Genomic DNA, 57,671 nt, shown 5'->3' with positions numbered 1-57,671 from the left:
TTACCCTGTTCATAATTTGAGCTATGCGTTTAATCCTCATTCTGTCGAATAAGAATTTAATTTAGTTAACGTTTTTACAAAAGTAAAAAAGGGTTTAAAAGCGCTTTTTAATCAAGTTCGAGATGGAAGGTTCAACTAGTTTACTTAAAAGGCTTTAATAAAGGATTCTGATTTTTACAAATCACTATCTTAATCCATTTAGAAGGTAAGATGATTGACCAAAATCTTGACCAAAATGTGACCAAAATAATTTCAAAAGATATGATTCCTTTTAATATTAATAAACATAAAAGTCTGATTTTACAGCACTTTTTGATACGTTTTGAGGGGATATGATTGTGGGAGATATGTTCCGTACACAAGTACACCCTTGGGAACGCGAACAATATATCCAATTATACTAAACTGATAAACCCTTGGCACTATTGGTGTTGAGGGTTTTTATCTTTGAATAACTTTATAAGCCGGTGAGAAGTTCATTTTGGTTGAAACATAAGTAGGCAATTGGTCTAAAACCAACTCGTCAGTGGGATTGATGTCGGACTAAAAGACATTGCCATATTGTCAGACGGAACGGTGTATGGGAACCCTGCGTTTTTTCGAACCTTAGAAAAAACTGGAGAAAGCACAACAAGTTCTATCCAGACGTCAAAAAGGCTCTTCGAATTGGCATAAGCAACGGATTGAAATTGCTCGAATGCACGAAAAAATTGCAAATACGGGAAACGATTATCTTCATAAAATCTCTACCCATATTGTCAAATACCACGACCTTATTGGTATGGAAGATTTGCAGGTATCCCATATATTTAAGAACCACAACCTCGCCAAAGCCATCAGTGAAGTGAGTTGGTCAACATTCCGTTCCATGCTTGAATACAAAGTAAAGTGGTACGGCAAACAGATCGTGGCGGTATCCAAAAGTTCCCTTAGTTCAACCAAATCTATGTATTTCTGTCCAAAAAACGAAGTGAAGAAAATTACTATGAATTTTTAATTAATATAGAAATATTATTTATTTCTGTATAAAGTGGAGATAATTCATCTAAAACTTTCAATCTGCACAGTACGAGAGAGGAGTTTGAATAATGGCAGACAAAGATCTGAGAATACGCAGTAAAGACATCAGTGAAGGGGACAACCGCTCGCCGAACCGGGCGATGCTCAGAGCAGTAGGATTTGAAGACGAGGACTTTCAAAAGCCGATGATCGGTGTTGCCAGTACGTGGAGCGAGGTTACACCCTGCAACGTACATATAGACAAACTCGCCATTGAAGCAAAACGCGGAGCCCGCGATGGTGGAGGAGCACCGATGATTTTTAACACCATCACCGTTGCTGACGGCATTTCCATGGGACACGAAGGCATGCGCTATTCCCTTCCGAGCCGGGAAGTAATCGCGGACTCCATTGAAACCGTAGTAGGAGCCGAGCGCCTTGACGGAGTTGTGGCTATCGGTGGCTGTGATAAAAATATGCCAGGCTGTATGATTGCCATCGGTCGCTTAAATTTACCCGCTGTATTTGTATACGGTGGTACAATTTCACCAGGTAAATCAAGAGAGGATAAAGACATCGACATCGTTTCTGTATTTGAAGCGGTCGGTAAACATAACGCAGGATCCATGGATAAGGACGGACTTCACGACATCGAATGTCATGCCTGTCCGGGCGCTGGTTCATGCGGAGGCATGTACACAGCAAACACGATGGCGTCCGCTATTGAAGCCCTCGGAATGAGCCTTCCCGGCAGCGCGTCAAACCCGGCAGAGAGCGGCAACAAGCAGGAAGACTGCTACAAAGCAGGCGACGCTGTTGTGGAACTTCTTCGTAAAAGAAATCTATCCGCGGGACATTATGACAAAAGAGGCATTTGAAAATGCCATTACGGTTGTTATGGCACTGGGTGGATCTACAAACGCCTTCCTTCATCTGCTGGCGATGGCTCACTCGGTTGATGTGGACCTCTCGTATGACGACTTTGAGCGTATCCGCGAGCGTGTACCGCACATTGCGGACCTGAAGCCGAGCGGAAAATACGTCATGGAAAATCTTCACCAGGTAGGCGGTGTTTCCGCTGTAATGAAGCTACTTCTTGAGGAAGGGCTTTTGAGCGGTGACTGTCTCACGGTTACGGGTAAAACACTGGCAGAGAACCTGGCGGAAGTTCCTCCGCTGCACGAAGGCCAGGAAATAATCCGTCCTGTAAGCGAGCCGTTTAAGGAATGTGGTCCACTATATGTATTAAAAGGGAACCTTGCACCTGCTGGAGCTGTTGCCAAGATGAGCGGACTGAAAGTAAGCAAACTCACCGGTCCCGCCCGGGTATTTGATTCGGAAAAAGAGGCGACAGAAGCGGTATTGGCGAATCAGATCAATCCGGGGGACGTGCTGGTGATCCGCTATGCCGGTCCTAAAGGCGGTCCGGGAATGAGCGAGATGCTCTCCATCTCAGCAATCATCATCGGTAAAGGACTTGGAGAGAAAATCGGTTTGTTAACTGACGGTCGTTTCTCAGGAGGAACCCATGGTCTTGTTGTTGGCCACGTAGCACCTGAAGCACAGGTGGGCGGTCCGATTGCTTTATTGAAAGAAGGCGACTTGGTGACCATCGACAGTGAAACACAGGAGCTGAACGTTGATGTGGGCCCAGAAGAAATGACAGTCCGCCTCGCAGACTGGCAGGCACCGCCGCTACGCTACTCCCGCGGCGTGCTGAACAAATATGCAAGACTTGTATCCTGCGCCTCAAAAGGTGCGGTAACGGATCTGGGAGAAGAGTAGGTTTAAATGAGCGGACGTCCCGTTGTTACGGGGCGTCCGGTTTTTTCCCAGAACCAAAAATATTCAGCCGTGCCTTTACGCATGCAGAGAGCAAATCACCAGTTTACACTGGTGGTTTTGATTTTTCTGCACTCAAGTCCACCCTTGGGAACGCGAACAAAATATCCAACTATACTAATTCCTCTAAACCCTTGGCACTACTTATTTGTGGGTAAATTATCCGAATACTTTAGAAAAACGGAACGAGACACCTTTACACTGCTTAGTTCCTCTAATTAAACAGGTTGTTTTTACACAGCCGTAAAAGGCTAAGATACGCGAAGGTTTTGGGCTTTTTCTATTTGAATTTGATGATTAATTTCGTTTTGAATGGAGGCCGATGGAAATAAGGGTTTTGGGACACTTTCCATGTATTACGTAATCCGTATATTACAAAATCATGGAATAATTTCAGGGTGTTGGAAAATCATATAAATGTCTGTACTCACAGCATGAAGGGAGTGGTTTTTTATGGACAATAATCATGATACACAATTAACATCTGCTGAGATGGCAGGGCTCTGGGGACAGTATGTAAATGATACTGCTGCAAGAAGTGTCTTAGCGTATTTTTTAATGACCGTTGAGGACAACCAGATTCGCACTGTACTTGAACTGGCCTTTTCTTCTAGTAAAAATCATATTGAATTTCTTCAGAAGCTCTTTGAACATGAAAATTTCCCCACTCCTGTCGGGTTTTCAAAAAAAGATGTCAATTTAGAAGCCCCTCGTTTGTTTTCTGATCTTTTCTTTCTATCCTACCTGAAGAATATGTCGATCCTAGGTATGGCAGCAAGTAGTCTTGCAATCGGATTGGGGGCTCGTTCTGATATCGTTTCTTTTCATAAAAGAGTTCTTGCTGATGCGGTAAAATTACATAAAGCGACGAAGGAAGTGATGATGGAAAAAGGAGTTTACGTCCGTCCACCTTATATCTCAACACCAGATGAAGTTGACTTTGTTTCTAAACAAAACTTTTTAGGGAAAGTTTGGGGAGAGCAACGACCATTGACAACCATTGAAATGTCCCATTTGTTTTTGAATATTGAAACGAATATCGTTGGAAAACAAATGATGATCGCATTTGCGCAGGTTGCCAAACGGAAGAAAGTGAAGGAATTTTTGATACGTGGAAAACAGATTGCAGAAAAACATGTCAACATTTTCAGTGAAATCTTACTTGACGATCATTCTCCAGCTACCATGAGTTGGGACTTAGCTGTAACCGACTCAACCATTCCGACATTTTCAGATAAACTGATCATGTATCACGTAACAGCTATGATAGCTGCCGGAGTTGGGAATTATGGGACAGCCATCTCGGTCAGCCCGAGAAAAGACATTGGATTGAAATATTCCAGACTATTGATGGAAATCTCACTTTTTGCGGAAGACGGAGCTAACATCATGATTGACCACGGTTGGTTGGAAAAACCGCCTCATGCTCCTGATCGGAATCAATTAGTAAGGTAAGGGGGCAATTACGATGGTTATGAATCATGAAACCCGTTTAAGTTCTGCAGAGATGGCTAGTTTATGGAGCCAATATGTCAAGGATACCTCAAGATTGTGTGTTTTGAAATATTTTTCCGCAATCGTAGAAAATCGTGATTTCTCTAAGATTATTGATTCCGGAATTCGATCTACAGAAGAATATCTTGCCTATATGGCTGATTTGTTCGAAAAAGAAAATTTTCCGGTTCCAACTGGATTTTCAAAGGAAGATGTAAACTTAGATGCCCCTCGTTTATTTTCTGACCTTTACTGTATTCAAAACCTCAAAGATTTGACCATTGCTCAAATGACTGCAGATACGTTGGCCATTGGACTTAGCAGCCGTTATGATCTCATAGCTTTTCATGAAAAGCTCCTGAATGACGCTGTTCAATTGCAAGTAGAGATAAAAGAAGTCCTATTGGAGAAAGGACTATATATCCGTCCCCCTTATATTCCAGTACCTGATCAAGCGGAGTTCGTTACAAATCAAAGCTTTTTAGGAAATCTGGCAGGTAAACAGCGACCATTGACGGTGCTTGAAATGTCCCATTTGTTCTTGACAAACGAAACAAACTTACTTGCTAGAGAGACTTTGCTGGCATTTGCCCAAGTTGCCAGGAGTGAAAAAGTAAAACGATATTTCTTAAGAGGAGAAGAAATTTCCAGTAAGCAGATTAAAGTTTTAAAACAGATTTTAACCCAGGAAGACCTGCCAGCCCCTATGCTATGGGATTCCGGCGTATCCAATTCAAAGGTTGCTCCATTCTCCGATAAGTTAATGATGTTCCTTGTGACATCTATGGCCGCAGGAGGTATAGCAAAATATGGAGCAGCAATGGGAGCTAGTCCAAGAAAGGATGTTGGGTTGAAATATGCTCGGCTTTTGGCGGAAATTTCGTTATATGCCGAAGACGGGGCAAACATTATGATTGAGAATGGATGGCTTGAAGAGCCGCCGCATACTCCTGATCATGATCAGTTGATCAGAGAATAAGGGAGCAAAGGGTTGACAGTGAATCTAACTTTAAAAATGTTTGACTACACGAACATATGAATGGCCTTCTTATAATCTTAGGGTAATATCGCTTAATTCCTTAAGTGATTCTAGTACGAGGGGGATAAAGCAGTGAATGGAAAAACGATCAGCAATGACAACTTGGACGGATCATATGAGCAGGAATAATAAGTATGAAAACCTTTTTTGGAGTATTGCGTTACCGGGTTTTGGCCAAATTCTAAACGGTAAGTTTCTCAAAGGGTTACTATTCATTTCATTGGAATTTTTGATCAACGTCCAATCCAACTTTAATGAAATCATTGTTTTAAGTTTCCACGGTGAAATCGAACAAGCAATCCAGCAAGCTGATTATGGGTGGCTGATGTTTTATCCATGTTTATATTTCTTTGCGATGTGGGATGCGTTTAAGGATGCTGGAGGTGGTAAAATGCCCTATTCCTTTTTCCCTTTTGTTTTTGCAGCCTACTGGGTGACTGTCGGTTTGATCTATTCCTCTAGGATAACTATTTTTGATACGTTATGGGGACCAGTTTGGTTACCGATGTTATTTGTAATCCCTGGATTGATTACAGGTTTCCTCATACGATTCATCTTCATGAAATATATACCAAAAAATTAAAAATAGACTGTATTTATTACAACTCAGCTTGAAACTGTTATTGAATAGGATTTCACAAGGGTTGTCCAACACACTCCCAGTAGATTGGGGGTGGTGCTGAAAAATAATCCACCATTGAGTTAGTCGGCTCATGTGGATTATTCGCTTTTTATCGCTGATCCTCTTAGCGGGAAGCATCTATCCTTCCAGCTATTTCGAAATTACGCTCGTACCCGTTAGATATCCCGACATCTTTTGGTATGCCTCACAGTGGTTTGTTTATTGCCGTGTTCCACTCTTTCCTCTGCATATTCAATATCCCACTTGCTTCGAGTGGGTGGACCGCATGAGTTTATATGTTGTCCTTTCTGGTCTTCGCTGAAACAAAAGGAAATGACCGGTCCCCTTAAAATCAACCATAAGGAAGAAAAGTATAGTAATAAAAGTTTCGTAACAATAACGTTTAAGATCCAGAACACAACACATTTTGCTCTCAATTTATACAATATGGACCTTCTAAATGATGAACAAGGCAGATTTTCTGATTTTTAAACGAAGTTGTATTAAAGGATGCATATGTGATGTGAAAATGGGCCAAAACCAAAAGTTTCTTAAGTAGAATTGAATGCTATGGTTAAGGTTATTTTTAAATAGGGAATTAGATAGGAAGACAGGAGGGAACCCCTTGAGACATAAAATAGAAATCCTTTGTATTGCCTTTATTTTCATCATGATTGCAGGATGTTCGGAAAGCCCAAATCCAGACCCCAGAATAACTGAGTATATGAAAAACTGGGAATCTATGAAATTTGATAATATGTACTCCATGCTTTCCGATAAGAGCAAAAAGGAAACGACAAAAGATGAATTCGTGAACAAATATACTGCGATTTATGACGGAATCAATGCACGAAATATATCCATAAAACCGGTTATTCCAAAAAAAGAACCGGAAACAGACAGAAATGGAAATGTGACATACACATACATAGTAAAAATGGATACATTGGCTGGTCCTATTCAATACAAACATAAAATAAAAATGGAAAGTCAAGAAAAAGATAACAAGGAAAACTGGTTTGTAAATTGGGATCATTCGCAGATTTTCCCCGGTATGGAAAAGGGGGATAAGGTTAGAGTTCAAACCAATAAAGCAAAACGAGGCGAAATTTTCGATAGGAATGGAAAAGGACTCGCCGTAAATGGCATGGCACAACGGATCGGCATTGTACCGCAGGATCTTCCCGGGAATGGCGATGACAGCAAACAACAGCTAGCAAAAGAACTTGATATAGAGAAAAAGCGCATCGATAAAGCATTAAATGCTTCATGGGTAAAGCCAGAGTCTTTCGTTCCGATAAAAACGATTGCGAAAGATGATCCCCGGCTTGAAAAAATCTTGAAAATTAAAGGTATAAGCAGTCAGTCGCTTGAAACCCGCGTATATCCGTACAAAGAAGCTGCATCACATTTAACAGGTTTCGTGCAGCCGATTATGGCGGAAGAACTGGAGAAACTCGAATCCGAAGGCTATCAATCTACCGATGTCATCGGGAAAAGAGGTCTAGAGAAATTTTATGAAAAACAGCTTAGAGGGAAAAGTGGAGGAACCATCCGGATTGTAGATAAGGCAGAGAATGAAAAAAGAGTACTCGCGAAAAAAGAAGCTGTTGACGGTAAACCCGTCACACTAAATGTTGACATGAACCTGCAAAGGAATCTTTATAAGCAGATGAAAAAAGATACTGGTACAGCTTCAGCAATCAATCCCCTAACTGGTGAGGTTTTGGCGCTGGTAAATAGCCCGGGATTCGATCCGAATGATTTTGTTCTAGGAATACACAGTTCACGGTATCAACAATTAGAAAAGAACTCGAAACAGCCGCTGTTAAACCGTTTTGCCTATACTTTCGCTCCGGGTTCCACATTTAAACCGATTACCGCTGCGATTGGATTAGAAACGCATAAGCTTAACCCAAATAAGGAAGTAAAGATTTCGGGAAAGAAATGGCAGAAAGATGAATCCTGGGATAAGAAGTTTGTTACGAGGGTTACTGAAATCCCTTCTGTAAATGTGGATTTGGAAAAAGCAATGATCTATTCTGATAATATTTATTTTGCTCAGGCGGCTCTTGCAATTGGAAAACAAGAGATGGTGAAGGGTGCTGAAAAATTCGGTTTTAATGAGGATATGCCGTTTGATTTAGATTTCGAGAACTCTTCATTGACAAAAGAGGCTATTGACTCAGAAGGAATGCTTGCCGATACAGGTTATGGACAAGGAAGAGTCGAAATGAACATTCTTCACCTTGGGATATCCTATACTCCATTTATCAATGACGGGGATTTGATTGCCCCTAAATTGATTAAAGAAGAAAATCCTAAACCAAAGGTGTGGAAGGAAAATGTCATTTCACCAGAGACCGCTACGCGGATTCGCAGCTCGCTCGTAAAAGTGGTAGAAGATGAAAGGGGAACGGGATATGATCCCCCTCTAGAAGGAAACATGCTTGCGGGTAAAACAGGAACAGCTGAGTTAAAATCAAAAGTAGGTGAGAAAGGGAAAGAAAACGGCTGGTTTGTAGCATTTGATCAAAAACAGCCGAAACTGCTTATTTCTATGATGATCGAGGATGTACAGGATAAAGACGGCAGCCATTACGTTGTTCCGAAAGTTAAAAAGACATTCAAAACATATATGAAAGAAAAGCCTCTTCGCTAAAGAAGTGGCTTTTCTTTATAAAAAGTACTTATTCCTATATGAAAGTATTAGAAATGATAGAGTTACTTAAGAATCATCTCATTGAACTGTTTTTTTGTATGAAAATGTGCTTATAACATACTCAAAGGTACAAACGGGAAAGGACGAGCCTGAATAAATTAATAATAAGGAAAGGAGTGAAAATATTGAGCTATTACGAAAAAAAAGATAAGAGTGATTGTTCCAGCTGTCGTGTGAAATTCAAAAGTAATAAGAAACAGCACAAATCCTTTGCAAAGTTCTGTTTTGACTCAGAGACTAGTACACATAGGAAGGTAATGAAACATCGCAAAGACAAATCTAATGACTGTTGGTGATCTCACAACAGGCTATTCTATTATGTCTATCGTTTGCGGTGTTTGCTAGTACCAAAAAACGTCTCTAGTAGATATGGAAGCGACACCGAGAATTTTAAAAGCGGGCAAGATGATCTGTTGGATCCATCTCATGGTCATTGCAGCTGCATATTCACAAGATTAAAGAAAAATGATATGTGTAAGGCTTAGGAAGGAGTATTGCTCCTTCTTTTTTCTATGTGAAATCATTATTTTTCAACTTCTAAAGGATTGATTAAGGAACTTATGCGCGATTTTTTGTCTATCTTTTTCGATAAGCTCTCCTTTCTGCGTATGGGACACATAGGTAACATATATCAACGTGCTTTCCTTGATCATCAATATATTTGACAGATTTTCTTTCTTTTTTCTTGCAAATGGCACACTTTTTACCGAAAATCCAATCCAACATGACAATGCCTCCTCAACTTAAGCATTTACTACAACATACTCTGAGTTTAACAACTTTAACCTAATAATTTTATAAAAAGGCTTTGTTAATTAATATGTGGCTTTTGGTGAAATTGATTGAATCGAAATTCACCACACCCCTGAAATCAACAGTAAAATATAACAAATCCTCCTAAAAAGATTAATTAATTAATTTGGGGCATTTACAACATGTACGTTCAGGCATACACTTATGACTAACTGAAGATTCTGCAAAAAGGAGTATTTAACTACAAAAGGAGTGTTTTTCATGAATGTAACCGTTTGGAATGAAAATCGCCATGAACAAAAGAATCAGAAAGTCCGGGAAATCTATCCTGAGGGGATACACGGTCAAATTGCGCAAGTTTTGGAAAAGGAAGGGTTTTATGTACGGACGGCGACACTTGAAGAAGAGGAGCATGGAATGACAGATGAAGTTTTGAATTCGACAGATGTCTTGCTTTGGTGGGGTCACCTTGCTCATGACGAAGTGAGTGACGATGTGGTAGAAAAGGTGAAACAACGAGTTCTTGACGGAATGGGACTAATCGTTTTGCATTCCGGTCATTTTTCTAAGATTTTCAAGTCATTGATGGGGACGACCTGTGATTTGAAATGGCGGGAAGCGGATGAAAAGGAGCGGATGTGGGTTGTGGACCCAAGTCATCCAATCGTTGAAGGAATTGGCGAATATATCGAATTAGAAAAAGAAGAAATGTATGGCGAACATTTCGATATACCGAAACCAGACGAACTGGTACTCATCAGCTGGTTTGAAGGCGGAGAAGTTTTCAGAAGCGGATGTACATATCGACGGGGCCAAGGGAAGATTTTCTATTTCAGGCCAGGCCATGAGACATATCCAACGTATCATCATAAAGAAATTCAGCGGGTTCTGGTTAATGGAGTCAAGTGGGCAAAACCAATCAATCATCCAAAACCTGAATATGGGAACGCAAAACCAATCGAAACGATTTCTGCAAAAAATCTATAAGAAAAAAGTAGGGATCGATTCTGATACGTGTTATCTGAATATGGCATCGAGGTACAACTAATCATACAGATCGGCGTTATTGGTGAATATTTTATAGAGAAGCACCAGACCTTCATCCTACTTTCAGGTCTGATGCTTTTTTTATGGCTTTGTTAGTGTTGAATGTAAGAAATTCACTCCGCTAATCTGTCACGCAGAAGTGTCGCAAATTTTTTTCAAAACCAAAAAGTACATTAATAAAGCCATAAAGTGCGTTATTGCTCACCAATCCCGCTTTTTATAGAAGAGCCGATCACTCCATCTTGGTATACTTAACATCCATGAACTCCAAATGGGGAGTCCTGCCGTATATTTGTCCCAGTACGCAATTAAAATGATTCCTATTAACGCAATCTGCGGAGAGAAAAGCACATAATCAAAAATACCAGTCAATAGGATCACGGGGAGTGAAAGTAAGAGCGTATCAAGTTGCCTGACGTTTTGTTTCGTAAAATAAAGATAGATTCCCTTGTACACATTGATGAAGAGTACGATCAGGAAAGCAGTTCCTCCAAGAGTTCCGTATTCCGTGAATATACCTAAAATCAAGTTGTGGGCATGGGGGATATGTTCGTTGAAATGAAGAATATATTCTTTACCAAATCCCAGTGGTGTCAACCCGAACAAAGCATTTTCCTGCCACAGCTGGATTGAATTTTTCCAAATTTCCTTTCTTCTTATCGCAGATTGTAAAAGATTTTCATTCCGGGGCATCCAGTCCAATATCAAGTTTATATTCAACCCGATAATGATCATCAGGCTGAAAGTCAATATCCTATTCAAGCGAAATAAAAATAAAAGGAAAATGACGACCATTGCAGAAAAACCCGCTCTGGATCCAGTTAAAAAGACAGCATGGATAAAGATCAAAGTTATAACTCCTTGAAAAGCAGCCCTGGAATAACATTCTTTTCTTATGTTTTTTAGACACTCTGCAAGTAGGAATGATAATCCTAAAAGGAGCAATGTCACTGAAAAGTTAGGATTATATGCAGCCCCGATCAACCTCTGGTAATCATGGAACCCCGCCTGACCAACTAATGCTGTCCCTGTGATATAGTTCTTGTATGTAGGACTGATCAAAATTTCTTGGAAAGGGTACAAACAGTAGAAATATACGCCTGCGAATATGGTGATCCATTTATATGCTGCAAAAGTTCTCTCGACACCATCTTTCTGGATTTTTTTATAAATTCCAGCGTAAGCGATGATCAGTGCTGGGACTAAAAAATACGAAAGATTTCCCAAAACAATTGAGGCACAAAATGATGAAAAGAACATACATGCAAGAAGGAAAAGGCCAGGGGTCAACATCATTCCCTCGCTATTTTTCCAAGTCTGGTGCAAATGGTAACTTCCAATGATCAATAGTAACAGAACACCTATTGGAGGAAGTATGAGACAAAGGAAGATACATATTTCCAATAGATGTTTCTTAATGGATATCAGCGTTGTTTTCGTCATAGATAACCTCGTCAGTTTAAATGATGACTACCTTCATTATATAGGTTTTGTAACCTTACGTATTTTATGTCTGGATATGACGGTGTTTCATTAATAAAAAATGGGGATGTCCAAAAAGAAAAGTGATCAGACACCTTCCGGACATCCCCGTAACCCTGATATTCATCACCCTATGCGCCACTCTTTTCGATCATGTATAATCCTTTTTTTCTCTTTAAAAAAGTTCATGCAAGAAATGAAAAGGCTGGTTGCGATCAACGAGAAGACTACACCGATCAATCCGTGTTGGTGTAAGGGAGGGAAAGATACAATTGAAAGAGTAATCAGGCCGATCGCGAAAACAAATGTGTAAAATCCAAGACTATTGAAAGAGACACTCCATTCCCATCTCCCAGCGTTTTCAATCAAACTGATCGTAACAATGGTGATGATATTGAAGGTCATTCCTATCCACACTGGATGGACATTCAAATAGAAATCATTGATTGCCCAACCGCTGAGGTGATACCAGAGCAGTCCGGAAAATGCTCCTGTAAATAACGAGACCAAAGCTGCACGTCTCGTAACCAAGGGCCAGAAAAGAGCAGCAACCACAGGTGCGAATGTCGCGGAATTGCGGGTTACCCAGGCAACAACATTCCACCATGCGGATTGTTCAGAGCGTAGAAGGGCGAAACCGACCATCAAACCTGTCAATAACAATAACGACCATTTCGTATAAAGGACAAGCTGAAGTTCGTTAGCTTTAGGGTTCAGCGCTTTTCCGACATCTCGACCAAGACTTGTAGCACCTGAAAACTGGCAAGGTGCACCCCAGCTTAATGCAGCTGCCCAAAAGCCTAAGAAAAATAGACCTACCAACGGTGCAGGTAACGTTTCCATCAAATAGAGCGGGACTGCAATCAAGCCGCGTTCTTCACCAGGAACAACCTGTGCAGCTGATAATCCGAAAATGACTGCTCCTGCAATCAACGGAATACCAAGAAGGGAAGCATAGAGTAGACCACGACGTCCTTGTTCAGGCGTTTTACAAGATAATGCCATCTGAAATGCAGCCTGAGCAAGAATCACATTGAATAAGAATGTCCCGAACCAAGCCAAAATCGTTTGGAGGCCAGCTGTATCCCACGCTGCATACTCTGGTTTTTCAGTAAATAATCGATTGATGCCATCTATACCAGGGTTAAGGAAGAATGCATACGTACCAATCGCCAGCATGATGAAAAAAACGATGACATTGCTCATTTGTGTGAAACCGACAGACCACATACCTCCAAATTGTAAATAAATGAAGAGCAATAATGCAGTCAATGCAACAGATAAAACTAGTGAAACCCCTGTAAATACTGAAAGTGCAGAAGCGAATGCCAGAGCAGTTGCAACTGACCACATTGGAAACGTGAATGCAGTAATCGCTCCAGCCACCCCGCGGACCTTTTCACCGTAACGATCACCAAGCAATCCTGAGATGGTTACCAATGCTCTTTTTCTGAATGGGGCGATCAATAATAGAGCGATGATCAAGACATGTACTGTTTCCGCCACTCCATACCAAATTGCTGAAATTCCAGTATGATAACTGAGTTCTAGAATGGCGATATAGGAAGAGCCGGAGAAGAGACCGGTGATACAGACCATGACGAAAAATGTATTGAAACTTCTTCCACCGACGAAGAAACCATTTCCATCCCTCGCACGTTTCCTCGCTACCTGGCTGACTAAGATCAATAAAAACGTATAAGCGAGTGCAAATCCTATGAACCAATAACCTACTGTTGTCATCCTGTTGCCTCCTTTGTTGTAGTTGAAAATCCACAGATCCAATCCTTTAAAACAGAAAAAACCCCTTCCAAGAGGAAGAGGCTGTTTTTCTCTTCCTCATCTGTCAGACATTAAGCCTGTTGGACGTAGCACCTTATTATTTTCAAAAGAAAATAACAGGTTGCTGCAGGTTCATAGGACCAATTTCCTCCCCTGCTCTCGATAAGGATGTTTCTCCGTATAAAGTTAACTAATACCATACAAGGATTTCGAACGTTTGTCAATCCATTTTTTTAGAAGATTTCTATTATTTCGGCAACTATTAATCGAAAGGAAAATTTACCCAATCTAGACTAAATATGTTGATAATCCCAGGATTCTTAAGAAGTGATAAAAAGTGATCAATTAAATAAACAATTTGAAGCATTTACAGCATTTACTCTTAGAAATACACTAGGGACTATCATAGGGTCTTGGATTCTTCTGTTTTGACCCAGTTAAAGGAGCGGATGGTCTTGAAAAAGAAAATAGGTATTATCGGCAGTGGAACAGCAGGTTTGCATCTTGCTTATGCACTCAGGAATGATTTCGATTTGACGGTTTTTCACTCGAGTCTTCCTGAAGAAATCCGTAAAGGACGAATCATGTCTACACAAGTACACTTTGGACCAACTCGCTTACGTGAAAGACGGTTCGATATGCCTGAATGGGTAACGCCCCCTCTTCTTGAAAGCATACATATCACAGTCGGAGAACAAAAACTATTTGTCGGCAAGTTGAATGAATCGGCTTCATCAATAGATCAGCGTCTTTATTTCTCACATTGTTTAGAGGATCTTAAAGAAAAAGGTGTAGCGTTTCGCAATGATAAAGTTGATGAAGAACAACTTAGAGCACTTACTAGCGAATTTGACTTGATCATTGATTGTTCTGGTAAATCTGGTCCTCTATTTTCCTTTCCTCTTGATACAACATTGTCACCATTTCACCAGCCACAACGAAAATGTGCAGTAGGATATTTCAACGGGGTTACGCCCGAAAAACCCCTAGGTGTAAACGTCACAATCCTTCCAGAGATAGGTGAAATGTTCGAAATCCCCGCAATGACTGAAGCAGGACAGGTTACCATTCTTTTCCTTATGCCTATTCCGAACCAAAAACTCGATGTCTTTAAAGGGATTAAAAGTGGTGAAGGATTCACTGCCAGAATGAAAGTAGTCCTTGAAGCTTTTTTCCCTAATATATATAAACGTGTTGATAAAGATAATTTTTCATTATCAGATGAAGGCGCTTTTCTTCAAGTAGCTATCAAACCGGAAATCAGAAAACCTTACTTAACTTTTAATGAGTGTTTGGTTGTCGGTTGCGGGGATAGTGTGTTTTTGAATGATCCAATCACTGGTCAAGGATGTAACCTTAGCTCATATTGTGCAGAGCAATTGTATGAGACTCTGATTGAAAATAAGGATACAGTCTGGGATAGCCGGGTCGGGGAATCTTATTGGGAGCGTGTACAACTTTATGTAAAAGAAGTGACAGAGTGGACCAATGCAATGACCCAGCCGATTCCCCAACATATCATTGAATTATTAGTTCAAGGAGCGGAGGATCGGTCGATTGCTGATAATGTGGCAGAATGGTTCGCGCAACCAACTACAGCACACGAAGCCTTTTTTCATAAGTCCAATATTTAATAAGGCTGAAGGCTCTTTTCCAAAAGATTGTTGCTTTTGAGTTATTTTATAATAAATCACCTTGTGCAAGTTGATTGGAGAGCAAGGTGCGAGACTCTGCGGGAGCAGCGTGCCTACTACCTGAATAATCTCCTCGCAAGGCATGCGACGAGGAAGCTCGCTTCGACAGTACTTTCTTGTAGACGCAGGAGCACAAATGCTTCCTTGAAAAGGGTCGCAAGGCGACGAGTGGGCTCACCGCACGCCCCGCGGAAAGCGAGCATACTGGAACGGAGATCAACGACTTTTAAAGAAAACTTGGCGAGACCAAGCCTTTTGTAGGTGGAGGCTTAGTTACCCTTATACTGAAGAAAGTATTTTATACTTTCTTCAAGTGCAGGAGCAACAAAGTTTGCGAAATTAGATTATTAGGACATAAAAAAGAAGCGGTGATTTTGCTCGCTTCTTTTTTCTATGTCTATTATCAATGTAACGTTCTATACACACCGATCACTTTCCCAAGAATAGTGACGCTGTTAAGTATGATCGGCTCCAAAGAAGAATTTTCTGGTTGTAGACGAATGAAATCTTTTTCTTTGAAAAACCGTTTGACTGTCGCTTCATCATCTTCTGTCATCGCAACGACGATGTCCCCGTTATTAGCTGATGGCTGTTGCTTGACGATTACCATATCCCCGTCATAGATTCCTGCCTCTATCATACTATCACCCTGGACAACTAATGCGAATACATTGTCATCTCCGACCATATGATCTGGTAGAGGGAAGTACTCTTCTATATTCTCGATCGCGGTGATAGGTTGACCTGCCGTTACTTTACCGATTACAGGGATATTGATAGATTCACTTTTTGGAATGGTAGTATCCATATCCTCAGTGATGACTTCGATCGCTCTCGGTTTTGTCGGATCTCGTCTGATTAGTCCTTTTTTCTCCAGACGGGACAGGTGTCCATGAACTGTCGAACTTGAAGCAAGTCCGACTGCTTCACCTATTTCACGGACAGAAGGGGGATAACCCTTATGTTTGACCTCGAACTTTATGTAATTAAGTATATCTTGTTGACGGCGTGATAGTTTCATTCTGTCCACCTCTTTTCTCCTCAATTATTGCATTAAGTATATCACTTGTTCGACAAAAATACAAACATAAGTTCGAGAAAAAACTGTTGACAGGAACAAATGTTCTTAATACAATGAAATCAATAAATGAGAACAAGCATTCGTATCGGAGGGTATTAAGATGAAAAAAACAAACAGGCAGAACGGTTGGTCTTTTGTTATTGTATTGATAGCTGTAGGGATGATCATGGGTACGTATTCTTTCGTTAACGCAAAATCTGATACAACAGAGAATTACATAGATGTTAAGATTGAGGAAGGTGATACTCTCTGGGGATTATCAACGAAGTTCAAAGAGAACCACACCTTTACGACGGATGCCTTCGTCAAATGGGTAGAAAGCACGAATGGAGTGGAAGCGGAAAAGCTGCAGCCAGGAGACACAGTGGTCATTCCGGTTGAAGCGGACAAGAATCAACTTGCCTCCAAGTAATATACCGTGAAGGGAACATATTATGAGAGCACTTATTTATTGCAGAGTAAGTACTGAAAAGGAAACACAGGCATCCTCACTTGAACGTCAGGAAGCTGAACTGAATCGATTAGCCAATCATTTCGACTTCACGGTCGTTGAATCAATCCATGAAATGAAGAGTGGATATGATGTTGACCGTGAAGGCATGCTACAGGTATTGGATTTTGCAAGGGATGAAAAGATAGACGTCCTCCTTGTCCAGGATGAAACAAGAATCGGAAGAGGAAGTGCGAAAATCGCGATTCTTCATACATTAGGTAAGTATGGAGTGAAATGTTTTACAATCAGTGAACAGGGCGAACTCCAATTGACAGAGGCCGACTCGATGGTTCTTGAAATCATAAGCTTAGTTGAAGATTACCAACGTAAGCTTCATAACGCTAAGATAAAGAGAGGTATGAAGCGCGCTGTTGATGGTGGATATCGACCTGAAAAGAATCTATCTAACTTGAATCAAGGTGGACGTGAGAAGAAAGAGATCCCAACCGAAGAAATTGTTCGCCTAAGAAACCTTGATTTGACGTTCCAGGAAATTGCTACAACTTTACAAGGATTTGGGTATGATGTCTCGAAAGCCACTGTACATAGACGCTACCAGGATCATCAGAACAATAGTGGCCGGACAGATGATTAGAAATAAGATTGGAAATGCGTTAGAATAAAACAATCAAGTCTTGTAAAAGGAGTATGGCGATGCTATCGAAACAAAAAATAGATCGGATCAATGAACTGGCACAAAAAGCGAAAAACGAAGGATTAAATAAGAAAGAACAAGAAGAACAACAAAAATTGCGTAAAGAATATTTGGAAGCTTTCCGCGGTGGTTTCAAGAATCAATTACGGTCGATAAAGGTTGTTGATCCTGAAGGAAATGACGTCACCCCTGAAAAATTAAAAAATGAAAAGAAGCGTTATCACTAATGAACAAGCCTGATTTGAAAAAGAATTCAAATCAGGCTTGTTTTTGTATTGCATCAGAACTAATCTTTGATATACTGTTATATAACAATAGGTGAGGGAGTGGATGAACTGATGTTCTCAATTACGAGTCCAGTAGTGGAAATGTACAGACAAGAAATGGGATTGGAAAACGGGGATGCACTTCAACTATTCTGCCGATATGCAGGAAGTGAATCAGGACTATGCATTGGTGTAGAACGTGGGCTGCCGATGGACGATGATTACGTACAGGAAGTCGATGGAATCCGCTTTTTTGTTCGGCCACATGAAGTTTGGTTTGTAGAGGAAATGAAAATGGACTATGATGATTCAACTGAGCATTTCCAAATTGAATTACCGAGTATAGCTTAATTGTAGATACTTAAAGGAATGCCTGTACCATAACAGATGGTATAGGCATTTTTGTTTTGTATATTATACTATGACTCGATCATGAAACACTGTATTTGTTTGAAATCTGCATGATTTTGAATTTTTATGACGAATGGACGCGAGTCTTGTGAATTTTGTTTAGAGAGTATATCATGGAAAAGGAATGAAAGAATAAAGGTGTAACAAGAAAGGATGAATCGTCGTGTCAACTTCAATTGATCAATTATCAATCAATACTATTCGTACATTGTCCATCGATAGCGTAGAAAAAGCGAATTCTGGACATCCAGGTATGCCGATGGGCGCTGCGCCGATGGCTTATGCATTATGGAGTAAGCATATGAACCATAACCCATTAAACCCTGATTGGTTTAATAGAGATCGTTTTGTATTATCAGCTGGTCACGGTTCCATGCTTTTATATAGTCTGCTACATCTCTTTGGATACGACGTATCATTAGATGATTTGAAGAACTTCCGACAATGGGGGAGTAAGACACCAGGACATCCTGAATACGGAGATACACCAGGTGTTGAAGCAACTACCGGACCACTAGGTCAAGGAATTGCAATGGCCGTTGGTATGGCGATGGCAGAACGTCATTTAGCTGCTACATACAATCGTGATGATTTCAACGTTGTTTATCACTATACCTACAGCATCTGTGGCGATGGTGATTTGATGGAAGGTGTATCAGCAGAAGCTGCATCTCTTGCAGGGCATCTGCGTCTTGGTCGTTTGATCGTCATGTATGATTCCAACGACATTTCTCTCGATGGTGACCTTCACATGTCCTTCTCTGAAAGCGTTAAAGATCGTTTCGAAGCTTACGGCTGGCAAGTAATCTACGTAGAAGAAGGAACTGATCTTGATACATTGGACAAAGCACTTGCTGAAGCGAGAGCCAACACGGACCGTCCTACTTTGATCGAAGTGAAGACAGTCATCGGTCACGGTTCACCGAATAAATCCGGAAAATCCGCTTCCCACGGTGCACCGCTTGGAACAGATGAAATCAAATTGACGAAAGAATACTACAAGTGGACATTTGAAGAAGATTTTCATGTTCCGGATGAAGTGAGAGACCACTTCAGTCAACTTAAAGAAAAAGGTGCTCAAAAGGAACAACAATGGAATGAATTGTTTGAAGCATATCAACAGAAATACCCTGAGTTAGCAGATCAATTATCGAAAGCGATTAAAGGAGAGCTGCCCGAAGGATGGGATGCCGAGCTTCCTCAATATGTTGCTGGAGAAGACAAGCTTGCAACACGTGCATCTTCTGGTGAAGCATTGAATGCAATTGCAAATCGCGTACCTAATTTCTTTGGTGGTTCTGCAGACCTCGCCGGATCGAACAAAACGATGATGAAAGACAAAGGAACATACTCACGGAACGACTACAGCGGTCGTAATATCTGGTTCGGTGTACGTGAATTTGCTATGGCGGCTGCACTTAACGGTATGCAGTTGCATGGAGGCTTGAAGGTATATGGTGGTACATTCTTCGTATTCTCAGATTATCTTCGCCCAGCTATGAGACTATCTGCCTTGATGGGACTACCTGTGACATATGTACTGACTCACGATTCCATCGCGGTTGGTGAAGACGGACCTACCCACGAACCAGTTGAACAGCTTTCTTCTTTACGTGCGATGCCGAATCTTAGCATCATCCGACCAGCTGACGGTAACGAAGCCGTGGCAGCGTGGAAAATTGCACTTGAAAGTCAGTCGAATCCTACAGCACTCGTGTTGACAAGACAAGGCGTTCCTACTTTGAAAGGTTCTAACGAAGATGGAGTTCGTAAAGGTGCATATGTGGTAGCACCTGTTACGGAAGGACCAGCAGATGTACTGTTACTTGCTACAGGTTCAGAGGTATCTCTTGCAGTTGAAGCGAAAGAAGCACTTGAACAAGAAGGAATCAATGTTTCTGTCGTAAGTATGCCGTCATGGGATCGATTTGAAGAACAACCACAAGATTATAAAGAAAGCGTCATTCCAAAAGCGATCAAGAAGCGACTTGCAATCGAAATGGGGGCTTCTCATGGCTGGCACAAATACACTGGCGATGAGGGGGATATCCTTGCAATCGACCGATTCGGAGCTTCTGCCCCTGGTGACAGGGTCATCAAGGAATATGGTTTCACAGTTGAAACGGTTGTTGCAAAAGTGAAAGCATTATTGAACGACTAAATATAATCAAATGAGGAACACCAGATCACTAAGGTCTGGTGTTCTTTATACTTCATTTCAAGGTATTCGACAAAACTAGTCATTGACAACCTACACCGATTGACACCACTTTTTCCAGTGCTTCGATATACTAGATGGACAAGTCTGGAAATAGGAGTGAATATCGGTGCGGAACTATGATATTTACTTGATTGAAAAAGAAGTCGCCTTTCATTATTTTGGGCGTGAACAGGTTCTTTATCATTTTTTTGTTGAGGCTTCCCGTCCTGTTCCTTCATTAGTTGAAATCATTGATCGGCAATATAAATATATTACACGTACGATCCCTTTTCACGTGTTTGATTATCATATGAACAAGATTGATTCAAAGCAGAAAGGTTTCAAAATGAAGAAGGAAAAGCAGCAGTTGACCATCTATTCAACAGGAAGCAGGGCTGTCGTCACGAATAAGGGTAGAAGACTGTCGCTTATATCAACCGGGAGTTTTGAAGCGGAAATATTGGTGTTCGAGCATTTGAGAAAAATCGAGAGCTCTTTTCTAGCTGTCGATTTGGAAGGGAACAGTATCGGATGGCTGAGTCCGATCAAGCAAGCCCATTACATCTAAGGTGAGCGTTGATTGTATATTATTTTCCATTTGTGCGCATTTTCCAGTTTTTATCGAAAATTTCATTTTACCGACATTTGACGATTTCGACACGCCCCATCTCCTTTGATGTTATCGACTTTAAGTGAATGCAAAATACCATAACGAAGAAAAACAAATCCAATTCTTTTAAAAAATTGCAGTCCAAATATTGAGTTTGAAATGGAATTTATAGTACACTAGTTCTAGACAACCAGAAGGGAGAAGTTTTAGCATGGATTGGATGTATTTTGTTGTGGGCTTTGTTGCGTTGCTCGCTGGTGCTGCGCTTGGCTTTTTTATTGCCCGCAAATATATGATGAGTTATCTTAAGAAGAATCCACCGATTAACGAAAACATGTTACGAGTGATGATGATGCAGATGGGACAAAAACCATCCCAGAAGAAGATAAATCAGATGATGCAAGCAATGCAAAAACAAATGAAATAGATGGTGGACAAGCACTCAAATTGATGAGTGCTTTTTTACATTTAAAGAAAGTATATATACTTTCTTCAATATAAAGGTAACTAAGGCTTGGCTTTTTCGTAGTTTCTTTAAATGACAATTTATCGGTTATACTGTGAAGAGTAATGTCTAATTCATGAATTAAGTTGTATATACCTTGACGAATATAAATCGATGAAGGTACGATTTGATTAGTCAGAAAAGGGATTGATAGTATGTCAGATACCAGATCAGTACCAGTTGTTCCTATAGAATCGATCAATCTATCAGATTTTCATATAATCGATGTCCGATCTCCGAAGGAGTTTCATGAGTTCCATATCGAAGGAGCGACCAATGTGCCGATTTTCAGTAATGAAGAGCGGGAGGAAGTTGGGACCACTTACAAGCAGATCGGAGAAGAAGAGGCGAAAATGTTGGGTCTATCCATTGTTTCACCGAAGCTCCCTCAAATGGTTGAACGATTGAAAGGCTTAGGTGATTCAGATAGAAAGCCATACTTGATCTATTGTGCTCGCGGCGGTATGAGAAGCAACAGCTTTGCTACTGTCATGAAACTGATGGGTCTTGATTGCTGTCAGCTCAACGGTGGGATCCGTTCCTACCGCCAATATATCACGGCTAAGTTAGAACAATATTCTAAAACTCCGAAGCAGTTCATCGTGCTGGAAGGATTGACGGGGACAAGAAAAACTGACATATTGGAAGTCCTCCAGGAGGAAGGTTATCCTGTGATCAACCTTGAAAACCTGGCGGGTCATCGCGGATCGATTTTCGGAGAAATCGGGAACGAAGGCCGTTCACAGAAGATGTTCGATCGCGACTTATTCCGGCGTCTCCAACAAATAGATCAACATCCGTATTACATTATCGAGTCTGAAAGTAAACGGATCGGTCGGGTGATTGTACCGGATTGGATTTTAAAAGGAAAAGAAAAAGGGAAGCGGCTCCATATTCATTACCCATTAGAAAGCCGAGTCCAGTCGATTTGTGAAACCTATCAGCCAGAGCTGTTTCATGATCAGATCGGAGAGGCTTTGCACCTTTTGAAGAAACGATTAGCTTCTGAGGTCTATGAGAGTATCCTGCTATCCTTTCATGAAAAAGACTATGAAAATGTCGTTCGAGTTCTGTTAGTGACCTATTATGATCCTAAATACAATTTTACTGCGCATCAATATCATTCACCTGTCATTGATTTGGCTATCGAAAATCTTGAAGATGGCTTAAAGTCGGTGAAGAATATGATTCAAAAGCTGCAACTTCATTCGTATTGTTGAGTTATGAATTGTAATGAAACATGTTTTGTATAAGATGCGTCTAATAAAATGAATCTAAGGAGAGAGGGTAATGGGAGATACAATCATCAGTCTGTTTCGAGATTACCCTCATCTTGCTGTTCTGATCAGTATTACGTTGAATATACTGATTGCGATTTCTGGCTTTCTTCCAAGTTATTTTCTGACGGCTGCTAATCTTTATTTTTTCGGATTCTTTTGGGGAACAGCCATCTCCTTCGCAGGAGAGGCGGCCGGTGCTCTCATAGCCTTCCTTTTGTATCGTAAAGGATTCAGGAAATTCACCCGGACGAAGCTGGAACGCTATTCAAGAGCTGAGAGTTTGATTGAGCTGGAAGGGAAGAAAGCGTTCATTTTCATTTTTGCCCTCCGTCTCATGCCCTTCATGCCATCAGGTGTGGTGACGTTTTTCTCTGCGATCGGCACTGTCTCCATATGGATATTTTTTGTTGCCAGTACCTTGGGGAAATTCCCGGCACTACTATTAGAAGCTTTAGCAGTCACTCAGGTGTTAGAATGGAATATGCTGGGCAAGTTGATCTTGATGGGCGTGAGTATAGCATTTCTACTAAGCCTGCGAACAATGATGAAAAAACAGAATTGAAGACATAAAGGTGTGAAACCATGAAATCACGTACGATATTAATAAGTATTACAAGTCTCTCTTTATTATTATCAGGTTGTTCTTCCATTCCGAACCCTTTTGAAAAGAAGGACCAGACCGAAGGACAGCCATCTGAACAACCTTCCGGACAAAAAGAGGAAGATGAACTAGAGCCGGAACAAGATCAAAATGATCAAAATACTGATGAGGAGAAAGAAGCTGACAAAGGTCCGGTGCTTCCTTCGCCTGAAGAAACGGTGACCGTAAATGCAGATGGTGAAAAGATCGTTACGAATGTGATGGATCCATTGGTCTTAGTCAACAAAGAGCGGAACCTGCCTGCGGACTTTATACCTGAAACATTGACAGTGCCGGAAATTCCATTCACTTTTGAAGAGGACCATCCAAAGAAGCAGATGCAGGAGGTTGCTGCAGAAGCGATTGAAGAAATGTTTGCTCAAGCGGAAACTGACGGAATCCCGTTATTAGCTCAATCTGGTTATCGTTCATATTCAACTCAGAAATCAATCTTCGCTTCAAACGCGGAGAAGAATGGTCATGAGGAAGCGAACAAATATAGTGCGCAAGCTGGTCAGAGTGAACATCAGACGGGTTTGACCATGGATGTGACGTCTCCAGAAGTTGATTTTGGTTTAATAGAAGAGTTTGGTGAAACGACAGCAGGTAAATGGGTGAAGGACAATGCTCATAAATATGGCTTTATCGTCCGTTATCCGAAGGGGAAAGAAGAAATCACCGGTTATCAATATGAACCTTGGCATTTACGCTATGTTGGCAAGGAACATGCTAAAGCGATTTATGAACAAAATCTGACACTTGAAGAATACCTTGGTGCTCCTGTTGAACCCGTCAACTCAACAGAGTAGACTGAATGTAGATTCTTCAATAGCGGACGAGGGGTTGAGATCATGGCCGCTGATATTAATGTATTTTTGGCATTGGGTGCTGGGTTCTTGTCCTTCATTTCACCATGCTGCCTTCCGCTATACCCAGCATTTTTGTCTTATATCACTGGGGTTTCGGTGCATGAGCTGAAAGAAGAAAAGGGGATGCTCAGAAAACGGGCAATACTCCATACCGCACTTTTTCTCGTAGGTTTTTCAAGTATTTTCATTTTCCTGGGTTTAAGTACATCGTGGTTCGGAACATTCTTTTTCCAATATAAAGATATGATCCGGCAGATCGGCGCGATTTTAATTGTCCTTTTCGGTTTGGTCGTTCTAGGTGTATTCAAACCAGACTTTTTGATGAAAGAACGAAGGTTCAAATTTCAAAAACGACCTGCCGGATACCTTGGTTCAGTTGGAATTGGTATGGGGTTTGCAGCAGGATGGACGCCATGTACAGGACCGATCCTATCCGGAGTCATTTATTTAGCGGCTACCAACCCTGGGCAAGCGATGTTTTATATGTTGGCTTATGTGCTCGGTTTTTCAATTCCATTCTTCGTCATGTCCTTCTTCATGGGACAGATGACTTGGATCAAGCGGCACAGCAGAAGAGTGATGCAAGCGGGCGGTGCGATCATGATATTCATGGGTGTGTTCCTCTATTTCGATTGGATGACAAAACTGACATCCTTTCTTGCGAATCGCTTTTTTAATGGATTCTATGGTTTTTAAATGGAAGTTAGAGGTCGCCCAGCGATGTTTACGGCCCCCTTTTAATTTGAACTTGTTATGTTGTTTGTTACACTTGAAGAAAAGTTAACAACTTTTCTTCAGTAAAGGGCAACTGATGCATAGCCTGCGCTAAGGCTTGGCTTAGCTAAGTTTTCTTTACATTTAAAGAAAGTATAAATACTTTCTTCAATATAAGGGCAACTAATGCTCAGCCTGCGCTAAAGCTTGGCTTAGCTAAGTTTTCTTTATACCATTAAGGGCATACTAAGGTTTCAAATGTTCAAACAGCAAAATAGATAGTATCCAACCATACATATATAGAAGGGACAGAAGTGGAAAGATGCGATCAAATGATATTATTCTTAAGACAACGTCGGCGATCATCGTCTTCGTCATATTAGCTTTTTCAGTCAATTTGTTCTTTGCGGGGCATAACGCTCCTGGCGGAGGGTTCATCGGTGGTTTGATGGCGGCCGGTGCTTTTATCTTGTTATACATCACATTCGGTTTGAAGACGATGCAAAAGGTTCTTAGGGTCAATTTCCGTTATTTCATTGCTGCTGGCTTACTGATTGCGTTTGCAACAGGAGTAGGCTCTTTTATATTCGGTCAGCCGTTTTTAAGCCATACGTTTGGGCATTTCCACCTCCCGTTATTGGGTGATACGGAACTTGCAACTGCTGTAATGTTCGATTTAGGTGTATATCTGACGGTCATAGGTGTGACGATGACAATCATCCTGACGATTGCGGAGGATCGTGGTTAGGTTTTTGGGGAAGGGAAGTAAGTAGTGTGTGGGTAATAATAAGTAGTATTCTCGCTTTATTCATGGCCTGTGTCGCTTTATACATAAGAATGAAAGCAGCACGGAAGCCGGCAACTATCAGAAAAATAATATTACCACCATTGTTCATGTCGACAGGATTTTTGATGTTCTTTTATCCCCCCGTACGTGTCCCATGGAGTGAAGCACTGGAAGCATTTGTTGTCGGAATCATATTTTCTTTTCTGTTGATCCGGACTTCCTCATTTGAGCGCCGTTCAGATGCAATTTATTTGAAAAGATCGAAAGCTTTTGTGTTCATCCTGCTCGGTTTATTGTTATTTCGAATCGTACTGAAGCTATATCTTGGCCAGTATATTTCAATTGAAGAGACTAGCGGATTATTTTTCATACTTGCATTCGGAATGATAGCGCCCTGGCGAATCGCTATGTATCTCAAATTCAAAAAACTACAAGCAGTTCATTGAAAAAGGCTGATCCCAACGGATCAGCCTTTTAGTCAGCCTAATAATTGTTTATATGGTGCCGTATCGATGTTTTTCTGGTTCAATTTCTTAACCAGGAATTTGTGATCCCGCTTAGGTGTTGCAATGATGTAACCACGAATGATCAAATCTTGATCGATCGTTTTTACCTTTTCCCGAAGAGCTAACTCACCGATTTTCCCTGCGATCTTATCTCTTGCAACGTCTCGGAAAAGCTCAGGAACAGGCTCGACGAGCTCTTCGAGTAACTGTTTCTGTTCTGGTGACCACATGTACTTTGTTTCTTTTATATAATGATCCTGCCAATCTAATATGGACATCCCGTCTTCTTTAGGAAGCCTTTTAAGAAATTTGCGGAACATGAAATATCCACCGATTGCAAACATTCCGATCAAAAAAAGGGTCCAGAAGACGATGAACCACGCAAACCAACCTTCTAACATTTTGCCACCCCTGTGTATCGAGCTATTCTCTCATCATTATACAGGCTCTTAAAATATGAAATCAAGCTTCGTCAAATAAATGATTCACGATTAAGTAAGTCATAAAAACATTATGTAAACAAGAAGCTATTTTTTATACGAATAGTAGCTCATCGTAAGGAAACCCTACGAATAGAATGTAATTTTAGTGATCGGGGGTTTGAAGATGGGTCGAGTCTTCAAGAATAAATCAAAAGATAGAAGGGAGTCTTATCAAATATCAAATGATACCCAACCCATCCTATCTACCCTCGAGGACAACTGTAAAGAAATAATGGAAGTATTATCATATAATGATGATTTTTCAACGAGATCGTTACAATTCAACGATGGTCTTTGTAGACTCCTTTATTTCGAAACCTTAATTGATACTCAGATTGTTCAAAGTAAAATCATAGAACCGATTCTTGAAATGAAGTCGGGTGAGGTTACAGGTACGATTCCAATCAGAACCATCAAGCAAGTGAAAACGTTCAGTGAAGTTTACAGGCTTCTTATGAATGGATATTGTGCTTTCTTGATGGATAATGGTGAAATCTACATGATTCTTGCAAAGTCTACAACTGTCAGGAATCCTGATGAACCGAAAAATGAACAAGTCATACGTGGAAATCGTTTAGGATTCATCGAGAACCTGGATGTAAACCTGAATTTGATCCGAAACGATATCAAGAATAACCACCTGACAATCAACTATTTTCAAATTGGTAAAGCTGTAGATAAGAGAGTTTCGATTGTTTATTTGAAGAACTTGACAGATAAAAGTTTGATAAACAAAGTAAAAATGCGTCTGGAATCAATTGATGTTGATACAATCCATTCCTCAAATGATATTGAGCAATTCATTGAAGATAGTAGCTGGTCTCCATTTCCGCAAATCCTCAGTACTGAACGTCTTGACAGGGTCGCTGGCCATCTTTTGGAAGGAAGGATAGCCATCATGGTTGATGGAAGCTCTACGGCATTAATCGTACCGGTAACGTTTGTAGCGTTCTTCCAAAACACAGATGATTACAATTTAAGATGGAACGTCAGTACGTTTGTACGGATATTAAGTTTAATTGGCTTCGTCGTTACGTTATGGTTACCTGCTTTTTATATTGCTGTTGTTTCATTCCACTATGAAGTGATCCCGCAGCAGCTGGTCTTTAATGTAAAGAGTTCATTGGAAAACATACCTTTCCCTCCATTCTTGGAAGCGCTGCTGATGGTCTTGATATTGGAAGTGCTAAGAGAGGCAGCGATCAGACTACCGAGTCCGATCGCTCAAACGATTGGTATCGTAGGTGGGTTGGTAATCGGTACAGCTGTCGTTGAAGCGAATTTGATTTCGAATACCATGATTATTGTGATTGCAATAACGGCCATATTTTCGTTTGTCATACCAACGAATGACATGGGAAACACGTTGAGGATCATAGGAGTCGGATTCATGATCATGGCAACATTCTTCGGTTTTCTGGGGATGGTATTTTTCACCTCAATTGTGCTCATGCATTTATGTAAGATGGAATCATTCGGTACTCCTTACCTTTTGCCAATCGAACAACAGCATGGCAAAGGTGTGAAAGATTCTTTGTTGAGGATGCCGTTGTATTTATTGAATAGAAGACCTTCATTGGCAAAGCCACAAGCATTAGAACAGGAATGGGTTTCGAAAGATTGGGAGGACGATGGTCGTAAATGACGCATAAAATAACGACAGTTCAATTATTCTTTTTGATTATGCATACACAAGTTGGAATCGGACTGCTCACTCTTCCGCATGATGTATATCAAACGACTGGTACTGGCAGCTGGATTTCCATATTGCTTGGTGGACTGCTCATCCAGATCATGATTGTGATCATATGGTTGTTGGCCAAACGGTTTCCGGATAAGACGATTTTCGATATACATAGCAAGTTGTTTGGAAGAGTTTTAGGGAATTTCCTGACTTTTTTATTCTGCCTTTATTTCCTGTTCACAACAGTACTAATAGGTCTGCTTACCATTACAGCACTCAAGCAGTGGCACTATCCAAACACACCACATTGGATCATCGCTTTCTTAAGTCTGCTGACGTTTTCATATTTTGTACGAGTGAATATTCAAGTTCTGGCCAGATATAACGTCATCATCAGCTTTGTCATCATTTTTCTGTGTTTGTTCATACTCACGCCTTTTTCAAGTAATATCAATGCTGATTATCTATTTCCGATCAATCTCGAACCTACAGATTTAATGAAAGGTGTAAATAAAGTCATCCTTTCTTTACTTGGTTTTGAGTTTTTGATGTTTGCTTTTCCCTTTGTAAAAGGGGAGCCAAAGAAGATTTTGAAATCCGCTTCTCTTGTCAATGCCTTTGTGACACTGATATATGTAGCATTGATGATCATTACGATGATGTTTTTCACTTCAAAAGAAATAATCATCGTAAAAGAACCAATCCTCTATATATTGAAATCACTCGATTGGAATGTAATCGAAAGACTGGATATATTCTTTCTCACTGCATGGCTGCTTACAGTCAATGCGACTTCATTGAATTATATGTATCTTTTAGTGAATGGCGTCTCGCATATTTTTCATCAAAAAGATCATCGAAAAGCATCTAATTTTATGCCATTTGTCAACGCTGTATTAATCTATCTATTATTCGATCCCGAAAAGCTTGAATTCCTTCTTAAAATGATGCCATTCGTAAGTTATTTGTTTATTGGTGTATTACCGCTGACGCTCCTAGGTATTGCCGTCATCAAAAGCACGTCCGAACGGAGGAAGCAACTATGAAATCGCTGAGTAAGTCGGTCTTATTCATTTTATCCGTATTGATACTAACAGGCTGTTGGGATCAAAAATTATTGAAAGATGGAATGATGATGGTTGGTTTCGGTTTGGACAGCGGCGAAGATAAAGAATATAGAACGACCATCGTCATACGCTCTTTAGAGCAAGCGGCTGCTGGGAATATAGAGTATAACCTTACTTTGGATGCAACATCGAACTCTCTGACAGAAGCAAGGAAAATAATTGATGCGAAACTTGCTGGCAAACTAAGGACTGGAAAGGTGCGAGTCGCTTTGTTTGGAGAAGAACTTGCCAAAAAGGAGTTATATGATATCCTCGATTTTGTCTACCGGGACCCGGAAAACTCGTTGAATACACGTGTAGCCATCGTAGAAGGAAAAGCATCAGAAGTAATCAATGTCAAAAGGGTTCAGGGAACTTTGATAAGTGAACATTTGGATAAAATCATAGAGAGTGCCGAGAAGGAAACCGTAGTACCGATTATAAGTGTCCAGTTATTATGTACGTATCTGTTCGATGATACACTCGATTTTGGGGTGCCACTGATCATCCAAAAAGAAGAGTCACCACCAATTGAAATCGCAGGTACAGCTCTTATCCACAATAGAAAGTACACTGGAGAGTATTTAAACCTTGAAGAGTCGACATTAGCATTATTAATGAATGATCAACCCTCTAAACGAGCAATCTTTTCTCTACACCCTGAAGAAGAGGAAGGAAAACCAATTGGATTGAATGTGATAACAAATGAGAGAAAAATGAAAGTGAACGTAGAAGGGGACACGGTAGAAGTACGCATCCAATCAAGAATGAAAGGGGCGATTCATGAATATCCTGCAGGAGCCGTAAAACCTAAAAGAGAGCAATTGAATGAAGAAATCTCCAACATGATGACCAAAAAAGCAGAACAAGTCATAGAAAAAATCCAGAAGTCAAATTGTGATTACTTCGGCATCGGGAGAAAGCTTGCCTCTTATCATCCGGAAACATGGAAGAAGATGAATTGGGAGGAAGATTATAAGGAAGTCAAAATTATCCCGGAAATAGAAGTTGAAATAGTGGATAGCGGATTATTGGATTGAATAATAAAACATAATATTATTATGTAAATAAGTTGTTTGAAAATCATTAAAAATGTACATCTAGAATAGAAGGGAGGAGACCCATGGAGGATAATATGAAGGATCAAACATTAAGAAGAAAAGACGAACATATCGATATAGCCTTGCATAAACCTGTTCAGAATGAAAATACAACAGGGTTTGAAAAGTATCGTTTTCGGCATAATCCTCTCCCTGAGATCGATTTTGAGGCTATTGACTTGTCAACATCGTTTTTAGATAAGAAATTGAATGCTCCTTTTTTAGTAAGCTCTATGACGGGTGGTACCGATAAAGCTAAGAGGATCAACGAAAAATTAGCGGAGATAGCAGAGGAAAAAGGATGGTCAATCGGTGTCGGGTCCATGAGGGCTGCAATAGAAGAAAAGAATTCAATCGAATCCTTTCAGATCCGTAAATATGCACCGACGGTAGCGCTGCTAGCCAACCTGGGCGCAGTCCAACTGAATTATGGATTCGGTGTTGACGAATGCAGGCGAGCAGTCGATTTAATTGAAGCGGATGGTCTGGTCTTGCATCTGAACTCGTTACAGGAGGTCTTCCAACCAGAAGGAAATACGAATTTCACAGGCCTGCTTAAAAAAATCGAATCTGTGATTGAAGCAATTGAAGTTCCAGTAGGCGTAAAGGAAGTCGGGATGGGAATTGATGGACTTACGGCTAAACGACTTGTGGAAGCAGGTGTCGATTTCATTGACGTGGCTGGTGCTGGCGGAACGTCCTGGATCCAAGTCGAAAAATACCGTAACCAGGACCTTAAACGTTATCAAGCTGCTGACGCCTTTCGTGATTGGGGAAATCCGACTTCTTCTTGTCTTGAAGATATTAAAAAATGTGGACTGAATGCAAAGGTTATTTCAAGCGGTGGGATGCAAAATGGAGTGGAAGCCGCGAAGGCGATTGCACTAGGAGCTGATCTAGTTGGTTTCGGAGGAGCATTATTGCCATTATCTGTAGGAGATGATCGCAAGAGGATGTTCGAACAATTCGAACGGATAGAATTCGAATTGAAAGCAGCTATGTTTGGAATTGGGCAGGCGACAATCGAACAGTTGAAATTCACCCAATGGTTAGAGAAAAAATAAGTCATTGTACCTCCCAAAAATGCATACAAAAAAGGGATGGCCTTCTTCAAGGTCATCCCTTTTAAGCATCCTATCATGATGTTGAATACGGCTTTTCTCTTTCCTCAGGCATCTTCAACGGCATCGGCTCACACAGTTTTCTCGTTAACTTTGAAACTACGAAAATCGTGATAAGGCCAGATACCATCGCTAATGTTCTGAACGGGAAGAGGACAACGCCGTCTTCTACCATCGGATACGGAATCCATGTAGGCAGGTGCAAGACAGGTTCGCCTCCACCTATCCGAAGGATTAGTGAAACGATAAATCCAGCGATGGCGCCATATTTGTTCGCTCCTTTGAAGAAAAGAGCCATCGTAAGCTGCGGGAACAATATGACATAGACTAAATCTGCGCATAAATACCATAATGCATAGACACTCTTGACATTCAATGCAATGATCGTTGCGGCGATACCGACCATGATGATCGAGCGCTTGATGATTTTCTTCAGATCTTCACCAGTCGCTTTCGGCTTGATCAAAGGTCGATATACATTCCAAGCAGCCATACTTGAGGCTGAGAGGATTGATGAGTCCATTGAGGACATGACAGCTGCAGCAATCGCCCCAAGACCGATCGCACCGATCACTTCAGGTGTCAAGAAGTTCAAGACATATGGTAAAACCATCGCGGCATTTTCCGGTTCACTAGCACCGAAGCTTGCCCAATCAGCGTTAAGTCCGATCATGCCAATGAATACTGCGGGGATTGCAGCTATGATACAAATGAACCCTGCTGAGATTGAAAGCCACATGGCCGTTTTCTCTGTTTTAGCTGACAATACACGTTGAAAGTATACTTGCCATGGAATCCCTCCGAACACAAGCAACAACGCATAGTCCCACCAGTTCCAGTACCAATTGCCCCAGGCAGGATCTGTCCAACCGTTCAATGGAGGGAAAAGACTGAAATAACCGGCCATCTCCTCTTTATAATTGGCAACTGTATCAGTGAAACCGCCAACATTCCCAAAAGCAAATGGAACGACGACGAAAAGTCCAATCATGATGAATAACATTTGGATAACGTCCGTTAAAGCGACAGACCACATACCGCCGACTACAGTGTAAGCAATTGCGATGGCAGCTGAAAGGATAATGGACGTTTTGAAATCAAGGCCCAAAATCGTACCGAAAGTCGTGCCAAGAGCAGTTAGAATTGCTCCACTCCAAAAAATTTCTCCAAGTAAAGCCGGAATATATAAGAGCCCTGCTGTTTTCTTTCCAAATCTCATTTCAATCGGATCGAGCATTGTCATAAATTGATAACGTCTCATCTTGCGTGCATAAAAAATACCGCCGATGATCAGACTCAACGCATACCCCCATGGTGCTTGAACCCAGACGAGTCCATCGGAATAGGTGAATTCAGCGGTACCAGCTATATAACCACCACCGACCCATGTCGCGGCCATTGTGAACATTGCGATCCAAAGCGGCATCGAACGTTTTGCGATCATCATGTCTGAAATGGTATCTGATTTCTTTTTTGCAAGGACAGCACCTATATAATAGACGATTCCATAAAAGATCAGCATGGATATGAAACCGCCCCAATTGATGCCATCGTTCGTTGCGATGATATAGATGAAAGCTGCTACGACGAATCCGAGAAAAATCCACATGTTACGTTTCGAGTTTGTTTGTCCTGTTGTTTGCTGTGGCAAAACGTGCATCTCCTCCTGTTGTATAATCTTGTAAGTTTTATTTTAAAAGTATGTTTGAATCCCAAGTATCAGGGATAATTCAAACAAACCGATCAACTTCACCTCCCTTGATAGGATAAATTGATTCTATTCCTCATCCAACTCAGGGACAGGGACGAGATCGAATATTTCCCCTGAGCGGAAGTTTTTTACGAGATCAGATAACCAGAAGTAATATTTTTTTGACTCTTTTAAAAGTGAGAGGCTATATTCCGCTTCCTCCCGTACTTCTTCGTCTAAATCAGGTTGAGATAAAAGCGTATTGAGTTCTTTCCGGGTTTCTTCAATCGCGTCAAGGTTTATTTTCACCTCACGCTCCCACATCTTGCAAAAATATTGGATGAACAGCTTGAAGAAATCTTTTTCAGATACGTATTGATCTCTCCGGGAACCTTTCACCCACGTTTTTTTGATCATATCGATTTCCTGTAACGATTTGACCGCAGTGCTCATACTAGGCTTACTCATTCCTAATTCGTCTTTCATTTCATCCAATGACATTGATTTATTGCGGAAATACATCGTTCCATAGAGTTTCCCTACAGAGGGAGTCACCCCATAGAGGTCCATTGTTTCTGCAATGGAACGGACAACGTTGTTCCGAGCGTTTTCCAATATGTCCAATTGTTTTTCCTTGTCCACTAGATCACCCTTTTAATGAAAAGATTGATAAAGTCTGTAAAAAACGTTCAATATAAATTTTACATACATTATGATACAGGTCTCAGAGATAAAGTCAAATGACAGAACATCATTTTCCTGAGGACATTGCCATGCAAAATTTTTTATGAAAGGATTTTGCGAAAACCTACTTATATATAGAAAATCCACTTCATAAAAAATCGGGATTTTCTTAAGCTTTTGCATTTGCAAGGAAAAATAATCTCTGTTAGCATTAAAAATGTTCAAAACGTTAAATAAAAATTTAACAAAGTAAACGAGGAGGGATTCCATGAAACACCTACAGATGTTCATAGACGGAAAGTGGATTGATTCCGAATCTGGAGAAACAAGAGAAATCATTAATCCTTTCAATCAGGAAGTCGTTGCGTTGGTCACTGAAGGTGATCGTCGTGACGCAGTCAAAGCAATTGAAGCAGCCCGTACAGCATTTGATGAAGGGGAGTGGGCAACTACTCCGGCAAATGAACGGGGATATAAACTGTTTCAGATTGCTGAGAAAATCCAAGAGCAAAAAGATGAACTTGCTCGATTAGAAAGTCTTGATACAGGTAAGACGTTGACGGAAAGTATTGCAGATATGGACGACATTACAGAGGTCTTCCGATATTTCGCTGGCTTAGCAGATAAAGAGGGTGGAGAGATCATTGAATCGCCAATCCCGGATTCTTCTAGTAAAGTGGTTCGAGAACCAGTGGGTGTATGTTCGCAAATTTCACCTTGGAACTATCCTTTGTTACAAGCTTCATGGAAAATCGCGCCTGCATTAGCAGCAGGAAACACGATCGTTATGAAGCCGAGTGAAATCACACCACTCACTACGATCAAGATCACTGAAATCATGGAAGAAGTCGGTTTTCCAAACGGTGTCGTCAATCTTGTACTCGGTGCTGGAGCGGCAGTCGGACAAGAAATGGCTGAAAACCATGATGTCGATCTCGTCTCGTTCACTGGTGGAATTGAAACAGGGCGCAAGATCATGAATGCTGCGTCGGGCAATATGAAAAAACTAGCTTTTGAACTTGGCGGGAAGAATCCGAACATTGTCTTTGCAGATGCAGATTTCGATACTGCTGTGGACCAGGCGCTTAACGCAGTCTATTTCCACGCTGGACAAGTATGTTCCGCAGGTTCTAGATTGCTGGTCGAAGATTCGGTCCATGACAAATTTGTCGATGCACTCGTGGAACGCGCAGCAAAAATCAAACTGGGCAATGGGTTTGATGAATCGACTGAATCCGGACCACTGATTTCTTCAGAACACCGTGCAAAAGTTGAAAAGTATGTTGAAATCGGAAAAGAAGAGGGTGCCAAGCTGGTTGTTGGAGGACAACGCCCGGAGGATCCTGAATTGCAAGATGGATTCTTCTATTTGCCGACCATCTTTACTGAATGTGAAAACGATATGCGGATCGTCCAGGAAGAGATTTTCGGTCCAGTACTGACTGTTGAGCGTTTCAAAACAGAAGAAGAAGTGGTCAAGCGCGCTAACAGTACGACTTATGGTCTTGCAGGGGCAGTCTTTACGACTGATTCGAAAAAGGCTCAACGTGTTGCAAGCAAGCTTCGTCTCGGTACAGTTTGGATCAATGATTTCCACCCATACTTCGCACAGGCACCATGGGGCGGTTACAAACAATCCGGTATCGGCCGAGAACTCGGAAAACAAGGATTAGAAGAATATACAGAAGTGAAACACATCTTCGAAAACCATAAACCAGAACCAATCAACTGGTTCAAAGGATAAAAAATAGAAGTGAACAGATTAAATGGAAAAGTGAACAGATTAACCTGAGAAGTGAACAGATTCTTTCAAGGATAACTGCACTAAGAGAAAAAATAGAGGAGGAATTTAATCATGGCATTAAATATGAACATTGAACACATGAACAACTTCCACACATTCGAAATTCCAACAGTCATCAAGCACGGAATCGGTGCAATCAAGCATGCAGGGGAAGAAGTTAAGAACCTTGGCGTTTCAAAGGTACTGCTTGTTACAGACCCTGGGATCTATTCTGCAGGCGTGACAAAGCCGGTTACAGATTCTCTAGAAGCAGCTGGTATTGAGATCGTCGTATTCAATAAAGTAGAACCAAACCCTCCAGTGCGGATCGTGAACGAAGGATCAAAGGTATTCACTGCAGAAGGCTGTGACGGATTGGTGGCAGTCGGTGGAGGAAGCTCGATGGATACAGCTAAGGCAATCGGTGTAGAAGCCGTTCAGGGTGAATCTGTACTTGAATATGAAGCAGCAGAAGGGAAGAAACCTCTATCAAAACGAATCCCGCCACTGACTACGGTTCCGACAACAGCTGGAACTGGTTCAGAGGTAACGCAATGGGCAGTCATCACAGATGAAGACCGCGAATTCAAGTTCAATACTGGTGGACCATTGATTGCAGCACATATGACGATCATCGATCCAGAATTACATGTATCCATGCCTCCGCATGTAACAGCAATGACTGGGGTTGATGCACTATCTCACGCAATCGAGTGCTACACAATGCATTATGCACAACCGATTACGGATGCAGTCGCACTTCTCGCAATCGAGTATGTAGCAACGTACATCCGTCGTGCCTATGCAAACCCTGAAGATGTTGAAGCAAGATACGGTATGGCACAAGCGGCAATGCTTGCTGGACTTTCTTACGGAAGCGAATCTGCAGGTGCAGCGCACGCAATGGCGCAAACGCTTGGCGGAATCGTACCGGTAGCACACGGCCAATGTGTAGCGACAATGCTTGGACCAGTCATGGAATACAACTGGAAAGGGAATCCTTCGAAATTCGCTCGTATTGCAAAAGCAATGGGCGTGAACACACACGGTATGACGGAAAACGAAGCAGCGAAAGCAGCCGTCAACGAAGTTTACAATCTAGTAGAAGAAATGGACATTCCGACATTGAAAGAGCAAGGTGTACCAGAGGATATGATACCTCGCCTCGCGAAGGAAGCAATGAAAGATCCACAAACAGTCGGTAACCCTCGTAAGCTGAACGAAGAAAGCTACAAGTGGATCTACAACCGCTGCTATGACCTGACTCCAAAAACAGTTTAATAGAATGGAAATGAAAAAAGGCTTGCGTCCATTTCGGCGCAAGTCTTTTTTGAGAGAGAAAAATCTATAAAATTCAGCTTAAATATAAAGCGTCTTTTCCTGTTAGATAATGAATAAACTTTTTTAATAAAGATAAAACGGGAGGTATACGGGCATGTCTAATGGGATTGATATTACGCTATATGAACATGAAGACTTGACAGGAAATACGAAACATATTCAGAAACCTCAAGGTCATCGCACCTGGCAGAAAGATTTGCATCAACAAGGCTGGGGAGATAAAGTATCCAGCATTGTAGTTAGAAGTGGTTGGATTGCACTATTTGAACACCAAAATTTCAATGGATCAATTATTAAATTGAAGCCAGGTTCTGAAATTTATAGATTAGGAGCCAATGGTTGGGATAATGTTGTATCTTCTTATATCGCATGTGATACCAATTTTGATCCTGTCGAAATGGCAGGCTGGGTACGCCGACAAAGAGTATAGGAATTTTCAAAATGAAAAGACCCCACATTTATGTGACGGGTCTTTTCATAATTTATGTACTATATGAAATGTTTTTATTGGCGGGACTGTGTGGGAATCGAACCCACCGGAGACGGCACGCGCCTCCCTCAGGGTTTTGAAGACCCAGGCACTCACCAGATGTACAACCAGCCCCATCTTTCTCACAGGAATTAATTATATAGAGACTTCGACAAAATATCAAATTCTAAGGTTTTTCTTATAATCCGTAACAAAAAACTGTGCGGACTATAGTCACCATTTGTCGAAATGATGAGTTTTTAAGTTGCAATTGTTCGATAGAAGCTATTTTCCCCTAAGCAGCAGCTGGTAGTGGAGGGAAGGTACGTTTCAACCTTAATTTGCCCACATGTGATTCCTTACTTTTATCCTTTAAATATGGTACCTACTGGGGCTGTGGTTACTCGGCGTATTAGTCTGTGGTCTTGTGGTGGACGTCGAAGCAAACACATCCTGTGGAAGTGAGTGAGGAGGCTCGCGGAATTGGATTAATGCAGGGAAGTGATATTTAGCTCAATCCTCAACCACGTGGATCACTTCAACCTTCCTGCGGCGGCCACACATTAATTGGTCCACTCAGAACCAAGTCTTTGTTAATTTCGCAGAAATAATAAATAAATATTTAATTCATCAATGAAAAATTCACTCAACTTTGTTAATCTGGAGACCGATATAAATTATGCCGCTTTATGTCGAAAAGCGAACAGAATTCGTGTAACAATTCTGAAATATAGTTATCCCCAATCTGGTGAGTTATCCACGAAAGAACAAATCGTCTCAAAAACACCAATATATGTAATGATTTCCCGTGTAACGAAACTGTTACAAAATTATCCCCAGTTGTCCAGAGTTTTCCACTGTTTATCCTCTGTATCAAAATGTAACTATTTTGATACAACAATTCCATTTGTCACAATTGAAATATAGTTATCCCCACTTATCCCCAGTTATCCACTTTTTCCATTTGTGTATCATTAACTATCTTTTATGGAACATTATTAGGCATAAAGAACTATCATCTATAAATTGTTTCAAAAGTATATCTCACATCCACATTGCAATGAAACATGATTTTGATACACCACTGTTTTGTTATATCATAGAGGTAACATAATCGATTAATTGAAAGGAGCAGGGATATGGCGAAGCTTGGGTATGCAAGAGTAGCGGCACGGAATGATGCGCTTGACGAACAGGTAGAGGTGCTAGAGGAATATGGATGTGACAAGTTATTCAGCGATGATCGTACAACTAATAACATCGAACGTTCTGGTTTGAAGGCGATGCTCGATTACGCAAGGGAAGGCGATATCGTGGTTGTCATGAAATTGGATCGACTCGCCAGGAGTATACAGGATCTCCAATCCATAACGGATGAATTGAAAGAACGTGGAATCGATTTGATTTCACTTACACAAAACATTGATACTGCTTCGGAAAATGGAGAGTCTGTTTTCAACTGGATTGATATATTTGCTGATTTCGAACGTGAGGTCCATAGTGAGCGGATCAGGTCAGGGATTGATAACGCACGTGAAAAAGGCGTGAAGCTTGGGAGATCTGAAATGAATATCGATCTTAAAGAAAAGGCGTATGAGATGTATTGTACAGGTGATTATACGATGCGCGACATCGTAATCGAAACGGGACTGAGCCGCGCGACCGTCTACAGATATATTGAAAAAAAGAAAGCATCTGAAAAGATGGTGTAGTCTTTTTCTTTACATGATTACTTATCTATTTCCAAGTAACACAATCAGAACAAGAGGAAATTCTTGCTTCTCTACCATTGAGTCGATAAAGTAGAATAAGAATCTATAGCAGTAGGTGAGTTGCATGGCCGATACATATTTAACGATTGGTATGGCGGGTCATATTGATCATGGTAAAACGTCGTTGACGAAAGCATTGACGGATATCGATACCGATCGTTTAAAGGAAGAAAAAGAACGTAATATTTCCATTGAACTGGGCTATGCGCCTTTTGATTTAGGGAAAGGCCTTCAGGTGTCCATCATCGATGTTCCTGGACACGAACGGTTCATCCGTCAGATGATTGCTGGTGTTGCCGGTATTGATTTTGTCATTCTTGTCGTGGCAGCAGATGAAGGTGTCATGCCGCAGACAAAAGAGCATGCGGAAATTTTAAGTTACCTGGGTATTGAGCATGCTGCCATTGCAGTCACGAAATCAAGTAAAGTTGACACTGAAATGCTGAGCCTTGTTGAAGAGGACATACGCAGTGAATTTACAGCAGGACCTTTCGCAAAGGCTCCGATGTTTTTTGTAGACAGTTTGGCAAAAAAAGGACTTGAAGAACTCAAGAAAGGGATCATTGAGGAATTGCCCAAGATAAAGCAACGTGATTCTTCTTCAAAGTTCCGGATGCCGATCGACCAGGCTTTCACTTTAAAAGGAAAAGGAGCCATCGTACGTGGAACGGTTTTTGAAGGGACTGTCCATGAAGGAGAAGAGGTCATCCTTTTACCTGGGAATGAAAAGGTCAGGGTCCGCCAGCTCCAGGTCCACAAACAAACGGTCGAATATGCAGTGGCGGGCCAGCGTGCTGCGATCAACGTCGGAGGGGTTTCTTCCAAGGAGATTGCACGTGGCGATCAGTTGACGACAAACCGTTCCTTAAGTCCATCGAAATCGATCGATCTTGTTCTCGATGTGAATCGTCAACTTGATTATGACCTGAAGCAACGGTCCAGAGTGAAGCTTCATACCGGCACATCCGAAGTGATGGGGACAATCGTCTTTTTTGACCGGAATGAATTACGTGAGCGGGATCCCTTGAACATTCTTTGTCAGGTTCGATTGGATGAAGAAATATCGGTATTGAGAGGAGATCGTTTCATTATCCGTAGACCATCTCCTATAGAAACGATAGGAGGGGGATGGGTGCTCGATCCTTTCGGTGAAAAGTATAAATTCGGGTCTGAGACGATCGATATGCTTCAAAAGAAAATGGAAGGCACAAGCGAGGAGCGGATTACCCGTGCGCTTGAGAAAATGAAAGCTGCAACGATCCCCGCTTTAAGTAAGGAGATCGGAGAGTCTGAAAAAGAAACAGAACGGACGGTTGAAGAAATGGAAAAACAGGACATCGTCGTCAATATCGATACCGATTTGGTGGCGTTATCCACTAAGGTAGATTCAGCTAGAAATCAGCTGGAAGAATTACTGGCAGACTATCACGATAAGTACCCTATGAGGATCGGACCTGGGAAAGCAGAGGTCATACAGGAGCTGAAGCTTCTTTTCCCTGGTGTCATGATCGAATTCGCGTTATCTGAATCAATAACAAAGCAATCGATTGTAAAAATCGGCCATTACCTGAAACGGGCTCAACATACACCATCTTTCCCAAAACAGTGGGAAAAACGTCTGCAAAATGTCATTCAGCAATTGAAAGAGGCGGGATTCAAACACGAAGGATTAGAGGAAATGTTCAATCAACAGAGTATTCCACAAGACTACTTTGAAGAATTGGAACGTTATCTGATTGAGACAGGACAAGCTGTGACCCTTGAAGACGGGACTTTCGTCCACCGGGCAGTGTTTGATAAAGCGTTGATTTCATTGCGTGATGGAACGAGTTCAGAGTCTTTTACTGTACAGGATGCCAAAGCGATCCTTGAACTGTCACGCAAATACTGTATCCTTTTCCTTGAAAAAGTAGATGCTTTAGGTATGACAATCCGTGTCGATGACCAAAGGAAGTGGGTGAATCATAAGCTTGAGAAATATCTCGCAGACAATCAATGAAACGAAAATAGGTTTTTGGACTCCTTATCTTCATAGTCAGCGGGGAAATTCGATTACGGCTAGAAGGATTGTAGAAGGGCTGCGTAAGCTTGGATTCACTGTCGAGGTTTTCGCTTATGATGAAGAGGAGTGGGATCGGGCGGTTCAAGAAAAAATGGAGTCTTGTGACCTCTTTCATATTCTACATTTCAATCGGTTCTCGAAGTGGAGGGAGCAACAAAAGGTATGCATAGAAAGACCGTATATTGTCACTTCCGGTGGGACCGATGTAAATGAAAAGATGGATCATCCGATTTCAAAAGACTTGTTATTGAACGCCTCCTTTATAACCGTTTTTACAGCAGGAGCTGCGGAGAAGGTCATCGAAACCTATCCTGAGCTCAGAGACAGGGTCGAGGTGGTGCCTCAAAGTGTATGGGTACCAGAAAGAAAAGAAGCGCTGTATCTCGAATTACCTGATGGACGACCTCGAATCCTTTTACCTTCCGGGATCAGGAAGGTAAAGGATGTTTTCTATGTCATGGACGTAGTTGAATCATTGACTAACGACTACCCTGATCTGGAATTTGTCATTGCAGGCGAACCTCTTGAACAGAAAGAAACAGAGCAAGTCAGGAACTTTGAAAAAAAACATCCATGGTTCACATATATAGGAAGTGTTCCTTTCGCATCAATGGCAGATTTATATGAATGGGCAGATGTGGTCATCAATACGTCGATATCTGAAGGGCAGCCGATTGCACTGATGGAAGCCCTCTATCATGGGAAACCGGTCATCGCCAGGAAAAACGCGGGTAATGAAAGCCTGATCGACCACGGGAACAATGGTTTTATATTTGAAAATCCGACGCAGTTCAAGCGTCAATTTTTACAAATGATCAATGATGGAAATCTCTATGAACAACTGTCGAAAAAGGGTCGGGAACGGATGCTGAATGAATTTTCCCATGAAAAAGAAATGCAACAATATCAAGCAATTTATCAATCCATAAGAGGTGTTCAACTATGAAAAAATCATTTGCAATGGTAATCGTCTTTCTTTTAGCCGTTCTTGCAGCATGTGGTGGTAGCGATGAAAAGGAAGGGTCGGATCAAAAGGGTGAAGAACTGACTATCGGTGTCATCCCTTCCCAAACAGAAGGAGAAATGCAAGGCGCGATGGATAAGCTCCAGGAAAAACTATCGAATGAACTGGACCGAGAAGTCAAAATCGATACATACCCGGATTATAACGGGGTAGTCGAAGCAATGAACTACGAAAAGATTGATATGGCGTTTTTCGGACCATTGACGTATGTCATTGCGCATGAAAAGAGTGGAGCTGAAGCTATCATTACACAACTCGTCGATGGTGAACCGTTTTATCATTCTTACATTATCACACATAAAGATCATCCTTATGAGTCTCTTGAAGACCTGTTGAAAGAAAGTAAAGAGGTCGATTTCGCGTTTGGTGACCCGAACTCTACTTCAGGTTCATTGATTCCTAGCATTGAATTGAAAGATCGTAACGTTTATACCGATAAAGACAAACACAAATTCAAAACGGTCCGATTCACTGGCTCACATGACGCAACATCCTTAGCAGTTCAGAACAAACAAGTGACTGCTGGAGCGGTTGACAGTGCCATCTACAATCAACTCGTTGAAGCAGGTACAATCGATGGTGATCAATTAAAAGTCATTTGGGAATCTGATAAGCTGTTCCAATACCCATGGGCTGTCAACAAAGGAATGGATGATGATACGAAAAAGAAACTGCAAGAGGTCTTTGTCGGGATAGAAGATGAAGAAATCTTAGATGCTTTCGGAGCTTCTGGATTCACCGAGGCAAGCAACGAAGATTATGAAAGTATCCGTAAAGCCGCCATTAAGCAGGGAGTTATAGAGGAGTAGATTTCATGGCTTGGTTCAAAAGGCGCCACCTATATATTGCAATAGGTCTTATGGTCGTCATTTACATGAGTATGCGGGCAACAGAATTTGATCTTGCAAAATTTAAGGACTTTCGGAATATGATCGACTTCTTGTCTGGTTGGTTCCCGATGAATATGGATATTTTGCCGAGGATGATCATGGAAAGTCTTGATACGCTGGCCATGGCATTCCTGGGCAGTTTCCTTGGACTCGTTTTTGCATTGCCACTAGCATTCGCGGCGGCTCGGAACACGAGCCGTTCGCCTTTTTTATATGGATTTTTCCGTATCAGCCTCAGTTTTTTGAGATCGGTACCTGAAATCGTGTTCGGTTTGATCTTTTTGACTGCCCTGGGATTAGGACCATTTCCAGCAGTACTTGCCATCATCCTTCATAATATCGGCGTCCTAGGGAAACTGATTTCTGAACTGATCGAAGCAGCGGAAGTCGGACCGCAAGAAGCGATGAAATCTGTAGGTGCCACAGGTTGGATTGCGAATATCTTTTCGATTCTCCCGCAGATCTGGCCGAATGTTTTATCGCATTATTTCTACAGGTTCGAAGTAGCGATCCGGACATCTCTCATTTTGGGATTCATCGGTGGTGGAGGTATCGGGCAGCAGTTGTTCAATCATTTTAAAGTATTCGCCTATTCATCAGTAGCGATCGATGTGCTTCTGATCATGATCATGGTGATCCTTGTGGACTTCGCAGGCAGCAAGATCAGGGAGAAGGTGATTTGATGGAGAAGAAGCCGATTATGAAGCTTGAACGTGTAACCGTCCGATATCGAGGTTCAGACAACAATGCATTATCTGATTTCAACTTGGAACTGTATCCTGGAGAATTCGTTTGTGTATTAGGGAAAAGCGGTGCGGGAAAGTCGACGATGATCCGGTGTTTGAACGGGTTGCACATGCCGACAGGAGGAAGTGTCTACTTTCTAGGAGAAGATATCACCAGGCTGAAAGAACCCGCCCTAAGAAAGGTACGCACAAATATGGGAATGATTTTTCAGCATTTCAACCTTATTCCACGACTATCTGTTATACAAAATGTGCTTACGGGTACGTTCGGAAAAAGAAATGATTGGAAAAATCTGATCGGTTATTTTTCGAAAGTGGAAAAGGAAGAGGCCCTCAGGGCGATAAGCAGCGTGGAATTGACAGATCATCAGTATAAAAGAGTCGAACATTTAAGCGGAGGGCAAAAACAGCGTGTAGCCATAGCGCGAGCATTGCTTCAGAAGCCGAAAGTGTTTCTTGGAGATGAGCCAGTCGCAAGTCTCGATCCAGGGACTGCAAATCGCATCTTTAATCTCATCCAGCGAATCCACAAGAAACATGATCTCGTTACACTTATCAATGTCCATGATGTGACACTAGCCAAACGGTATGCGACCAGAGTACTTGCCTTGAAGGACGGAGAGCTGATCTATGATGGCTCACCAGATGGCGTATCCGAAGAATGGCTCAGCCGGATTTATGATGAATAGGTAATGAGTCCTGAAAAAGTAATTTCCGCTTACATTGAACGCCAGTGGTTTCGAATACGAAATCACTGGCGTTTCTACATTTAAAGCTGATTTTGATTGAGCGGAATTCAGGGCACTTCTGGAAGAACAGCGAGCCAGGTGAACTCCTCTGCCATCATGTTTGCAGTTAACGGACACCACAGCCGTTATTTGTAGGTGAAACAGGTGTTTCTAAATTTCAACGGACACCACAGCCGTTATTTGTGAACAAAGCAGTTGATTTCCTATGATTTTTGCGAAATAAGGTCCCTGGTGTCCGTTAAGTTGGCAATTTTCCATTATATTGGGCAAAAAGGGCTCCTGTGTCCGTTAACGGGTTAGTGTACCTTAGTGGAAGCAAGTGATTGCAAACAAGTGATGTCGTGCTCAGCGACCAGTCATTTGGATCACATCAAACTTCCTGCGGGGGTCGACACATTGATATAAATCTAATGTGTGAGCCCACGCAGAACCGAACTTAGTTTGGTTCGGCGCTCCCGTCAATCTCCCAGTGACTTGCATGACTAAGCGTATAGCTCTTCCGGTTTTATTTGCCCGCAGAAAGGGAGTGTGTTTCGTAAAAATCAATAAAAAAATTCAACAAAACCTTTTTCAAAAACCGGGAGTTGCTGCGATATTGACCTGATGTTCAAGGGCTGCCTCAAAATCCTGGATAAGGTCATCAGGATGTTCTAGACCGACCGATAAACGCAACAACGAATTCGTGATTCCTCTCCGTCTCCGTTCCACTTCTGGCATTGCAGCATGTGACATTTTTGCGGGATAGGAGAGGATCGATTCGACAGCCCCGAGACTGACTGCAAAGACGGGCAGTTGCACCTTTTTGACGAATGATCGTAAGACGTGTTCATTTTCAAGCTCAAAAGAAAGGACGGCTCCTGCTCCAGTTGCCTGGCTATTTTGCAAGTGATAGCCATTGTGATCTGGAAGTCCAGGATAATAGACATGCTTCACTAATAGATGTCCTTGGAGATGGCGTGCGATTTTCTCGGCAGATTCCATCGATTTTTCAAGTCTTACGTGTAGTGTTTTCAGTCCGCGGAGGACGAGCCATGAATCCTGTGCTCCGAGGACTGCGCCGAATGAGTTTTGCAAGAATGCCAATTTTTCACCGATCGCTTCATCCTTTACGACAGCTAAACCGGCTACGACATCACTATGTCCTGACAGGAACTTAGTCGCACTATGCAATACAACATCGGCTCCAAGTGCCAAAGGCTTTTGTATGGCTGGTGTCAAAAACGTATTATCAACGAAGGTAAGCGCGCCTGCTTGTTTTGCCAGCTTGGCGACCGATTCGATGTCTGTAACCTTCAGCAATGGATTCGAAGGCGTCTCTACATAAATAACTTTCGTATTTGGCTGGATCTGCTTTTCAACCTCTGAAAGGTCGGTCATGTCCACAAAAGTATGGTCAATCCCGTATCTTGACAAGACCTCTGTTACCATCCGATAGGTGCCTCCGTATACGTCTTCTGAGATGAGAACGTGATCACCTTGCGACAAAAGGAGGAAAGCGGTCGAGATCGCTGACATTCCGGATGCGAAAGCGAAACCTCTCGAGCCTTCTTCTAATGAGGCGATCGTTTCTTCCAAAGCCTCCCTTGTCGGATTCAATGAACGACTGTAATCGTACTTTCCGAACTCGTCGATATCGAACTGATGGTAGGTAGAAGAGGGGTGGATCGGAACACTTACCGAGCCTGTCGCCAGATCGATTTTATGGTCATTGTGAAGGAGCTTCGTTTCAAATGATAGTTGATTTTGGTGAGTCATATTTAAACCTCCGTACATGCTTTTGTTAGTGATTGTTCTAAATCTTTAATGAGATCATCGGCATCTTCTATTCCAACAGAAAAACGGAGCAGTCTGTTACAGACACCGTTTTTCGTGCGGATTTCTTCTGGTACATCTGCATGAGTCTGGGTGGCAGGATAGGTGATGAAACTTTCGACCCCGCCCAGGCTCTCCGCGAAGGATATCAGTGATAGGGATTGTAATAGCGGATCGACACATGATTCGTTGATGATCCGGAAAGAGAGCATCCCGCCTCGACCGGGGTAAAGCACATCCGTAATAGCTTCGTGTTTCGACAAGTAGTTTGCGATCCGCTGCGCGTTTACCTGATGTTTTTCCATTCGTAAAGATAATGTTTTCATCCCTCTCATCAACAACCAGGAATCGAATGGACTCAAGACAGCGCCTGCCGCATTATGGTGGTCCGCCAGCGCGTCGCACAGTTCTTTTCCTTTCGCTACGATCAAGCCAGCGAGGACGTCATTATGGCCACCCAAATATTTGGTAGCACTATGGATGACGATATCCGCCCCGAGCTCAATCGGCCGTTGCAATAAAGGTGTGTAGAAGGTGTTGTCGACAACGAGCAATACGTTATGTTCCTTCGCAATCCTGGCAACGGTTGGGATATCTGTTTCTTCCATAAGCGGATTGGTCGGCGTCTCGATGAAAATCGCTTTTGTTTGATCTGTGATGGCATCTTCAATAGCTGCGGGATCTACCGTATCGACGTACTGGCAGTTAAGCCCCCATTTACGAAAACCTTTTTCGAAGAGCCGGTAAGTTCCGCCATATAAATCTTTACAAACAATGAATTCATCTCCTGACTGGAACAACGAGAGTAATGTCAAGATTGCAGACATCCCGGAGCTGCACGCGAACCCCTGATCACCGCTTTCAAGGTCGGCGATGGTCTCTTCAAGAATTTTTCGTGTCGGATTTCCTGTCCGGATATAATCATAATCGGATGATTGACCGATTCCTTCATGTCTGTATGCAGTTGAAAAATATACAGGTGGATTGACTGTTCCTGTGAGGTTCTCACTTCGGTTTCCGATCTGGGCCAATTTCGTTTCGAATGTGTACATGGATAATCCTCCTTAGTTGTAAAACGCCTGAAAAAAAGAAAAAAGCCTTCTTAAGAAGAAGACTTTTATATGTAGATCTGTCATTCTTCTTATCTTTACAAGTTCATAGAACCTGCTGGAATTAGCACCTTTTCAACGTGAAGCGTGTTGATGGTTGCTGAGGTGTCATCGGGCCATTCCCTCTACCTCTCTGGATAAGAAATTCAATTATTCAATTTTGAAACTAAACTTACATCAAAACAGAGTGAAGTTCAAGCCTTTTTTTAAAATTTTATCAGAATATTTAAACTGATAAATCCGATTGAAAAACTAAGATAGATAGTATGCATATTTAGAGTAGTGGACCTTTAGATGCTCTGTGATCGGCTGGATGAGTGTTATCGGTGTAAATGTGAAATTAATCGGTGCGAATCCTGAAAATATCAGTCCAAATCCAAAACATATCGGTACAAACGAAAAAAAGGATGGCTTTACCAAGCCATCCTCTTTTCAATCTTATTTACTCGCATATAAATATCGTTCTTGCTTTTCAGTCACATTTCCGATGATGGAAGTCGCTTGTACACCTTTTTCATGCATTCGTTCTACATACTGTTTTGCTTCTGCTTCAGGCATGCTGATCAACAAACCGCCTGACGTAACAGCATCACAAAGGACCCACTGGTGAAGTTCGTTCAACTCATCATACTCCACATCATCTGCAATCCAGCGATGATTCGCTTTCGTACCGCCCGGAACTACGCCAGCTTCCGCGAGTTCCATTGTACCTTCGAGGATAGGGACTTCGCTGTATTGGACGTGGATAGAAACATTACTGCCTCTGGCCATTTCTGAAGCATGCCCCAATAGTCCGAAACCAGTGACATCCGTTACCGCATTCGGATGGAAATCAGCTAACTCTTCAGCGGCTGTTTTGTTAAGGGTTGCCATTGTTGTCGTAACGCGTTCAAGCTGTTCATCCGTCAATCGTTCGCTTTTGATTGCCGTAGTCTGGATTCCGACTCCGATCGGCTTTGTCAAAACCAGCGCATCACCGGGATGTGCGCCTACATTTTTAAAAATTTTATCCGGGTGGGCGATCCCTGTTACGGATAGTCCGAATTTCGGTTCATTATCATCGATTGAATGGCCACCGGCGATCACTGCACCGGACTCGTGCACTTTATCAGAAGCACCTTTTAAAATTTCTGCCAGGATTTCTGGACCAAGCGATTTGATCGGGTATCCAAGGATATTCAACACTGTCGTCGGTTTTCCACCCATGGCATACACATCACTCAGGGAATTAGCAGCCGCGATTTGACCGAAATGATATGGATCATCGACAATAGGTGTGAAAAAATCGACCGTCTGAATGATAGCAAGGTCATCTGTCAGTTTATAGACGCCCGCATCATCAGATGTATCTAAACCTACTAGAAGGTTGGGGTCTTTTTCTCTTTCAGGTAAATGACGCAACACTTGCGCCAGGTCCTCAGGACCGATTTTGCATCCTCAACCACCTTTAGATGATAGGGTGGTCAAGCGGATTTTCTCTTCTTTACTCATCAATAGCACCTCCTTTTATAAGTATAAACAACTTTTTTGCGAATTGAGAAATAATATACTAAAATTAACGTAAACAATGTTTTGAAAACACTTTCAATGATATTGGAGGGAGCGTTCACAATGAGTTATAAAGTATCTGTGGAATTCTGCATGCAGTGAAACTACGCGCCAAAAGCCGCGAGTTTCGCGGAACAAATGTTCAATCGTTTCCGGTCAGAGGTTGCTTCACTGGATATGATTCCAAGCTCTGGCGGGGCATTCGAGGTGACGGTCAATGATCAGAAGCTGTATTCCAAGCTTGAAACCGGAGAATTTCCCGATAATGAAAAATTGTTTGATGAAATCGAAAAGCTGAACGGATAACCGAGCACCTCCCGAGGGTCCTACCCTGGAGGTGTTCTTTCGCCTTACAGGTATGGCTCGATTTCGTTAGGAGGATTTATATGAAAGAACAACTACGCTTACTTCCAGCTGTTCACGTCATACAGGCAGATGGGCGTTTTCAGGATATGAGCGAAAACGGGGGGCTTTCACAAAATGGCCTTACAGTCATGATCCAGGAACAGCTGGAAGCGTTGCGTAAACAGATTTTAGCAGGAAATCGACTACCTTGTGAAACAAAGCAAGAAATGGTCGATATCGTCTTTGAACAGTTGAATGTGAGATTGAAATCTTCAGCGGTACATAAGATCCGACCGGTGATCAATGCGACTGGTGTCGTGATCCATACAAACTTAGGACGGTCGCGTTTAAGTGAAAATGCAATTGAAAAGATGACTGAAGTAGCCCGTCATTACTCGAATTTGGAATATAACATTACGGAAGGCGTCAGAGGTTCCAGACATGATTTAGTAGAGGAATTGATCTGTGACATCTCTGGATCCGAAGCGGCCATGGTCGTCAATAACAATGCGGCAGCAGTTTTCCTGGTACTGAAATCGCTTGCTGCTGGTAAAAGTGTCGTTGTTTCCAGAGGTGAGCTCGTGGAGATCGGTGGTTCGTTCCGTGTGTCTTCGATCATGGAAGAAAGCGGGGCATTCCTTAAAGAAGTAGGCACCACAAATAAAACCCATGTGCAAGATTATGAGCAAGCGATTGATGAAGAAACTGCGATGCTCATGAAAGTTCACACAAGTAATTTTAAAGTGGTCGGATTTACAGCCTCTGTTCCAGGTGAAAAGCTCGTTGAAATAGCGAATCAGCACAAGGATGTTTTGACGTATGAAGATCTTGGCAGTGGAGCTTTGTATGATTTTAGGACTCACAGGATTGGGGAGGAACCGGTTGTAAAAGAGGTGCTATCATCAGGCATCGATCTTGTAACGTTCAGTGGTGATAAATTGCTCGGTGGACCTCAATGCGGGGTTATCGCCGGTAAGAGATCATTGATCCAAAAGCTGAAAAATCATCAGCTCGCACGTGTCTTACGCGTTGATAAATTCACCCTGGCTTCCCTTGAAGCAACGCTTCTTTCCTATAAGTATGATCGTATCACAGAGATTCCGACTGTACGGGATATTCTGCAACCGGTTGAAGAAATTCAGGAACAAGCAGAGCGGTTCATAGAAGATGTCAGAACGATTGAAAGTTTAGCGGTCAACCTTGAAGAGAGTGTTTCGATGATCGGCGGGGGAACGATGCCGGAAGTCGAGCTGCCGACGTATGTCGTATCCGTAAAACATGAATCGCTGTCAAGTAAGCAGTTGTTTGCGAAATTACGTGGTGCTGAAACGCCTGTCATCGGGAGGATCAAAGAGGAGCAGTTCATTTTGGATTTCCGGACAGTGACCCATGACGAACAAGTTCAGATGATGGAAATATTCAAGGGAATTTTCGTTTAAATCACAAAAATAGGGGTAAAAAAACCGTAAGAAGACCACTTGAAGGTCTGTCGTACGGTTTTTGCTTTTGCTCTAATCACATCTTTATCTATTCATTAAATCCGTCCGCCGTGTTTTTGTCTTGTATGATTACGGTTTTTCACTTTTTTAGACCCATCCAACGGTTCTGGTTGTCCAGGATTTTCGCCCTTAGGTGCGTTTTTCCGTTGGTCTTTAGAAGTGTTCCTTTCAGTCATTGAAAGCCCTCCTTTGCTGGCATTTGATTCTGGCGAGGTTTATATATAGTCCAGCCTTCATCAATGGTTTGGCGATGTCTTCGATTCCTTTTTAGTATGGAAGAGGCGGGGTGATGATATTCATTATTGGTGATGGAATAAATCCTAGTCCTGTGTCTCATATTAATGACAGACCGACTATGAAAAGGAGGAATTCTCATGCCGTATCATAAAGATAAACAACAAGCATTCCAAGCCGCACAGCAAGGATACGAACAGGCGATCCAAGCGAATGGAACTGCACTTGAGAGTTCAGCAGATCCGGATTATGCAACAAAACAGCAACAATTCGAGCAAGAATTGTCTGAAGCGCTTCAGCAAATCGATAATGCTCTGGAAGTCGCAAGTGAACATCAACGCATGCAGCTTCGTCAATACCAGGAAGACCTCTACAATTTACGGAAAGACTTATACTGATAGAAAGGTATAGCAAAGATAATTTCAAATCAGTTACCATGAAAGAACCCGACCTTCATATGGACAAATCAGTGCTAATACGGGAAAAAAGTGCTCTATGAACGCTTTTATGAGTACATTAGAGGGGCTTGCCATGCGGTGGAGCCCCTTTTTACAAGTAATCACTGGTTATTCTTCCGCTTTTTATTGTTCTGCTTTTCTGCTTCGGTCAAAGGCTCATTGGCATATTCATGATCGAATTTGGTTGGCTGCTGGACAGCTTGCTCATCGGAGATTTCTTTTTGATTGTTCCCTCGTTTCGGTTTTGCCATCGGTATGTCACCTCCATGTGTGTTTAGTTTGTAACGACAACTCAAACTAATACATGAACAGGTCTATAAGAAATACTTATTAACTTTAATAACTATATTGGAATTTACTTATGAAAGTCCTTCCTTTAAACTAGTAATGAAGGAAGGATAAAACAATTAAAAACAAAAAAAGTAATCTTTCGACAGTATACCCGTTTGTAGGGTATCATGGTTAGGAGAAGGAGGGTTTTCGCATGAGTACAAACGATGTTTATCATGCTAGAAAAACGTTTGAAGCAAATGGTAAAACGTATCACTATTATGACTTGAAAGCACTTGAAAACGCAGGGGTTGGCGACGTTTCCAGATTGCCATACTCGATCAAAGTGCTTCTTGAATCTGTCTTACGTCAATATGACGGAAGAGTAATCGACAAAGAACACATTGAAAACCTGACAAAATGGGGTACGAAGGACGTCAAGGACATTGATGTACCATTCAAACCTTCACGTGTCATCTTGCAAGATTTCACTGGTGTTCCCGCAGTCGTCGATCTTGCATCGTTACGTAAAGCGATGGCTGACATGGGCGGAACTCCCGACAAGATCAATCCGGAAATTCCAGTCGACCTTGTCATCGACCACTCGGTTCAAGTCGATAAGTACGGTTCAGATGATGCCCTTAAATTCAACATGAAACGTGAATTCGAACGTAACCTTGAGCGTTACAAATTCTTGCGTTGGGCGCAAACATCATTCGATAACTATCGTGCCGTACCACCAGCTACAGGCATCGTCCACCAGGTGAACCTTGAATACTTAGCTTCAGTTGTAGCAACGAATGAAGAAGATGGTGAGCTGGTTGCTTTCCCTGATTCACTAGTCGGAACAGACTCACATACGACGATGATCAACGGTATCGGTGTACTCGGTTGGGGCGTCGGTGGTATCGAAGCGGAAGCAGGAATGCTCGGTCAACCATCATACTTCCCAGTGCCGGAAGTCATCGGGGTCAAGCTGACAGGGGAAATGCCGAACGGTACGACTGCAACTGACCTTGCGCTTAAAGTTACTCAAGTGCTCCGTCAGAAGAACGTTGTCGGAAAGTTCGTCGAATTCTTCGGACCTGGTCTGCAGGACATGACACTTGCTGACCGTGCGACGATCTCCAATATGGCGCCAGAATACGGTGCAACATGCGGATTCTTCCCAGTAGATGAAGAAACATTGAACTACCTTCGATTGACTGGACGCTCACCTGAGCAGATTGAAGTCGTTGAAAAGTATACGAAAGCGAATGGCATGTTCTATACGCCAGGAACAAAGGATCCTGAATTCACGGATGTTGTTGAAGTGAATCTTTCTGAGCTTGAACCAAACCTTTCCGGACCAAAACGTCCACAGGATTTGATTCCACTTTCTGAAATGAAAGAATCCTTCAACAAAGCGCTTGTCTCTCCAGCAGGAAACAGCGGATTCGGTTTGGAAAAAGAAGAGATCAACAAATCAGTTGAAATCAAGCATCCAAACGGAAAAGTTTCCAATATGCGTACGGGTGACCTTGCGATCGCTGCAATTACAAGTTGTACGAACACCTCCAACCCTAGCGTTATGCTCGGTGCCGGATTGATCGCGAAAAAAGCGGTTGAAAAAGGATTGGAAGTGCCTGAATACGTAAAAACAAGTCTTGCACCAGGATCAAAAGTTGTTACAGGATACCTAGAAGCCGCTGGACTTATGCCATATATGGATAAACTCGGTTTCAACCTTGTCGGTTACGGTTGTACGACATGTATCGGTAACTCCGGTCCATTAGCTGAGGAAATCGAAGAAGGCATTGCTAAAGCTGACCTCGTCGTTTCTTCTGTCCTTTCAGGAAACCGTAACTTCGAAGGGCGTATCCATCCGCTTGTAAAAGCGAACTATCTTGCATCACCACCACTAGTAGTGGCGTATGCACTTGCTGGATCGGTTGATTTTGACCTTGAAAATGATTCATTCGGTAAAGATAAAGATGGTAACGATGTATACTTCAAAGACCTATGGCCGACAACAGAAGAAATCAAATCTGTAATGAGTGACGCAGTCAAGCCGGAACTCTTCAAGAAGGAATACGAGCGTGTATTCGATGACAATAAAGAGTGGAATGAACTCGATACGACAGAGGAAGAACTATACAGCTGGGATGACGATTCGACTTACATCCAGAACCCGCCGTTCTTCCAGGGTCTTTCTAAAGAGCCAGGAAAAGTCGAAGCTCTTGATGGATTACGTGTCGTCGGTAAGTTTGGCGATTCTGTCACAACTGACCACATCTCGCCTGCAGGTGCGATCGGAAAAGATACGCCTGCCGGTAAATACTTGATGGATAATGGTGTCAAGCCATCTGAGTTCAACTCATACGGTTCTCGTCGTGGTAATCATGAAGTGATGATGCGTGGTACATTCGCGAACATCCGTATCCGTAATCAGATCGCTCCAGGTACTGAAGGCGGCTGGACAACTTACTGGCCGACTGAAGAAGTCATGTACATCTATGATGCTTGTATGAAGTATCAACAAGATGGAACAGGACTCGCAGTTCTTGCTGGAAAAGATTATGGAATGGGAAGTTCTCGTGACTGGGCGGCCAAAGGTACAAACCTTCTCGGCATCAAGACAGTCATCGCTGAAAGCTTTGAACGTATCCACAGAAGTAACCTCGTGCTGATGGGTGTTCTTCCTCTTCAATTTAAAGAAGGAGAAAGCGCAGAAACATTAGGACTTACTGGAAAAGAAACGTTCGCTGTTGATATCGATGAGAATGTAAAACCTCGTCAAACACTTACTGTCACTGCGAAGGATGAAGAAGGAAACGAGAAGAAATTCGAAGTGATCGCACGTTTCGATAGTGAAGTTGAAATCGACTACTACCGTCACGGCGGAATCCTTCAAATGGTACTTCGTAACAAATTGCAAAACGCATAAGTGAGATGAAAATAGCAGCTCCAACCGGGGCTGCTATTTACATACATAAGGAGAGAACGAAGCATTGAAGAATGTGAAATACATACTCAGTTTGATTTTGTTTGTTCTACTGTTGGCCGGGTGTTCAGATGCAGCGCCTGACGGTACTTATGAAGTGACGAAAGTGGTAGATGGTGACACCTTCAAAGTAAATTACGAAGGAAAGGAAGAGACGATCCGGTTGTTATTGGTCGATACGCCTGAAACCGTCCATCCAAGTAAGCCCGTACAGCCTTTCGGAAAAGAAGCAAGCAACTTCATGAAAGAAAAACTTGCAGGTAAACGTGTTGAGCTTGAACTGGACGTTTCAGAACGTGATAAATACGGCCGTATTTTAGCCTATGCTTATGACCTTGAAGGTAACATGTTGAATGAAAAGCTTCTTGAAAAAGGGTTTGCCAGGGTGGCCTACATTTTTCCGCCTAACACGAAATATGTCGATCGATTCCAGAAAATCCAAAGAGACGCACAGAAAAAAGAAGTCGGAATATGGAGCCTTGAGAATTATGTGGCAGAGGACGGCTTTAATCAGGAGGGTTCAGAACCGGGAAACTCAAAAGAAAAAGATTCCTCTTGTACCATCAAGGGTAACATCAATTCAAGCGGAGAAAAGATCTATCATATGCCTGACGGACAATATTATGAGATCACGAAGCCGGAAGAAATGTTCTGCAGTGAATTAGAAGCGCAAGAAGCAGGATTCAGACCCTCACAACGATGATTTCACTACGCACTCGAATCAATTTAAAAACTTTCAGATTATTTGAATAAACCTGAAAAGATATGGAAATAACTGTACTATTGATTTTTGTGCGAGGAGGATCCGGGATGCGTAAAAGCAACAAACAGACGTTCAAAGAATTGGTCAATGCGAACAAACAAGAGCTTTTGAAAGACCAGGAAGCAATGGAACGCCTTGAAATCAAACTTGAAAACAGACACTTGAAAAATGGATGAAAGTAGGAATGGTCCTGCTTTTTTCTTTTGCATAAAGTTCTGTTATTTTATGAGTTCTGATTTATTGAAGTGAAATTTCCGACACTCCTGCGGGAAAAGCGAGCCAGGCGAGACCAAGAAGCTTCAATTAACGGACACCAGAGCCGTTATTTGTGACAAAACCGCTGTTTCTGAAAATTTAACGGACACCACAGCCCTTATTTGTGAACAAAGCAGCTGATTTTCTATGATATTTCCGAAATAAGGTCCATGGTGTCCGTTAGGTTTGTAAAATTTCATTATTTTGGTCAAATAAGGTCTCCTGTGTCCGTTAACAGGTAAGTGCAACTTGGTGTCAGCGAGGATATTGTGCGGAAGCAAGTGATTGCAGGAAGTGTGATGTCTAGCTCATTGCCTAGTTACTTGGATCACTTCAAAACTCCTGTGGCGGCAACACATGAATGACTTCTTATGTGTGATCCCACGCAGAACCGAATTTCGAGCATCCTCGTCAGTTTTCAGTGACCTACGTTCATTCCTAGGCGGGTCACTTCCTCCTTAAGTTGCCCGCGAAAAGGGAGTGAAGTTCTTGACAACCATTCGGTATCTAAGTTTACTTATTTTACATGCTTATTTTCACAGTGGATTTGGGGAGGATAGTAAGGAAGGGAGGCTGGATCGATGAGCAATCCGAAACGTCATCCTAAAGACTTCGTGCCGAATCATATCGGGACACAGCCGCGAGAAGCTGGTGGCAATAAAGGTAAACAAATGAGCAACAAATCGAATGAACAGCCTGATTATGTTCCTCCAAAAGGGTGAAGTATGTGACCCCGCGTCACATGCTTTTTTCTTTTGAATGTTTTTTAAGGTGGTTAATTTGAATGCTGATTTTATATTTCCAATTAGCAACCGGAGGGCGTGCCTAGGCGAAAAACGGCTAATTAGCTAATTCCGATTATTTATCAGCCAAACAACATGCACCGAAACAATCCATCAGAGCTATGACTTAGCCACCTGCCCACCACTTTTTAAATAAAACGCCAAAAAATGTCGAAAAAGCCGACGCTAAAAACCATACGATTTCGAAACTTATGTAGAACGAATGGGGAGGAGTGGAAGTAATGACAGTCCAAGCAATAATACAACCACTAGATGTATCACGAAATAAAGAAGACAAAGATCCGTTTTACCGTAAACTTGAAATACATATGCAACGGTTAGGACACCTCATCCCTTTTAAAGAACAGCTTAATTGGGAGTCACCGATCACAACAATCGATTTAGGTGATATGCAGA

The 57,671-nt window shown here is 41.9% G+C and carries 50 protein-coding genes, 1 tRNA gene, 3 pseudogenes and 2 riboswitches (1 of these 56 only partly in view); of the genes and pseudogenes, 42 read left to right on the top strand and 12 right to left on the bottom strand.

Going from position 1 to position 57,671, the window contains the following annotated elements:
• Positions 1-528: 528 nt before the first annotated feature.
• The 7 genes and pseudogenes from N8M93_RS16830 to N8M93_RS16800 form a co-directional block, all read left to right on the top strand.
• A pseudogene (locus N8M93_RS16830) lies at positions 529-937 on the top strand (RNA-guided endonuclease TnpB family protein); the annotation flags it as partial.
• Between the two features lie 151 nt (positions 938-1,088).
• Positions 1,089-2,784: pseudogene (ilvD, locus tag N8M93_RS16825) on the top strand (dihydroxy-acid dehydratase).
• A 510-nt stretch (positions 2,785-3,294) separates the two neighbouring features.
• Positions 3,295-4,296: a DUF3231 family protein gene (locus tag N8M93_RS16820; RefSeq protein WP_261133771.1), complete on the top strand. Its 1,002-nt coding sequence runs from the start codon at positions 3,295-3,297 to the stop codon at positions 4,294-4,296.
• 13 nt (positions 4,297-4,309) lie between these two features.
• Positions 4,310-5,314 (top strand): DUF3231 family protein, encoded by a 1,005-nt coding sequence (locus tag N8M93_RS16815; protein ID WP_261133770.1) that lies wholly within the window; start codon positions 4,310-4,312, stop codon positions 5,312-5,314.
• Positions 5,315-5,450: 136 nt separating this feature from the next.
• Positions 5,451-5,957: a hypothetical protein gene (locus N8M93_RS16810; protein ID WP_396125646.1), complete on the top strand. Its 507-nt coding sequence runs from the start codon at positions 5,451-5,453 to the stop codon at positions 5,955-5,957.
• A gap of 664 nt (positions 5,958-6,621) precedes the next feature.
• Positions 6,622-8,658 carry a penicillin-binding transpeptidase domain-containing protein gene (locus N8M93_RS16805; protein WP_261133769.1) on the top strand — a complete coding sequence of 679 codons (2,037 nt, stop codon included), beginning with the start codon at positions 6,622-6,624 and terminating at the stop codon, positions 8,656-8,658.
• 1,074 nt (positions 8,659-9,732) lie between these two features.
• Positions 9,733-10,458: a ThuA domain-containing protein gene (locus N8M93_RS16800; protein WP_261133768.1), complete on the top strand. Its 726-nt coding sequence runs from the start codon at positions 9,733-9,735 to the stop codon at positions 10,456-10,458.
• A 261-nt stretch (positions 10,459-10,719) separates the two neighbouring features.
• On the opposite strand, the gene N8M93_RS16795 is transcribed toward N8M93_RS16800, so the two are convergent.
• Both N8M93_RS16795 and N8M93_RS16790 read right to left on the bottom strand, forming a co-directional pair.
• The gene (locus tag N8M93_RS16795) at positions 10,720-11,961 is read right to left on the bottom strand and encodes an O-antigen ligase (protein ID WP_261133767.1); all 1,242 of its coding nucleotides are present in this window, start codon (positions 11,959-11,961) and stop codon (positions 10,720-10,722) included.
• A 165-nt stretch (positions 11,962-12,126) separates the two neighbouring features.
• Positions 12,127-13,743 carry a sodium:solute symporter gene (locus N8M93_RS16790; protein ID WP_261133765.1) on the bottom strand — a complete coding sequence of 539 codons (1,617 nt, stop codon included), beginning with the start codon at positions 13,741-13,743 and terminating at the stop codon, positions 12,127-12,129.
• A gap of 93 nt (positions 13,744-13,836) precedes the next feature.
• Positions 13,837-13,951: riboswitch (SAM riboswitch) on the bottom strand.
• Positions 13,952-14,231: 280 nt separating this feature from the next.
• Here N8M93_RS16790 and N8M93_RS16785 point away from each other — a divergent pair.
• Positions 14,232-15,416, top strand: coding sequence for a styrene monooxygenase/indole monooxygenase family protein (locus N8M93_RS16785; protein ID WP_261133795.1), 1,185 nt, complete (start codon positions 14,232-14,234; stop codon positions 15,414-15,416).
• 463 nt (positions 15,417-15,879) lie between these two features.
• On the opposite strand, the gene lexA is transcribed toward N8M93_RS16785, so the two are convergent.
• Positions 15,880-16,497: a transcriptional repressor LexA gene (gene lexA, locus N8M93_RS16780; protein WP_221567585.1), complete on the bottom strand. Its 618-nt coding sequence runs from the start codon at positions 16,495-16,497 to the stop codon at positions 15,880-15,882.
• Positions 16,498-16,657: 160 nt separating this feature from the next.
• Between lexA and N8M93_RS16775 the strand changes: the two genes are divergently transcribed.
• The 13 genes from N8M93_RS16775 to N8M93_RS16715 all read left to right on the top strand — a co-directional run bounded on the left by N8M93_RS16775 (position 16,658) and on the right by N8M93_RS16715 (position 26,433).
• Positions 16,658-16,969, top strand: coding sequence for a LysM peptidoglycan-binding domain-containing protein (locus N8M93_RS16775; protein ID WP_261133763.1), 312 nt, complete (start codon positions 16,658-16,660; stop codon positions 16,967-16,969).
• A 22-nt stretch (positions 16,970-16,991) separates the two neighbouring features.
• Complete coding sequence (locus tag N8M93_RS16770; protein WP_261133761.1) at positions 16,992-17,645, top strand: recombinase family protein; 654 nt, start codon at positions 16,992-16,994, stop codon at positions 17,643-17,645.
• Between the two features lie 59 nt (positions 17,646-17,704).
• Entirely contained in the window at positions 17,705-17,932 is a 228-nt protein-coding gene (locus N8M93_RS16765) for a DUF896 domain-containing protein (protein ID WP_261133759.1), read from the top strand.
• Positions 17,933-18,043: 111 nt separating this feature from the next.
• Positions 18,044-18,322: a HesB/YadR/YfhF family protein gene (locus N8M93_RS16760; RefSeq protein WP_261133758.1), complete on the top strand. Its 279-nt coding sequence runs from the start codon at positions 18,044-18,046 to the stop codon at positions 18,320-18,322.
• Between the two features lie 223 nt (positions 18,323-18,545).
• On the top strand, positions 18,546-20,543 hold the full coding sequence (tkt, locus tag N8M93_RS16755; RefSeq protein WP_261133757.1) for a transketolase: 1,998 nt from the start codon (positions 18,546-18,548) through the stop codon (positions 20,541-20,543).
• 166 nt (positions 20,544-20,709) lie between these two features.
• Positions 20,710-21,150 carry a sporulation inhibitor of replication protein SirA gene (gene sirA / locus N8M93_RS16750; protein ID WP_261133756.1) on the top strand — a complete coding sequence of 147 codons (441 nt, stop codon included), beginning with the start codon at positions 20,710-20,712 and terminating at the stop codon, positions 21,148-21,150.
• 253 nt (positions 21,151-21,403) lie between these two features.
• Positions 21,404-21,619 (top strand): YneF family protein, encoded by a 216-nt coding sequence (locus N8M93_RS16745; protein ID WP_221564615.1) that lies wholly within the window; start codon positions 21,404-21,406, stop codon positions 21,617-21,619.
• A gap of 233 nt (positions 21,620-21,852) precedes the next feature.
• Complete coding sequence (gene mnmH / locus N8M93_RS16740) at positions 21,853-22,917, top strand: tRNA 2-selenouridine(34) synthase MnmH (RefSeq protein WP_261133755.1); 1,065 nt, start codon at positions 21,853-21,855, stop codon at positions 22,915-22,917.
• A 70-nt stretch (positions 22,918-22,987) separates the two neighbouring features.
• The gene (locus N8M93_RS16735) at positions 22,988-23,539 is read left to right on the top strand and encodes a TVP38/TMEM64 family protein (RefSeq protein ID WP_261133754.1); all 552 of its coding nucleotides are present in this window, start codon (positions 22,988-22,990) and stop codon (positions 23,537-23,539) included.
• Between the two features lie 20 nt (positions 23,540-23,559).
• Entirely contained in the window at positions 23,560-24,426 is an 867-nt protein-coding gene (locus N8M93_RS16730; protein WP_261133753.1) for a D-alanyl-D-alanine carboxypeptidase family protein, read from the top strand.
• A gap of 42 nt (positions 24,427-24,468) precedes the next feature.
• Complete coding sequence (locus N8M93_RS16725) at positions 24,469-25,182, top strand: cytochrome c biogenesis CcdA family protein (RefSeq protein WP_261133752.1); 714 nt, start codon at positions 24,469-24,471, stop codon at positions 25,180-25,182.
• Positions 25,183-25,522: 340 nt separating this feature from the next.
• Positions 25,523-25,948, top strand: coding sequence for a Na(+)/H(+) antiporter subunit B (locus N8M93_RS16720; RefSeq protein WP_261133750.1), 426 nt, complete (start codon positions 25,523-25,525; stop codon positions 25,946-25,948).
• 26 nt (positions 25,949-25,974) lie between these two features.
• Complete coding sequence (locus N8M93_RS16715; RefSeq protein WP_261133749.1) at positions 25,975-26,433, top strand: CcdC family protein; 459 nt, start codon at positions 25,975-25,977, stop codon at positions 26,431-26,433.
• A 32-nt stretch (positions 26,434-26,465) separates the two neighbouring features.
• Here N8M93_RS16715 and N8M93_RS16710 read toward each other — a convergent pair whose 3' ends face one another.
• Positions 26,466-26,894: a DUF2621 domain-containing protein gene (locus tag N8M93_RS16710; RefSeq protein ID WP_261133748.1), complete on the bottom strand. Its 429-nt coding sequence runs from the start codon at positions 26,892-26,894 to the stop codon at positions 26,466-26,468.
• 205 nt (positions 26,895-27,099) lie between these two features.
• Here N8M93_RS16710 and N8M93_RS16705 point away from each other — a divergent pair, with 205 nt between their 5' ends.
• The 4 genes from N8M93_RS16705 (at position 27,100) to fni (ending at position 31,929) form a co-directional block, all read left to right on the top strand.
• Positions 27,100-28,620, top strand: a complete 1,521-nt coding sequence (locus tag N8M93_RS16705) for a spore germination protein (protein ID WP_261133747.1) — start codon at positions 27,100-27,102, stop codon at positions 28,618-28,620.
• Complete coding sequence (locus tag N8M93_RS16700; RefSeq protein ID WP_261133746.1) at positions 28,617-29,705, top strand: spore germination protein; 1,089 nt, start codon at positions 28,617-28,619, stop codon at positions 29,703-29,705. The genes N8M93_RS16705 and N8M93_RS16700 overlap by 4 nt, the downstream gene beginning before the upstream one ends.
• The gene (locus N8M93_RS16695; RefSeq protein WP_261133745.1) at positions 29,702-30,805 is read left to right on the top strand and encodes a Ger(x)C family spore germination protein; all 1,104 of its coding nucleotides are present in this window, start codon (positions 29,702-29,704) and stop codon (positions 30,803-30,805) included. Before N8M93_RS16700 ends, N8M93_RS16695 begins: the two co-directional genes overlap by 4 nt.
• Positions 30,806-30,888: 83 nt before the next feature.
• A complete protein-coding gene (gene fni, locus N8M93_RS16690) occupies positions 30,889-31,929 on the top strand; it encodes a type 2 isopentenyl-diphosphate Delta-isomerase (protein ID WP_261133744.1) in 1,041 nt (346 codons plus the stop codon).
• Positions 31,930-32,002: 73 nt separating this feature from the next.
• Here fni and N8M93_RS16685 read toward each other — a convergent pair whose 3' ends face one another.
• Together N8M93_RS16685 and cudC are read right to left on the bottom strand one after the other, a co-directional pair.
• Entirely contained in the window at positions 32,003-33,646 is a 1,644-nt protein-coding gene (locus N8M93_RS16685; RefSeq protein WP_396125645.1) for a sodium:solute symporter family protein, read from the bottom strand.
• A gap of 117 nt (positions 33,647-33,763) precedes the next feature.
• Entirely contained in the window at positions 33,764-34,318 is a 555-nt protein-coding gene (gene cudC / locus N8M93_RS16680; protein WP_314728299.1) for a choline uptake/conversion transcriptional regulator CudC, read from the bottom strand.
• A 310-nt stretch (positions 34,319-34,628) separates the two neighbouring features.
• Here cudC and betB point away from each other — a divergent pair, with 310 nt between their 5' ends.
• From betB to N8M93_RS16665, 3 genes are all read left to right on the top strand, one after another.
• Positions 34,629-36,104, top strand: a complete 1,476-nt coding sequence (gene betB / locus N8M93_RS16675) for a betaine-aldehyde dehydrogenase (protein WP_261133742.1) — start codon at positions 34,629-34,631, stop codon at positions 36,102-36,104.
• 111 nt (positions 36,105-36,215) lie between these two features.
• Positions 36,216-37,424, top strand: a complete 1,209-nt coding sequence (locus N8M93_RS16670) for an iron-containing alcohol dehydrogenase (protein ID WP_261133740.1) — start codon at positions 36,216-36,218, stop codon at positions 37,422-37,424.
• Between the two features lie 154 nt (positions 37,425-37,578).
• On the top strand, positions 37,579-37,914 hold the full coding sequence (locus tag N8M93_RS16665; protein ID WP_261133739.1) for a beta/gamma crystallin family protein: 336 nt from the start codon (positions 37,579-37,581) through the stop codon (positions 37,912-37,914).
• A 78-nt stretch (positions 37,915-37,992) separates the two neighbouring features.
• Here the strand turns inward: N8M93_RS16665 and N8M93_RS16660 are convergent.
• Positions 37,993-38,089, bottom strand: a tRNA-Sec gene (locus tag N8M93_RS16660).
• Between the two features lie 1,003 nt (positions 38,090-39,092).
• Between N8M93_RS16660 and N8M93_RS16655 the strand changes: the two genes are divergently transcribed.
• From N8M93_RS16655 to phnC, 6 genes are all read left to right on the top strand, one after another.
• Positions 39,093-39,665, top strand: a complete 573-nt coding sequence (locus N8M93_RS16655) for a recombinase family protein (protein WP_261133738.1) — start codon at positions 39,093-39,095, stop codon at positions 39,663-39,665.
• Between the two features lie 124 nt (positions 39,666-39,789).
• On the top strand, positions 39,790-41,724 hold the full coding sequence (selB, locus tag N8M93_RS16650; RefSeq protein ID WP_261133737.1) for a selenocysteine-specific translation elongation factor: 1,935 nt from the start codon (positions 39,790-39,792) through the stop codon (positions 41,722-41,724).
• Positions 41,696-42,733, top strand: coding sequence for a glycosyltransferase family 4 protein (locus tag N8M93_RS16645; protein WP_261133736.1), 1,038 nt, complete (start codon positions 41,696-41,698; stop codon positions 42,731-42,733). Before selB ends, N8M93_RS16645 begins: the two co-directional genes overlap by 29 nt.
• Entirely contained in the window at positions 42,730-43,620 is an 891-nt protein-coding gene (gene phnD / locus N8M93_RS16640) for a phosphate/phosphite/phosphonate ABC transporter substrate-binding protein (protein WP_261133735.1), read from the top strand. The genes N8M93_RS16645 and phnD overlap by 4 nt, the downstream gene beginning before the upstream one ends.
• Before the next feature lie 5 nt (positions 43,621-43,625).
• Positions 43,626-44,384: a phosphonate ABC transporter, permease protein PhnE gene (gene phnE / locus N8M93_RS16635; protein ID WP_261133734.1), complete on the top strand. Its 759-nt coding sequence runs from the start codon at positions 43,626-43,628 to the stop codon at positions 44,382-44,384.
• Positions 44,384-45,136, top strand: a complete 753-nt coding sequence (gene phnC / locus N8M93_RS16630; RefSeq protein ID WP_314728298.1) for a phosphonate ABC transporter ATP-binding protein — start codon at positions 44,384-44,386, stop codon at positions 45,134-45,136. The genes phnE and phnC overlap by 1 nt, the downstream gene beginning before the upstream one ends.
• A gap of 630 nt (positions 45,137-45,766) precedes the next feature.
• On the opposite strand, the gene metC is transcribed toward phnC, so the two are convergent.
• The 3 genes from metC to selD form a co-directional block, all read right to left on the bottom strand.
• Complete coding sequence (gene metC, locus N8M93_RS16625) at positions 45,767-46,951, bottom strand: cystathionine beta-lyase (RefSeq protein WP_261133733.1); 1,185 nt, start codon at positions 46,949-46,951, stop codon at positions 45,767-45,769.
• 2 nt (positions 46,952-46,953) lie between these two features.
• Complete coding sequence (locus N8M93_RS16620) at positions 46,954-48,060, bottom strand: methionine biosynthesis PLP-dependent protein (protein WP_261133732.1); 1,107 nt, start codon at positions 48,058-48,060, stop codon at positions 46,954-46,956.
• Positions 48,061-48,146: 86 nt separating this feature from the next.
• A riboswitch (SAM riboswitch) is annotated at positions 48,147-48,261 on the bottom strand.
• A 294-nt stretch (positions 48,262-48,555) separates the two neighbouring features.
• Positions 48,556-49,608 (bottom strand): selenide, water dikinase SelD, encoded by a 1,053-nt coding sequence (gene selD, locus N8M93_RS16615; RefSeq protein ID WP_261133731.1) that lies wholly within the window; start codon positions 49,606-49,608, stop codon positions 48,556-48,558.
• Between the two features lie 171 nt (positions 49,609-49,779).
• Here selD and N8M93_RS16610 point away from each other — a divergent pair.
• Both N8M93_RS16610 and selA read left to right on the top strand, forming a co-directional pair.
• Positions 49,780-49,971: pseudogene (locus tag N8M93_RS16610) on the top strand (Rdx family protein); the annotation flags it as partial.
• Between the two features lie 80 nt (positions 49,972-50,051).
• The gene (gene selA / locus N8M93_RS16605; RefSeq protein ID WP_261133730.1) at positions 50,052-51,449 is read left to right on the top strand and encodes an L-seryl-tRNA(Sec) selenium transferase; all 1,398 of its coding nucleotides are present in this window, start codon (positions 50,052-50,054) and stop codon (positions 51,447-51,449) included.
• A gap of 95 nt (positions 51,450-51,544) precedes the next feature.
• Here the strand turns inward: selA and N8M93_RS16600 are convergent, their stop codons facing one another.
• On the bottom strand, positions 51,545-51,685 hold the full coding sequence (locus N8M93_RS16600) for a small acid-soluble spore protein P (protein ID WP_261133729.1): 141 nt from the start codon (positions 51,683-51,685) through the stop codon (positions 51,545-51,547).
• Between the two features lie 198 nt (positions 51,686-51,883).
• On the opposite strand from N8M93_RS16600, the gene N8M93_RS16595 reads away from it, so the two are divergent.
• Complete coding sequence (locus tag N8M93_RS16595) at positions 51,884-52,141, top strand: hypothetical protein (RefSeq protein ID WP_261133728.1); 258 nt, start codon at positions 51,884-51,886, stop codon at positions 52,139-52,141.
• A 161-nt stretch (positions 52,142-52,302) separates the two neighbouring features.
• Here N8M93_RS16595 and sspO read toward each other — a convergent pair whose 3' ends face one another.
• Entirely contained in the window at positions 52,303-52,452 is a 150-nt protein-coding gene (sspO, locus tag N8M93_RS16590; protein WP_261133727.1) for a small acid-soluble spore protein O, read from the bottom strand.
• 233 nt (positions 52,453-52,685) lie between these two features.
• Here sspO and acnA point away from each other — a divergent pair, with 233 nt between their 5' ends.
• The 5 genes from acnA to N8M93_RS16565 all read left to right on the top strand — a co-directional run.
• Positions 52,686-55,397, top strand: a complete 2,712-nt coding sequence (gene acnA / locus N8M93_RS16585) for an aconitate hydratase AcnA (RefSeq protein ID WP_261133726.1) — start codon at positions 52,686-52,688, stop codon at positions 55,395-55,397.
• Between the two features lie 64 nt (positions 55,398-55,461).
• Positions 55,462-56,157 (top strand): thermonuclease family protein, encoded by a 696-nt coding sequence (locus tag N8M93_RS16580; protein ID WP_261133725.1) that lies wholly within the window; start codon positions 55,462-55,464, stop codon positions 56,155-56,157.
• Between the two features lie 107 nt (positions 56,158-56,264).
• The gene (locus N8M93_RS16575; protein ID WP_261133724.1) at positions 56,265-56,393 is read left to right on the top strand and encodes an FbpB family small basic protein; all 129 of its coding nucleotides are present in this window, start codon (positions 56,265-56,267) and stop codon (positions 56,391-56,393) included.
• 660 nt (positions 56,394-57,053) lie between these two features.
• Positions 57,054-57,194: an acid-soluble spore protein N gene (locus N8M93_RS16570; protein ID WP_261133723.1), complete on the top strand. Its 141-nt coding sequence runs from the start codon at positions 57,054-57,056 to the stop codon at positions 57,192-57,194.
• 302 nt (positions 57,195-57,496) lie between these two features.
• Positions 57,497-57,671, top strand: partial view of a hypothetical protein gene (locus tag N8M93_RS16565; protein WP_261133721.1) — the beginning only. 338 nt of this gene lie beyond the right edge of the window; 175 of the gene's 513 nt are visible here — the first part of the coding sequence; the start codon lies at positions 57,497-57,499; its stop codon lies off the right edge, out of view.

Source organism: Bacillus sp. Marseille-Q3570 (genome assembly GCF_946151055.1).
Lineage (GTDB): Bacteria > Bacillota > Bacilli > Bacillales > Fictibacillaceae > Pseudalkalibacillus.
Note: the sequence above shows the minus strand (reverse complement) of the source record. Positions and strands in the feature narration are given on the sequence as shown.

Excerpts from the sequence above, each read along its gene's own strand:
- N8M93_RS16820 (WP_261133771.1), top strand. The coding sequence starts at position 3,295 with ATGGACAATAATCATGATACACAATTAACATCTGCTGAGATGGCAGGG.
- N8M93_RS16815 (WP_261133770.1), top strand. The coding sequence starts at position 4,310 with ATGGTTATGAATCATGAAACCCGTTTAAGTTCTGCAGAGATGGCTAGT.
- N8M93_RS16810 (WP_396125646.1), top strand. The coding sequence starts at position 5,451 with ATGGAAAAACGATCAGCAATGACAACTTGGACGGATCATATGAGCAGG.
- N8M93_RS16800 (WP_261133768.1), top strand. The coding sequence starts at position 9,733 with ATGAATGTAACCGTTTGGAATGAAAATCGCCATGAACAAAAGAATCAG.
- N8M93_RS16795 (WP_261133767.1), bottom strand. The coding sequence starts at position 11,961 with ATGACGAAAACAACGCTGATATCCATTAAGAAACATCTATTGGAAATA.
- N8M93_RS16790 (WP_261133765.1), bottom strand. The coding sequence starts at position 13,743 with ATGACAACAGTAGGTTATTGGTTCATAGGATTTGCACTCGCTTATACG.
- N8M93_RS16785 (WP_261133795.1), top strand. The coding sequence starts at position 14,232 with ATGGTCTTGAAAAAGAAAATAGGTATTATCGGCAGTGGAACAGCAGGT.
- lexA (WP_221567585.1), bottom strand. The coding sequence starts at position 16,497 with ATGAAACTATCACGCCGTCAACAAGATATACTTAATTACATAAAGTTC.
- N8M93_RS16775 (WP_261133763.1), top strand. The coding sequence starts at position 16,658 with ATGAAAAAAACAAACAGGCAGAACGGTTGGTCTTTTGTTATTGTATTG.
- N8M93_RS16770 (WP_261133761.1), top strand. The coding sequence starts at position 16,992 with ATGAGAGCACTTATTTATTGCAGAGTAAGTACTGAAAAGGAAACACAG.
- N8M93_RS16765 (WP_261133759.1), top strand. The coding sequence starts at position 17,705 with ATGCTATCGAAACAAAAAATAGATCGGATCAATGAACTGGCACAAAAA.
- N8M93_RS16760 (WP_261133758.1), top strand. The coding sequence starts at position 18,044 with ATGTTCTCAATTACGAGTCCAGTAGTGGAAATGTACAGACAAGAAATG.
- N8M93_RS16745 (WP_221564615.1), top strand. The coding sequence starts at position 21,404 with ATGGATTGGATGTATTTTGTTGTGGGCTTTGTTGCGTTGCTCGCTGGT.
- mnmH (WP_261133755.1), top strand. The coding sequence starts at position 21,853 with ATGTCAGATACCAGATCAGTACCAGTTGTTCCTATAGAATCGATCAAT.
- N8M93_RS16735 (WP_261133754.1), top strand. The coding sequence starts at position 22,988 with ATGGGAGATACAATCATCAGTCTGTTTCGAGATTACCCTCATCTTGCT.
- N8M93_RS16730 (WP_261133753.1), top strand. The coding sequence starts at position 23,560 with ATGAAATCACGTACGATATTAATAAGTATTACAAGTCTCTCTTTATTA.
- N8M93_RS16725 (WP_261133752.1), top strand. The coding sequence starts at position 24,469 with ATGGCCGCTGATATTAATGTATTTTTGGCATTGGGTGCTGGGTTCTTG.
- N8M93_RS16720 (WP_261133750.1), top strand. The coding sequence starts at position 25,523 with ATGCGATCAAATGATATTATTCTTAAGACAACGTCGGCGATCATCGTC.
- N8M93_RS16710 (WP_261133748.1), bottom strand. The coding sequence starts at position 26,894 with ATGTTAGAAGGTTGGTTTGCGTGGTTCATCGTCTTCTGGACCCTTTTT.
- N8M93_RS16705 (WP_261133747.1), top strand. The coding sequence starts at position 27,100 with ATGGGTCGAGTCTTCAAGAATAAATCAAAAGATAGAAGGGAGTCTTAT.
- N8M93_RS16700 (WP_261133746.1), top strand. The coding sequence starts at position 28,617 with ATGACGCATAAAATAACGACAGTTCAATTATTCTTTTTGATTATGCAT.
- N8M93_RS16695 (WP_261133745.1), top strand. The coding sequence starts at position 29,702 with ATGAAATCGCTGAGTAAGTCGGTCTTATTCATTTTATCCGTATTGATA.
- fni (WP_261133744.1), top strand. The coding sequence starts at position 30,889 with ATGGAGGATAATATGAAGGATCAAACATTAAGAAGAAAAGACGAACAT.
- N8M93_RS16685 (WP_396125645.1), bottom strand. The coding sequence starts at position 33,646 with ATGCACGTTTTGCCACAGCAAACAACAGGACAAACAAACTCGAAACGT.
- betB (WP_261133742.1), top strand. The coding sequence starts at position 34,629 with ATGAAACACCTACAGATGTTCATAGACGGAAAGTGGATTGATTCCGAA.
- N8M93_RS16670 (WP_261133740.1), top strand. The coding sequence starts at position 36,216 with ATGGCATTAAATATGAACATTGAACACATGAACAACTTCCACACATTC.
- N8M93_RS16665 (WP_261133739.1), top strand. The coding sequence starts at position 37,579 with ATGTCTAATGGGATTGATATTACGCTATATGAACATGAAGACTTGACA.
- N8M93_RS16655 (WP_261133738.1), top strand. The coding sequence starts at position 39,093 with ATGGCGAAGCTTGGGTATGCAAGAGTAGCGGCACGGAATGATGCGCTT.
- selB (WP_261133737.1), top strand. The coding sequence starts at position 39,790 with ATGGCCGATACATATTTAACGATTGGTATGGCGGGTCATATTGATCAT.
- phnD (WP_261133735.1), top strand. The coding sequence starts at position 42,730 with ATGAAAAAATCATTTGCAATGGTAATCGTCTTTCTTTTAGCCGTTCTT.
- phnE (WP_261133734.1), top strand. The coding sequence starts at position 43,626 with ATGGCTTGGTTCAAAAGGCGCCACCTATATATTGCAATAGGTCTTATG.
- phnC (WP_314728298.1), top strand. The coding sequence starts at position 44,384 with ATGGAGAAGAAGCCGATTATGAAGCTTGAACGTGTAACCGTCCGATAT.
- metC (WP_261133733.1), bottom strand. The coding sequence starts at position 46,951 with ATGACTCACCAAAATCAACTATCATTTGAAACGAAGCTCCTTCACAAT.
- N8M93_RS16620 (WP_261133732.1), bottom strand. The coding sequence starts at position 48,060 with ATGTACACATTCGAAACGAAATTGGCCCAGATCGGAAACCGAAGTGAG.
- selA (WP_261133730.1), top strand. The coding sequence starts at position 50,052 with ATGAAAGAACAACTACGCTTACTTCCAGCTGTTCACGTCATACAGGCA.
- N8M93_RS16600 (WP_261133729.1), bottom strand. The coding sequence starts at position 51,685 with ATGACTGAAAGGAACACTTCTAAAGACCAACGGAAAAACGCACCTAAG.
- N8M93_RS16595 (WP_261133728.1), top strand. The coding sequence starts at position 51,884 with ATGCCGTATCATAAAGATAAACAACAAGCATTCCAAGCCGCACAGCAA.
- sspO (WP_261133727.1), bottom strand. The coding sequence starts at position 52,452 with ATGGCAAAACCGAAACGAGGGAACAATCAAAAAGAAATCTCCGATGAG.
- acnA (WP_261133726.1), top strand. The coding sequence starts at position 52,686 with ATGAGTACAAACGATGTTTATCATGCTAGAAAAACGTTTGAAGCAAAT.
- N8M93_RS16575 (WP_261133724.1), top strand. The coding sequence starts at position 56,265 with ATGCGTAAAAGCAACAAACAGACGTTCAAAGAATTGGTCAATGCGAAC.
- N8M93_RS16570 (WP_261133723.1), top strand. The coding sequence starts at position 57,054 with ATGAGCAATCCGAAACGTCATCCTAAAGACTTCGTGCCGAATCATATC.